Genomic DNA, 57,193 nt, shown 5'->3' on the forward strand with positions numbered 1-57,193 from the left:
TGGGAGCTGTGGGGCCCCCTGCTGCACGGCGGCCGGCTCGTCGTCGTGCCCGACGAGACCGCCCGCTCCCCGGAGGACTTCCTGCGGCTGCTGGCCGGCGAAGGGGTCACCGTCCTCAACCAGACGCCCTCCGCGTTCTACCCGCTCGTCCGCGCCGACGCCGAACTCCTCGGCACCGGTGCCCGACTCGCCCTGCGCACCGTGATCTTCGGCGGGGAGGCCCTCGACGTCGGGCGGCTCACCGACTGGTGGGCCCGCCACCCGGCCGACACCCCGCGCCTGGTCAACATGTACGGCATCACCGAGACCACCGTGCACGTCACCCACGCCCCGCTCGGCCCCGCCACCGCCGCGCTCGGCCCCGCCGGCCCCATCGGCGTCGCGATACCCGACCTCAGGGTGTACGTCCTCGACGCGGACCTGTCCCCCCTGCCGCCGGGCGCGACCGGCGAGCTGTACGTGGCGGGGGAGGGCCTGGCCCGCGGCTACCTGGGCCGCCCCGGCCTGACCGCCACCCGGTTCCTCGCCGACCCGTTCGGCCCGGCCGGCAGCCGCATGTACCGCACCGGCGACCGCGCGAAGTGGCGGGCCGACGGCACCCTGGAGTACCTGGGCCGCGCGGACGCCCAGGTGAAGATCCGCGGCTACCGCATCGAGCCAGGCGAGATCGAGGCCGCCCTGCACACCCACCCCGCCGTCGCCGACACCGCCGTCGGTGTGTTCGAGGACACCTCCGGGACGCGCCGCCTGGTGGCGCACGTCGTCGGCACCGGCGGCGCGACACCCCCGGCGGCCGAGCTGCGCGCCCACCTGGAGCGGCTGCTGCCCGCCCACATGGTGCCCGCCGCCTACGTCCCGATGGACGCCCTCCCGCTCACCGTCAACGGCAAGCTCGACCGGCGCGCCCTGCCCGCCCCGACGGCGGACGGCTACGCCGCCGACACCGACCGGACCCCGCCGCGCACCCCCGCCGAACGGGCCGTCGCCGCCGCCTGGTCGGACGTCCTCGGGGTCGACGAGGTGCACGCCGGGGACGACTTCTTCGCGCTCGGCGGCGACTCCATCCTCGCCGTCCGCGTCACCGCCCGGCTGCGTGCCGCGTTCGGCCCCGACGTGTCCCCGCGCGCGCTGTTCACCCACAGCACCGTGTCCGCGCTCGCCGCCGAACTCGGCGATCCGGTCGACGACACTTCCGCCGCTCCCGTCGACGCGATACCGGCGACCGATCCGCAGACCCCGGCGCCGCTGTCGTACGCCCAGCAACGCCTGTGGTTCCTCGACCGGTTCGAGCCCGGCAGCACCGAGTACACGACGCTGTCCGTGCTGCGCCTGCGCGGCCCGCTCGACGAGCCGGCCCTGCGCACCGCCCTGGACGGCCTCGTCGCCCGCCACGAAGCCCTGCGCACCACTTTCACCGAACACGACGGGCAGCCCCGGCAGGTGGTGCACCCGCCGCGCCCGGCCGCCCTGACCGTGGACGACCTCGCCGCCGCCCCCGACCCGTCGGCCGCGCTGGAGGACCTGCTGGAGCGAGAGGCCGCCACACCCTTCGACCTGGCGACCGGGCCGCTGCTGCGCGCCCGCCTCGCCCGCACCGCGGCCGACGAACACGTCCTGGCCCTCGCCGTCCACCACATCGTCACCGACGGCTGGTCGCTCGGCGTCCTCGGCCGGGACCTCGGCGAGCTGTACGCGGCCGCCCACGAGGGCCGCCGGTCCGAACTCCCGGACCTGCCCGTGCGCTACGCCGACCACGCCGCCTGGCAGCGCGCCCGCACCGACCAGCTCGAGCGGCAACTCGCCCACTGGCGCGAGCGGCTGGCCGGCGTACCGCCGCTGGAGCTGCCGACCGACCGGCCGCGTCCCGCCGTCCGCACCCGCGACGGCGCGCTCGTGACCTTCGCGCTGCCCGCCGAGCTGACCGACCGCCTGCGCGAGCGGGGCCGGGAGGCCGACGCCACCCTCTACATGACCCTGCTCGCCGGCTGCACGGTCCTGCTGTCCCGCTGGGCCGACCAGGACGACTTCGCCGTCGGCACCGTCACCGCGGGCCGGGAACGTCCCGAACTGCACGACGTCGTCGGCATGTTCGTCAATACCCTGGTGCTGCGCAACGAGGTCAGGCCCGGCACGTCGTTCCGCGCGCTGCTGGAGCAGGTGCGCGGCACCGTCCTGGACGCCTTCGCCCACCAGGACGTGCCCTTCGAACGGCTGGTGGACGCCCTTCAGCCCGAACGCGACACCAGCCGCACCCCCCTGTTCCAGGTCATGGTCGCCCTGCACAACCTGGGCGCCGAGGCACCCGAGCTGCCCGGCCTGGACGCCGAGCCGCTGCTGCCGCCGGTCCGGCACGCCACCTTCGACCTGGCCTTCGACTTCGTGGAGGGCGACGGCGGCGTCACCGGCCACCTGGAGTACGACACCCGCCTGTTCGACGAGGACACCGTCCGCGGCCTGGCCGCCCGCCTGCGCCTGCTGCTGGAGGCGGCGGTGCGGGAACCGGACCGCGACGTGCGGGCGCTGGAGCTGATGACCGCCGACGAGCGGAGGCGGGTGCTGCACGACGGGCAGGGCGCGCACCTCACCGTCCCGGACACCACCTTCCCCGCCCTGTTCGAGGCCCAGGCCGCCCGCACCCCGCACGCCACCGCGCTGGTCGCCCGCGACGCCACCCTCGGCTTCGCCGCCCTCAACGACCGCGCCAACCGGCTCGCCCACCACCTGCTGGCCCAGGGCGCTGGCCCCGAGCGGGTGGTCGCCGTCCGGCTGCCGCGCACCTCCGAGCTGGTGGTCGCGGTGCTCGCCGTCGCCAAGTCCGGCGCCACCCTGCTCCACCTCGACCCGGACCTGCCCGCCGCACGCGCCGCCGGGCTCCTCCAGGACGCCGCCCCGCACACCGTGCTCACCGCCGACACGCTGCGCACCGTCCCGTGGGACCGGCTGCCGGCCCACGACCCCACCGACCGCGACCGCCCGGCCCCGCTGCGCCCGCAGCACGCCGCCTACATGATCTACACCTCCGGCTCCACCGGCCGCCCCAAGGGCGTCGTCGTGGAACACCGCCACCTGGTCAACCTCTGCCACGACCACCGCGAAGGGCTCGTCGCCCCGAACACCGCGGACGGGCGGCGGCTGCGCGCCGCGCTCAGCGCCTCGTTCTCCTTCGACACCTCCTGGGAGGGCCCGCTGCTGCTCGCCCTCGGCCAGGAGGTCCACCTCATCGACGAGGACGTGCGCCTCGACCCCGAGGCGTTCTGCGCGCAGATCGCCGAACGGAACCTGGACCTGGTCAACGTCACCCCGTCCTTCCTCCGTGAACTCCTCGCCGCGGGCCTCCTCGCGCCCGGCCGCCACCACCCCCGCGTCCTGCTCGTCGGCGGCGAGGCGACCGGCCCCGACACCTGGCGCGACCTGTGCGCCGCCGCCGAACTCGGCGTCACCGCCTACAACATGTACGGCCCCACCGAGTGCACCGTCGACGCCGCCTACGGCCGCGTCACCGACCGCCCCGACCGGCCGGTCATCGGACGGCCCGGCGCCAACCTGCGCGCCTACGTCCTCGACCGCGCCCTGCGCCCCGTGCCGCCCGGCACGCCCGGCGAGCTGTACGTCGCCGGCGCCCAGGTCGCCCGCGGCTACCTCGGCCGCCCCGGCCTGACCGCCGCGCGGTTCCTCGCCGACCCGTTCGGCGCGCCGGGGGAGCGGATGTACCGCACCGGCGACCGCGTCCGCCGCGACGCACAAGGACTGCTGGAGTTCCTGGGCCGCGCCGACGAACAGATCAAGATCCGCGGCTTCCGCGTCGAACCCGGCGAGATCGAGGCCGCACTGCTCGCCCACCCGGACGTCGCCGACGCCGTCGTCACGGCATGCGACCACGCGGGCCGTCTGATGCTCGTGGCCTACCTGGTGCCCGCCGGGGACACCGCCCCGGCCGCCGACGCACTGCGTCTCGCGCTGCGCCGCACCCTGCCGGACCACATGGTGCCCGCGGCGTTCGTGCCGCTGACCCGGATCCCGCGCACCACCAGCGGCAAGACCGACCGGCGCGCCCTGCCCGCCCCGCCGGCGCAGCCCGACGCCACCGCCGACCACGTGGCACCCCGCCCCGGCGCCGAACAGACGCTGGCCGCCATCTGGGCCGACGTCCTGCGCGTCGAACGGGTGGGCGCACGCGACAACTTCTTCGCGCTCGGCGGCGACTCGATCCTCAGCATCCAGATCGTCTCCCGCGCCCGCCAGGCCGGTCTCGCGCTGACCACCAAGGACGTCTTCCGCCACCAGACCGTCGCTGAACTCGCCCTGCGCGTCACCGAGTCCACGCCGGTCACGCCCGATCCGACCGCCCCCGCCGAGGCACCGCTCACCCCCATCCAGCGCTGGTACCTCGACGACCGCAGCCCCGGCGACCCGCTGCGTTTCACCATGTCCCAGCGCGTCGAACTCGCCCCCGGCACCGACCTGCCGGCCCTGCACACCGCCGCGGACGCCCTCGTACGCCACCACCCGGCGCTGCGCACCCGCTTCCGCCGCACCGAGGACGGCTGGCGCCAGGAGGTCCTGCCCGGCGTCCCGGACGGCACCGTCACCCTGCACGACGTGACCGGCCTCGACGGCCCCGCCCTGGAGACCGAGGCGGCCCGCCTCGCGGACGAGGCCCGCGCCGCCCTCGACCCCACCGAGGGCCGGGTGGCACGCGTCCTCGTCCTCGATCGCGGCCCGCACGCGCCCGCCCAACTGCTTTTCACCGTGCACCACTTGGCCGTCGACGGCGTCTCCTGGCGGATCCTGCTGGGCGACCTGGAGACCGCCCACCGGCAGGCCGCCGCCGGGCACCCCGTCGAGCTGCCCCCGGCCACCACCGCATACGGCCACTGGGCGTCCCGGCTGGAGGCCCACACCCGCTCCGGCGCCCTGGACGGCGACCTCGCCCACTGGCGGCGCACCGCCGAGGCCCCCGCCGACCTGCCCGCGGGCCGGCCCGGTCCCAACACCCACGGCACCGCCGCCACGGTCACCGTGGAACTGGAGCCGGAGACCACCGAGGCCCTGCTGCGCCAGGTCCCCGAGGTCTACCGCACCCAGGTCAACGACGTGCTGCTCAGCGCCCTCGGCCGCACCCTGGCCCACTGGTGCGGACGCGAGAGCGTACTGGTCGGCGTGGAGGGCCACGGCCGCGAGGACCTCTTCGACGACCTGGACCTGTCCCGGACGGTCGGCTGGTTCACCGCGGAGTTCCCGCTCGCGCTGACCGTCGCCCCCGACGCCGGCTGGCACGACACCCTGCGCTCGGTCAAGGAGCAGCTGCGCGCGGTGCCCCTGCACGGCCTGAGCCACGGCGCCCTCCGTCACCTGCTGCCCGGCAGCCCGCTGGCCGGCGCCCCGGCACCGCGGGTCGGCTTCAACTACCACGGCCAGTGGGACGCCGGCGCGGGCGTCAGCGGCCTGTACGCCGCCGCCCTGCCCCCGGCCGGCTCCGACACCGACCCGGACGCCCCCCGGCCCTACCTGCTGGACATCACCGGCGTGGTGCAGGACGGCCGGCTCGAACTCGGCTGGACCTACCCCCCGGCCGTCTACGACGAGTCCACCGTCCGGGCCCTCGCCGAGGAGATGTGCGCGGCGCTGCGCGAGATCGCGGCCCACTGCGCCCGCCCCGACGCGGGCGGCCGCACCCCGTCCGACTTCCCGCTGGCCGGGCTCGGACAGCCGGAGCTGGACCGCCTGGTGGGCGACGGCCGGCACGTGGCCGACGTCCTGCCGCTGACCCCGCTGCAGGCCGGCATGCTCTTCCACGGCCTGGTGGACACGGCGGGCGCCTACTCCGACCGCGTGGCCGTCCGCCTGTCCGGGGTGAGCGACCCGCGGCGCTTCGCCGCCGCCTGGCAGCAGGTCGCCGACCGCACCGACGCCCTGCGCACCAGCGTCCACTGGCAGGGCCTGCCGCACCCCGTGCAGGTCGTGCACCGGCATGTGGAGCTGCCCGTCACCCACCTGGACTGGCGACAGCTCACGCCCGAGGAGCGCGCGACGGCCACCGAGGACCTGCTGGCCGCCGACCGCGCCACGGGCATGGACCTGACCACCGCACCCCTCACCCGGATCACCCTGGCCGCGCTGCCAGGCGACGAGGTCCTGCTCCTGTGGTCCTCCCACCACCTGATCCTGGACGGCTGGAGCACCGGACAGCTCCTCACCGAGGTGTGCGAGCGCTACGCCGCCCTCACCGGCGGCCGGGCGGCCCCCGCACCGGTCAGGCGCCCCTTCGCCGACTTCCTGCGCTGGCTGCACGACCAGGACGAGGCCGCCGCCGAGGCCCACTGGGCCGACACCCTCGCCGGGTTCCCCGCCCGCACCCCGCTGCCCTACGACCGCACGCCCACCGAGGAGCACCGCGCCCGCGCCGCCGCCCTCACCGGCCGCCGGCTGGACGAGGACCTCTCCGCGCGGCTGCGGCAGGGCGCCGCCCGCGCCGGGCTCACGGTGAACACCGTCATCGAGGGCGCCTGGGCGCTGCTCCTGGCCCGCCACAGCGGCCGCGACGACGTCGTGTTCGGCACCACCGTCTCCGGACGCCCGGCCGAACTGCCCGGCGTGGAGTCGATGATCGGCATGTTCATCAACACCGTGCCCACCCGCGTCCGGGTCGCGGGCGGGGGAGCGGCCTCCTGGCTGCGAGCGGTGCAGGAGCACCAGAGCGACACCCGGCGCTTCGACCACCTCGCCCTGCCCCGCATCCAGGCGCTGAGCGAGGTACCGGCCGGCGAGGCGCTGTTCGACAGCATGGTGGTGTTCGAGAACTACCCCGTCGACGAGTCCGCCACCGCCCGCACGGGCGTACAGGTCGAGGAGGTGCGCGCCGAGGACGCGCCCACCTTCCCGCTGTGCCTGCGCGCCCACCTCGGCGACCGCCTCGGCCTCGACCTCGCCTACGACGACGGCCTGTTCGACGCGGCCACCGCCGACCGCCTGGCGGACCGCCTCACGGTCGTCCTGCGCGCCCTCGCCGACGCGCTGGAGACCGACGCGGACGTGACCGGCCTGGAGGCGCTGACCGAGGACGACCGCGCCCTGCTGGAACGGTGGAACACCGCCGCCCGCCGGACGGAGCCGCGCAGTCCCGTCGCCCTGTTCGCCGAGCAGGCCCGCCGCACCCCCGGGGCGCCCGCCCTGCGCGACGGCGACACGCACCTGACGTACCGCCAACTGGACGATTGGTCCGACACGCTGGCCTCCCGGCTGCTCGCCGGCGGACTGCGCGCCGAGGACCGGGTGGCCCTGCTGATGGACCGCTGCGCCGCCCTCGTCGTCGCCCAGCTCGCCGTCCTCAAGGCGGGCGGCGCCTACGTACCCGTGGACGCCCGCGCCCCCGAGGACCGGCGCCGCACGCTGATCGAACGCGCGGGCGCCACCGTCCAGTTGTCGGCCGAGGACGTCACCGCCGCCCGCACCCCCGTGCCGGACGCGCCCGCCGCCGCGCCCGCGGACCCCGACCGGCTCGCCTACGTGATGTTCACCTCCGGGTCGACCGGCGAGCCGAAGGCGGTCGCCGTGCGCCACCGCGACGTGGCCGCCCTCGCCACCGACGGCCGCTTCACCGGCGGCGTGTGCGACCGGGTGCTGCTGCACTCCCCGGTGGCCTTCGACGCCGCCACCTTCGAGGTGTGGGCGCCGCTGCTCACCGGCGGCTGCGTCGTCGTCGCTCCCGCGCGGCCGCTGGACGCCGCGCTGCTGCGGCAGATGGTCCGCGACACCGGCCTGAGCGCGCTGTGGCTGACCGCCGGCCTGTTCCGGCTGCTCGCCCAGGACGCGCCGGACTGCTTCACCGGACTGCGCCAGGTGTGGACCGGCGGCGACGTCGTGCCCGCCGCGGCCGTACGCCGCGTCCTGGCCGCCTGCCCGGGCCTGGCCGTCGTCGACGGCTACGGCCCCACCGAGACGACGACGTTCGCCACCTCGTTCCCGCTCACCGACGCGGCCGGCGTCCCCGAGACCGTGCCCATCGGCCACCCGCTCGACGAGATGCGCGTCCACGTCCTCGACGGCCGGCTGCGGCCCGTGCCGCCGGGCTGCCCGGGCGAGCTGTACCTCGCCGGCGAGGGCGTCGCCCGCGGCTACCTGGGACGCCCCGGCGACACCGCGGCCCGCTTCCTGGCCGACCCGGCCGGCCCGCCCGGCAGCCGCATGTACCGCACCGGCGACCTGGCCCGCCGCCGCCCCGACGGCACCGTGGAGTTCCTGGGGCGCGCCGACGACCAGGTGAAGATCCGCGGCTTCCGCGTCGAACCCGGCGAGGTCGAGGCGGTCCTCGCGGGACACCCCGGCGTCACCGACGTGACCGTGCTCGCCCGCGAGGACCGGCCCGGCAGCCGCCGCCTGGTGGCCTACGTGGTCGGCACCGAAGACGACACCTCCCTGCGGGAGTTCGCCCGGCGCTCCCTGCCGGACTACCTCGTGCCGTCGGCGTTCGTCGTCCTGCCCGCGCTGCCGCTCAGCCGCAACGGCAAGGTCGACCGGGCGGCCCTGCCCGCTCCCGAACCCGCGAGCGGCGCACAGGACGCGCCCGCCGAGCCCCGCACCGACGCCGAGCGCCGCACGCTGGAGGTCTTCGCCGACGTCCTCTCCGTGCCGCGCCCCGGCGTGCGGGACGACTTCTTCCAGCTCGGAGGCGACTCCATCCTCAGCATCCGCCTCGCCGTCCGCCTGTCCGAGGCGTTCGGCACCGAACTGTCCCCGCGCGCGGTGTTCACCCACCCGACCCCCGAGGCCCTCGCCGCCCTGCTCACCGAGGAACGCCCCGCCGACACGGCGCCCACGACGATCGCCCCGGTCACCCGCGACACGCCCGCCCCGATGTCGTACGCCCAGCAACGCCTGTGGTTCCTGGAGGAGTTCGCGCCCGGCAGCGGCGAGTACGTCACCTCGCTGGCCCTGCGGCTGCGCGGCCGGCTCGACGTGCCCGCCCTCACCGCGGCCCTGCGCGCCCTGGTCGAGCGGCACGAGGCGCTGCGCACCACCTTCGACGCGGTCGACGGCCACGGCGTGCAGATCGTCCACCCGGCCGGGGACGTGCCGCTGACCCTGCACGACCTGTCGCAGCTCACCGGCGGCGAACGCGACGCCCGGCTCGCGGACCTGCTGGACGCCGAACGCGCCCGCACCTTCGACCTGCGGCGCGGCCCCCTCCTGCACACGGGCCTGATCAGGCTCGCGGACGACGAGCACGTCCTGACGCTGACCCTGCACCACATCGTCACCGACGGCTGGTCCACCGGCGTCCTCACCGGCGACCTCGCCCACTTCTACCGCACCGAACTCGGCGCGGAGACAGGCACGTTGCCGCCGCTGCCGGTGCAGTACGCCGACTACGCCCACTGGCAGCGCGGCCGCGGCACCGACGACCACCTGGCCTACTGGAAGGAGCACCTGGCCGGGCTGGAGACGCTGGACCTGCCCACCGACCGGCCCCGCCCCGCGGTGCGCACCCACCACGGCGCCTCGGTACGGCTCTCCCTGCCCCGCGAGACCACCCGCCGCCTGGCCCGGGTGGGCCGCGACCGGCAGGCCACCCTCTTCACCACCCTCGTCGCCGCCGCCCAGGCCTACCTGGCCCGGCTGACCGGAGGCGAGGACATCACCGTCGGCACGGTCACCTCCGGCCGCGACCGCGCCGAGGTCCAGCACCTCGTCGGGTTCTTCGTCAACACCCTCGTCCTGCGCTCCCGCGTCGCACCCGACCGCCCGTTCCCCGAGTTCCTCGGCGACGTCCGCGAGACCGTCCTGGACGCCTTCGCCCACCAGGAGGCGCCGTTCGAGCAGGTCGTGGACGAGGTCCAGCCGGTCCGCGACACCAGCCGCACCCCGCTGTTCCAGGTCATGGTGGTCCTGCAGAACGCCCCGGCCGCCGCCCTCGACCTGCCCGGCCTCGAGATCACCGACGTCGACACCGAGCTGCGGCACGCCGCGTTCGACCTCACCCTGGAGTTCGCCGAGACCGGGACCGGCGAACTGCACGGCGTCCTCACCTACAACACCGACCTGTTCGACGCGGCCACCGCCGAACGCATGGCCGGCCAGCTCGGCACCCTCCTGACCGCCGTCGCCGAGAACCCCGACCGGCCCCTGGGCGCCCTGCCCCTGGCCACCGACGAGACACTCAAGGCCGTCCTCGACCAGGGCCGTGCCACCGCCCGCCCGGTCCCGCCGGCCACCCTGCCGGAGCTGTTCGAACGGCAGGCCGCCCGCACCCCCGACGCCGTCGCCCTGGCCGACGCCGACGGCCGGGAACTGACGTACGCGCACGTCGAACGCGCCGCCAACCGGCTGGCCCACCGCCTCATCGCCCGGGGCGCCGGCCCCGAGCGGATCGTGGCGCTGGCCCTGCCCCGCAGCGCGGAGACGGTCGTGGCCCAGCTTGCCGTCACCAAGGCCGGCGGCGCCTTCCTGCCCGTCGACCCCGACTACCCGCGGCAGCGCCGGGAGTTCATGCTCCGCGACGCCGGCGCCTGGCTCGTCCTGGACGACCCGGCCGCCGTATGGGACGCCGACGGCCCGGACACCGCGCCCACGGACGCCGACCGCACCTCCCCGCTGACCGTCGACCACCCGGCGTACGTGATCTACACGTCCGGCTCCACCGGCACCCCCAAGGGCGTCACCGTGACGCACCTCGGCCTCGCCGCCTTTGCCGCCTCAGCCGCCGAGCGCTACGACGCGGGCCCCGGCGACCGGGTCCTGCAGTTCGCCTCACCCAGCTTCGACGCCTCGGTGCTGGAGCTGTGCGTGTCCCTGCTCAGCGGCGCCACCCTGCTCACCGGCGAGGAAGGCCCCCTCGTCGGCGAGCGCCTCGCCCAGGTCCTCGCCGAGCGGCGCGTCAGCCACACCCTCATCCCGCCCGCCGCCCTCGCGACGGTCGACCCGGCCACCGCCGACGCCCTGCCACACCTGCGCACCCTCATCGTCGGCGCCGAGGCCTGCCCCGCCCACCTCGTCGAACGGTGGGCCCCCGGCCGACGGATGATCAACTCGTACGGCCCGACCGAGGCCACCGTCGTCGCCACCTGGACCGGCCCGCTCACCCCGGGCGCGGGCGCCCCGCCCATCGGACAACCGGCCGGCGCCACCCGCGTCCACGTCCTCGACGTCACCCTGCGCCCCGTCCCGCCCGGCGTCACCGGCGACCTCTACGTCTCCGGACCCGGACTGGCCCGCGGCTACCTCCACCGGCCAGGACTGACCGCCTCCCGCTTCGTCGCCGACCCGTTCGGCGCCCCAGGGGAGCGCATGTACCGCACCGGCGACCGCGCCCGCTGGGACGCGAACGGCAACCTGCGCTTCGCCGGACGCGCCGACGCCCAGCTCAAGCTGCGCGGCTTCCGCATCGAACCCGGAGAGATCGAGAGCGCGCTGCGCGGCAGCCCGCTGGTGCGCGACGCGGTGGTCACCGTACGCGCCGGCGGCAGCGACCCGGACGGCCGCTCCGGCGCGCGCCTGGTCGCCCACGTCGTACCCGCCGAGGGCGCCTCCGAGGACCTGCCCGTACCCGAACTGCGCGACCACCTCGCCGGACTGCTCCCGGCACACATGATCCCCTCGGCGTTCGTGCCGCTGGCACAGCTGCCGCTCACCCCGAACGGCAAGACCGACCGCGACGCGCTGCCCGAACCCGGGCCCGCGCACACCGTCAACGGCCCGCACACGCCGCCGCGCACCGACACCGAACGCCGCATCGCCCGCATCTGGGGCGACGTCCTCGGCGTCGCCGACGTCGGGGCGCACGACAACTTCTTCCACCTCGGCGGCGACTCCGTCCTCAGCATGCAGGTCGTCTCCCGCCTGCGACGCGGCGGGCTGCACGTGAGCACCCGCGACCTGTTCACCCACCAGACCGTCGCCGAACTGGCCGGTGCCGTCACCACCGCCCCCCGGCACACCGGGGACGAACCGGTGACCGGGGACGTGCCACTCACCCCCATCCAGGAGTGGTTCCTGACCGGCCCGCGCGCCAGCCATGCCCACTTCAACCAGTCCCTGCTGGTGGAACTCGCCCCCGGCGTGGACGCCACCACCCTGGAGAGCGCCCTCAACGCCCTGCTCGACCACCACGACGCCCTGCGCATGCGCTTCACCGCCGGCCAGGACGGCTGGCACCAGTACAACCCGCCCGCGGACGACACCGACCGCGACGGGCTCCTGACCCGCCACGACCTCGGCGGCCTCACCGCCACCGACGCCGACACGGCGATGGAGAAGGCCGCCGACGACCTGCACTCCGGCTTCGACCTCGCACGCGGCCCGCTGCTGCGGGCGGCCCTGTTCACCGGCGCCGCCGACCGGCCCGACTTCCTCCTCCTGGTCGGCCACCACCTGGTCGTGGACGCCGTCTCCTGGCGCATCCTGCGCGACGACCTGGAGGCCGCCTACCGGCAGGCCGCCCAGGGCGGACCTGTCGCGCTGGGGGAGCGCACCACGTCCTTCCGCGACTGGGCCCGCGGTCTCGCCGCACACGTCGCCTCCGGCGCCTTCGACCATGAACTGCCCTACTGGGAACACGTCGTGGACACCGAGCCGCTCCCGTCCGAGACGCCGGACGGCGCCGGCACCGGCGCCGTCGACATGCTCACCGTCGAACTGGACGAGGCGGACACCGAGGCGCTGCTGCGCGCCGCACCGACCGCCTACCGCACCCGCGTCAACGACGTCCTGCTCGCCGCCCTCGCCCTCGCCCTGGCCCGCTGGACCGGCCACGAGGACGTCCGCCTGGACCTGGAGGGACACGGCCGCGAGGACGTCCTCGACGACGTCGACCTCACCCGCACGGTCGGCTGGTTCACCACCGTCCACCCCGTCGCCCTCCAGGTCCCCGAACCCGCCGACCTCGGCCCCGACCGCGACTGGCGCACCTTGGTGAAGTCCGTACGCCGCCAGCTGCGCGCCGTGCCCGGCAACGGCCTCGGCTTCGGCGCGCTGCGCACCTTCGGCCCGCCCGAGGTGCGCGAACGCCTGGGACGCGCCGCCCACGGACAGGTCGTCTTCAACTACCTCGGACAGTGGGACGCCCGCCCGGAGAACCCCGGACACGGCCTGATACGCGCCGAACACGGCTCGTTCGGCCGCCACCACGACCCGCGCGACAGCGGCTCCCACCCGCTGGAGATCGTCGGCGCCGTCCAGCGCGGGCGGCTGTCCTTCATCTGGCACCACCGGCCCGCCCTGCACGCCACCGCCACGGTGCGCGCTGTCGCCGAGGACTTCGCCCGGGCCCTGCGCCACATCGCCCACCACGCCCGCGACCGCCGGTGACGCCCCGCCTCGCGGCCCGCGCCCCACCGGCGCGGACGGAATCCCGTCCCCTCCCCCTTCACCAACCGATCACCGACCGAGAGAGTGAGACAGCCGGACATGGACGAGAACACCCGCTACCAGGTTCTGCGCAACGACGAGGAGCAGTACTCGCTGTGGCCCGTCGAGATCGAGGTGCCCGCCGGCTGGCAGCCCGTCGGCAAGGAGGGCACGGAGGCGGAGTGCTCCGCCTACGTCGACGAGGTCTGGACCGACATGCGTCCCCGCAGTCTGCGGGAGCGCATGGAGAACGCCGAAGCCTGACGCGCTCGCGCGGAGGCACGAAGGACCGGGCCGGGATGCGGGTCACTGCCGCGTGCCCCGGCCCGGTTCCGCCGTCCTTCCCGCATGTCCCGAGGAGCCCTGATGACCACACCGGTCCTGCACACCGAACGACTCATGTTCCGCCCCTACCGCCCCGAGGACGAGGACGCCTTCGTGGAGCTGCTGCGCGACGAGGAGGTCTGCCGCTGGATGGGCCAGGAACGCGTGCCCGAGGCGGACATCCGCACGCTGTTCCGCGCCATCCTCACCGACGTCTACCCGCAACGCCTGTTCGACGTGTGGGGGGTGTGGCAGGGGGAGACCTTCGTCGGACACGCGGAGGTGAAGAAGACCGGCAACGTCGACGGACACGAGCTGATCGCCGCCCTCGCGCCTGCGTACTGGGGCCGAGGGCTGGGCACCGAAGTGGTCCGCGGTCTGCTGCGCCACGCCGCGGACGACCTGGGCCTGAAAGAGGCCTACGGCATGGTCGGCGCCGACAACACCCCCAGCCTGGCCCTGTGCCGCCGCCTGGGTTTCCGGCACGTACGGGACGTGACCGGCGACGACGGCACCGTCACGAAGCTGCTGGTCATCTCGACGACGGACGCGTACGCCCAAGATCAGCACCCGGAATGACACCCTGCCGCCGCGCTGACGTCCGGGCCGCTTCGTCTCGGTGGAAACGGCCCGGGCGCTGCGAGTGATGCGACTTTTCCACGGACCCCCTTCCATCGATCGGAGGTGATACGCGGCGACTACCCCTACCCGTGAGACTCACACATCCCGGGCGGGATTCGAGTGGTGGACGGGCGGTGCGGGACCACCGGCGTCCCGCGTCCGGGGCGGTTCAGCCGCCCGACGGACCGGTCCAGCCCTCCCGCACCTGCCCGAGACGCACCCGCTGCGGGTGGTCGCCGACCGGGACGGACACGGTCTTCTCGCCGGTCGCGAAGTCGATCGCGGTGACCCGGTCGGCGCCGCTCTCGGAGACCACGCAGGACTTCCCGTCGCCGCTGACGGTCGCCCAGTACGGCTTGGAGACGGGGACCAGCGGGCCGTGCTCGAAGGTGTCGCGGTCGACGACGGTCGCGTAGTCGTCCATGGTGCCCGCCACGCACAGCTTGGCGCCGTCGGGCTTCATGGTGATGCCGTGGTGGCGCGAGTCGTTGACCCAGGTGGTGCGGTCCTCGCCGGTGGCCGGGTTCTTCGGCAGGGTCTTGACGCGGCTGATCCGGTCGGTGGCGACGTCGTACTCGAAGAAGCCGTTGAAGAACGACACCTGGAAGTACAGCTTCGACTCGTCGGGGGAGAAGGCGGCGGGGCGGACCGCGTCGGAGTACTCCGTGAAGCCGGCCGCGTCCAGCCGCTCCCGCATGTCGATGACCCTGACCTGCTGGAACGTCCGGGCGTCGACGACCGTGATCGTGCGGTCGCCCTTCGTCCAGTCCAGCCAGGGCGCGTCCAGGTCGGTGTTCACCTCGCCGATGGACATGTTCCAGATGTACCGGCCGTCCCGGCTGAACACGTTCTCGTGCGGCTTGTCGCCGGTCTTGAAGGCGCCGACCTCCTCGCCGGTCTCGATGTCCAGGACGTGCACGGTGTTGGACGTCGAGGCGGAGACCGCGACGCGTGTGCCGTCGGGGGAGACCGCCATGTGGTCGGAGCGGTAACCGGACACCGGGAAGCGCCAGTTGACGCGTCCGGTGGCGAGGTCGAGGGAGACGACGTCGGCGAAGCTGGGCCGGGAGACCACCACCGAGGTGCCGTCCGGGGTGGAGTACATGTCGTCGACGAACTGGTCGTGGCCCTCGCCGACGGTGTTGCGGATGGCCATGAAGTAGATCCAGCGGACCGGGTTGGCGTTGATCTCGGCCATCCGCCGGTCCTTGTCGGGGATCACGTTGATCCGGCCGATCCGTCCGAAGTCACCGCCGGACTCGATGACGTCGGCGGTGCCGTCCCAGTTGTTGCCCACGAACAGCACCTCCCGCAGGTCCGCGGAGGGAGCCTGTCCGGCGGCGCTTGCGACGGCGCCGGGGGCGGTGAGGGTCAGGGCGACGGCGGCGGCGAGGGTGCACAGATGCCTGCTGCGGATCGGCATGGCGGGGTCTCCTCTACGGGTGGGGGCATCATGATCGGGACATGCCAAAACGGGGAGATGAATCTGAACAGACGTGCTTTCAGATTGAACTTACTGAAAAGTAAGGACGGTCGGGGGTTCTCCACAAGACCGCGGACACGACAAAATCGCCGGACGCGGGGAAAGGAGAACCGGTGGCGGGCAGACTGAGCGCACCGAGCGGCCGGTACGCCGGGAAGTCCGCCGAGGAGCGGAAGGCCGAACGGCGCCGGCGCTTCCTCGACGCGGCCCTCGAACTCTTCGGCGCCGGACCCGGCTACCGGTCCACCACCGTCGCCGCCCTCAGCGAGGCCGCCGGGCTGTCCACCCGTCAGTTCTACGAGGAGTTCCGGAGCCTGGAGGACGTCCTCGCCGCGCTGCACCTCCAGGTCAACGACTGGGCCGAGGCGGCGGTGGTCGCCGCGGCGGCCGGGACGGCGGACGCGCCGCTCGCCGAGCGCGCCGCCGCGATCTTCCGCGCCTACGCCGCCGCCGTCACCCGCGACCCGCGCCGCATCCGCATCGCCTTCGTCGAGATCATCGGCGTGAGCCCGCGCCTGGAGGAACAGCGGCTGGCCCGCCGCGCCCGCTGGGTCGACCTGATCTGCGCCGAGGCGGACGCGGCCGTCGCCCGGGGTGAGGCCGCGCCCCGCGACCACCGCCTCGCCGCGACCGGCTTCATCGGCAGCGTCAACGGGCTGCTGCACGACTGGAACGCGGGGTGGGTCGAGGCCACCCTCGACGAGGTCGTGGACGAACTGGTCCGCCAGCTCCTGGCGATCCTCCGTCCGCCGGAGACGCCGACTGGTTGACGGAGCGTCAGCCGACCGGTCTGCTCGGCCCTTCCCGTCCGGTACCCCCGGCCGGCGAGGACACGGTCGGGCTGCGCGTCCTCGCCGGCGCACCTCCGCCGCGTCACACGGGCGCGTCCCCGGCGTGGTCCGCGCTGCGGAACGCCGGCCTCCGCCCGACGGCGCCCGAATGCGCCGACGCGACGAGGACGACGGCCCCTGGTGTCACTCGTCCCACGCCTGGATCAACACCTGCCCCGTGATCTTGCCGTCGCGCAACGTCAGCATGGACTCCGAGAGCACCCGCACGCCGTCCGGGTAGCGGCAGCTCTCGCAGTAGGCGGCGTGATCGCCCTGCATGACGCATGCCTCCAGCGCGTGCGTCATGTCGCGGCTGTAGACGTCGTCCAGCATCGCGGCGATCTCGTCCTTGCCGTGCAGCACCTTCGGGTGGCTCGGCCCGCTGACGTGGTCCACGACGCGCAGTTCCGCGTCGTCCGCGTAGAGCGACTTCAGCATCTCCGGCGTGTCCGCCTCGATGCCCCGGCGCAGGGTGTCGGTACCGAACACGGGCTGTGCCGCGGTCGTCATGATGACCCACCTCCTCGGGAGGCCCCGGGCCCGGAATCAGGCCTCGCGGGCCTCACCTACGAGCGTCCTCCCTGGAGCGGCCCCGGGCAAGCGTGGCGCCCGGCAGCCGGGGCCCGCCGGCCGGGGGCCCGCATCGGGGCCGACCGCGCTGCCCTCACCCTCTCGGGTCCGCCGTGGCCAAGAACTGCGTGGCCGCCAGCTCCGCGTACAGCGGATCCTCGGCGACCAGCTCCCGGTGCGTCCCCACCGCCCGCACGCGCCCCGCGTCCATCACCACGATGCGGTCCGCCGCCGTCACGGTCGACAGGCGGTGGGCGACCACCAGCACCGTCGTCGTGCGGGCGACGTCGGCGACCGTGTCCCGCAGCGCCGCCTCGTTCACCGCGTCCAGCTGGGACGTCGCCTCGTCCAGCAGGAGGAGGCGCGGGCGGCGGAGCAGCGCGCGGGCGATGGCGACCCGCTGGCGTTCGCCGCCGGACAGCTTGGTGCCGCGGTGGCCGACGAGGGTGTCGAGCCCTTGCGGCAGCCGGGCGACGAGCCCGTCCAGCCGGGTCGTCTTCAGCACCCGCGTCAGCGTGCTCCCGTCCGCGTCCGGGTTGCCCAGCAGCAGGTTGTCCCGGAGGGAACCCGACAGCACGGGCGCGTCCTGCTCGACGTACCCGATCGCCGCCCGCAGCTCCGGCAGGTCCCACTCGGCGAGGTTCCGGCCGTCGACGGTGATCACGCCGGACTCCGGGTCGTAGAACCGCTCGATGAGGGAGAACACCGTGGTCTTGCCCGCGCCGGACGGCCCGACGAACGCGGTCAGCCCCTGCGCGGGCACCGTGAACGTCACCCCGTGGTGGACGTAGGGCAGGTCGTCGGCGTAGCGGAACCGTACGTCCTCGAAGGCGACGGCCGCCGGCGCGGCGCCGGGCGACGGCAGCGCGGCGGGCGGCGCCGCCGGTTCGGCGGGCAGCAGCAGCGCCTCCTGGATCCGGGCGAGCGCCGCGCTGCCCGCCTGGTACTGCGTGATCGCGCCGACGACCTGCGAGATCGGCGCCATCAGGTAGAACACGAACAGCAGGAACGCCACCAGCGTCCCGATGTCGATGGCCCCGGTCGCCACCCGCGCCCCGCCCACCGCCAGCACCGTGATGAACGCGAGCTGCATCGCCAGCCCCGCCGTGTTGCCCGCCGCGGCCGACCACTTGGCGGCCCGCACGCTCATCCGCCACGACTCGCGCGCCGCGTCGTGCAGCCTCCGCTCCTCCCGCGGCTCGGCGCCGGACGCCTTCACCGTGCGCAGCGCCCCCAGCACCCGCTCCAGCGTCGCCCCCATCACGCCCACCGCGTCCTGCGCCTGCTTCGACGCCCGCCGGATCCGCGGCACGACCACCCCGAGCAGCGTCCCCGCCAGCGCGAGCACGCCCAGCGTGACCGTCAGCAGCACCGGCTCCACGTAGCCCATCAGCGCCACGGTGGCGATCAGCGTGAGCCCGCCCGTGCCCAGCCCGATCAGCGAGTCGGTGGTCACCTCCCGCAGCAGCGTGGTGTCGGAGGTGATGCGGGCCATCAGATCGCCCGGCTCGGTGCGGTCCACGGCGGCGATCCGCAGCCGCAGCAGATACGACGACAGCGTGCGCCGCGCCCCCAGCACCACCGACTCCGCCGCGCGCCGCAGCACGTACGAACCCACCGCGCCCAGCACCGTGTTGCCGATCACCAGCGCCGACATCAGCAGCAGCGCCCCGGTGACGGCCTGGTCGTGTGCGAGGTCGTCGATCAGCTCCCGCGCCACCAGCGGCAGCGCCAGCCCCGTCGCGCCGGTCACCAGCGACAGCAGGGCGCCGCCCAGCAGCGCCCCGCGGTGCGGCCGTACGTACGACAGCAGCAGCCGCCAGGCGGGCGGGCCGGACCGGTCCTCTGCGATGCTCACATGCCCCCCTCGGCGTCGGACGGACGTTCAGGCTACGTCGCCCGGGCGGACGCACCGCACGGTGGGCGGCGGAGCCGATCATTCCCGCGTAGGGTCGGGAGACGACGGGGGAGACGGACCCGGCCGACGAAGGAGTCAGCAGCATGGCGCAGGAAGTACGCGGCGTGATCGCACCCGGCAAGGACGAGCCGGTACGGATCGAGACGGTCGTCGTGCCCGACCCGGGACCCGGCGAGGCGGTCGTACGCGTCCAGGCCTGCGGGGTGTGCCACACGGACCTGCACTACAAACAGGGCGGCATCAACGACGACTTCCCCTTCCTCCTCGGCCACGAGGCCGCGGGCGTCGTCGAGTCGGTGGGCGACGACGTGACCGACGTGGCGCCCGGGGACTTCGTGATCCTCAACTGGCGTGCCGTGTGCGGCCATTGCCGCGCCTGTCTGCGCGGACGCCCCTGGTACTGCTTCGACACGCACAACGCTCAGCAGAAGATGACCTTGACCGACGGTACGGAGCTGTCCCCGGCGCTCGGCATCGGCGCCTTCGCGGAGAAGACCCTGGTCGCCGCCGGACAGTGCACCAAGGTCGACCCGGCCGTGGCGCCGCAGGTCGCCGGGCTGCTCGGCTGCGGTGTGATGGCCGGCATCGGCGCCGCGATCAACACCGGCAATGTGGGCCGCGGCGACTCGGTCGCCGTCATCGGTTGCGGCGGCGTCGGCGACGCGGCGATCGCCGGCTCCCGGCTGGCCGGCGCGGCGAAGATCATCGCCGTGGACATCGACGACCGCAAGCTGGAGACCGCCCGCTCCATGGGCGCCACCCACACCGTCAACTCCCGCACGAGCGACCCCGTCGAGGCGATCCGCGACCTCACCGGCGGCTTCGGCGCCGACGTCGTTCATCGAGGCCGTGGGCCGCCCCGAGACCTACCGGCAGGCGTTCTACGCCCGCGACCTGGCCGGCACCGTCGTCCTGGTCGGCGTGCCCACCCCGGACATGAAGCTCGAACTGCCGCTGCTGGACGTCTTCGGCCGCGGCGGCGCCCTCAAGTCCTCCTGGTACGGCGACTGTCTGCCGTCCCGCGACTTCCCGATGCTGATCGACCTGCACCTCCAGGGCCGCCTGGACCTCGGCGCGTTCGTCACCGAGACCATCGCCCTGGACGAGGTGGAGAAGGCGTTCGAGCGGATGCACCGCGGCGACGTGCTGCGCTCGGTGGTGGTGCTGTGATGACCGCCCGCATCGAACGGCTCGTCACCTCCGGCCGGTTCAGCCTCGACGGCGGCACCTGGGACGTCGACAACAACGTGTGGATCGTGGGCGACGACCACGAGGCCGTCGTCATCGACGCCGCCCACGACGCCGACGCCATCGCCGAGGCGGTGGGCGACCGGCGCCTGACCGCCATCGTGTGCACCCACGCCCACAACGACCACATCGACGCCGCCCCCGCCCTCGCCGAGCGCACCGGCGCCACGATCTGGCTGCACCCCGACGACCTCACGCTGTGGAAGCAGACCCACCCGGACCGCGACCCGGACGCCTGGCTGGCCGACGGGCAGGTCATCGAGGCCGGCGGCGCGGACCTCACCGTGCTGCACACCCCCGGACACGCGCCGGGCGCGGTCTGCCTGTACGACCCGGGGCTGGGCACCGTGTTCACCGGCGACACCCTCTTCCAGGGCGGGCCCGGCGCCACCGGCCGCTCCTTCTCGCACTTCCCGACGATCATCGACTCCATCCGGGACCGGCTGCTCACCCTGCCGCCCGGGACGAAGGTGCTCACCGGCCACGGCGACCCGACCACGATCGGCGCCGAGGCCCCGCACCTGGACGAGTGGATCGCCCGGGGCCACTGAGCGGGACGCCACGCGCCCGGACGCACCGGCGGGCGCGTGGCGGGTGAACCCGCCGGCGCGCCGGACGATCCTCGCCGAAAAGCCGAAAAGACGACAGAGGATGTCCGGCTTGCCCGTCAGGCTCGTCGTCGTCAACGGACGGGACGCGGGAACGGAAGGCCGGGAACACATGACACAGCCGTTGCGGAACAAGGTCGCGCTGGTGGCCGGGGCGACCCGGGGAGCGGGACGGGGCATCGCCGTGGAACTCGGCGCGGCGGGCGCCACCGTGTACGTCACGGGCCGCACCACCCGCGCCCGCCGCTCCGAATACGACCGGCCCGAGACGATCGAGGACACCGCGGACCTGGTCACCGGGGCGGGCGGCCGGGGCGTCGCCGTCCCCACCGACCACCTGGACCCGGCCCAGGTGAAGGCGCTCGTCGACCGGATCGCCGCCGAACAGGGCCGTCTCGACGTCCTCGTCAACGACATCTGGGGCGGCGAGACCCTCTTCGAGTGGGACGCGCCCGTCTGGGAGCACGACCTCGACAAGGGGCTGCGGCTGCTGCGCCTCGCGGTGGAGACCCACGCGATCACCAGCCACCACGCCCTGCCGCTGCTGCTGCGCCACCCGGGCGGGCTGGTCGTCGAGGTGACCGACGGCACGGCGGACTACAACCGTGACCACTACCGGGTCTCCTTCTTCTACGACCTCGCCAAGTCCTCGGTGCTGCGCATGGCGTTCGCCCTCGGCCACGAACTCGGCCCGCGCCGCGCGACCGCCGTCGCGCTCACCCCCGGCTGGCTGCGCTCGGAGATCATGCTCGACCACTTCGGGGTGCGGGAGGACAACTGGCGCGACGCGCTGGAGAAGGCGCCGCACTTCGCCATCTCCGAGACCCCGCGCTATGCGGGCCGCGCCGTCGCCGCGCTCGCCGCCGACCCCGGCGTGGCCCGCTTCAACGGCGCCTCCGTGTCCAGCGGGAGCCTCGCCCAGGAGTACGGCTTCACCGACCTCGACGGCAGCCGCCCCGACGCCTGGCGCTACCTGGTCGAGGTGCAGGACGCGGGCCGCCCCGCCGACGTCACCGGCTACCGCTGACCCGCCCGGCGTCCACGGGGCGGAAAACACCTGCCGCGGTGATCGCCCGGGCGGCTACCGTCCCTCCATGACGACTGGGACAGGACGATTCGCGGGGTACGGAGTCCTCATCACCGGGGCGGCGCGCGGTATCGGAGCCGCCACCGCGGCACGGTTCGCCGAGGAGGGCGCGCGCGTCCTGATCGCGGACGCCGACCCGGATGCGGGGAGTGCACGGCGCGACGGCTGCGCGACCGCGGACTCGTGGTGGAGGCGGTCGCCTGCGACGTGACCGGCCAGGCGTCGGTCGAGGCGGCGGTGGCCCACGCCGTACGACGCTTCGGCTCGCTGGACGTGCTGGTGAACAACGCCGCACACTGCACCCCCGACGCGCCCCGCTTCGAGGACGAGCCCGAGGAGGAGTGGGCGGCGGACCTGGACGTCACCCTCACCGGCGCCTACCGCTGCTGCCGCGCCGCCCTGGCGCACCTGGAGGCGTCCGGCAGGGGCGCCGTCGTCACCGTCGGTTCGGTCAACGGGCTCCAGGACTTCGGCAACCACGCCTACAGCGCCGCCAAGGCGGGTCTGATCTCCCTCACCCGCACCCTCGCCGGCCACGCGGGACCCCGGGGCGTCCGGGTCAACCTCGTCGCGCCGGGCACGGTCCGCACCCGCGCCTGGGACGGCCGCGACGACGACCTGGCGGCGGTCTCCCAGGTCTACCCCCTGCGCCGGATCGGCGAGCCGGAGGACATCGCGGCGGCCGTGACCTTCCTCGCGTCCCGTGACGCGGCCTGGATCACCGGCGCCACCCTGGTCGTCGACGGCGGCATCACGGCCGTCAACCACGGCTTCCACCGGGCCGTGGACCACACCGGGCGGTGACCGGCCCCGCATCCCGCGGGGCGCCGTGTGACGCGACTCACGCCGAAGCGCCCGCCGTGACGGACATAACGGTCCGGTCGCGGGTACAACCGATTTCCCCCGTTCGCCGTCTACCTGGCAGAGTGCGCGGTCCAGCGCACGTTTCCGCGGGAGAGGCATAACGGACCATGGGGGACATAAGAACACGGGGTGTCGTCGCCCTGGGGGTCACCGCACTGGTGGCCCCGCTCACGCTCGTGCTCGGCGCGTCGCCGGCTCAGGCCGCGAGCTGCACCACCTCGGCGGGGCCGTACCAGAAGAAGGTCGAGAAGTTCCTCGGCCGCCCGGTCGACGGCAAGCAGTCCGCCGCCGACTGCAAGGCCATCCAGGCCTTCCAGAACAAGCACGGCATCAGGCCCAACATCGGGTACGCCGGCCCCGTGACCTGGGGCGTGATGGACCTGATGAACAAGCAGAGGGCCGTCGGGAAGAACCCGAACAAGGCGGGCAAGTGCCCCACCAACAAGGGGCGCATCGCCTGCGTCAACCTCACGCTCCAGCTGAGCTGGATCCAGGACGGCAAGAAGCTCGTCTACGGGCCGGTCGCGGTCCGCACCGGACGCAACGGGTACGAGACCCGCACCGGCCTGAAGAAGGTCTACTGGCGGAACAAGAACCACGTCTCGACCATCTACGACGTGCCGATGCCGTACAGCCAGTTCTTCGACGGCGGTCAGGCGTTCCACTCGGTCGGCGTCAGCATGTGGAACCCGCCCGGCTCCCACGGCTGCGTGAACATGACCAAGACCGCCGCCAAGAAGTACTGGTCGCTGCTGAAGAAGGGTGACGACGTCTACGTGTACGGCCGCAAGCCGGGCACCTGAGACTCGCCGGCGCCCGGCCACGGGCCGGGCGCCCCCGCGCCGTCGAGGGTGTGAACTCGCCCACCTTGCAGGGCAGATGGACGTGATCAGCAACACGTCCGAATTGCCCGATGGGCGTGCGTTTACTCACAGCGTCTTCACCTCGGGGGCCGTATGCTTCACGGTATGTCCACCAGTGTTGAACCCTCCTCCGAGCGATCGGCTGCCGAGGTCAACGAGGAGATCCGGGCCCTGTGGCTCCGGTCGGGCGGGACACTCAGCGTCGAACAGCGCGAGGAGTACCAGCGCCTGGTCCAGGAGTGGGCCTCGGCCCTCCCGCAGGCGGCCAAAGCAGCCTGACGACCGGCCTCGGCATCACGATCGGGCACCCGTGACCGCACGGGTGCCCTTCACGTCTCACCCCCAGGTCGCCGAGTACTGCCTCCGGTACGCCTTGCGGTCCTGCTCGGCCCTGATCCAGCGCGACGCCACCAGCGCCACCAGGCTGCCGCCCATCACCAGCAGCCCCGGACCCACGTTCCGCGGGTCGGCCAGCCGCGACACCAGCGTCGACGGGTCGGGCAGGATGCCCCGCACCGGCGTCGACGACCCCGGCGTGGCCGCGTCCGGCGCCGCCGCGCCCTGCGCCTGCGACGGCGCCGGGGAGGGGCTCCCGCCGTCCGCCTCGGGCGCCACGATCAGTTTCAGGTCCAGGTCCGCCAGCGCCTTCGTCACCGGCTGGAAGTACGTGATGCCGCCCGAGCGGCAGTCGCCGCTGCCGCCGGAGGTGACGCCGAGCGCGATCCCCTCGGAGAACATCGGCCCGCCGCTGTCCCCGGGTTCCGCGCACACGTCCGACTCGATCAGCCCGCCGACGGTCCCCTCCGGGTAGTTGACCGTCACGTCGAGCGCGGTCACCTCCCCGTCGCGCAGTCCGCTGGTGCTGCCGCTGCGGAAGATCCGCTGCCCCACCGCCGGGTCGGCCACCCCGGTGATCCGCACGCCCTTGCCGCCGCCCACCGCGACCACCCCGGCGTTCTCGCCCGCCTTGCCGCCGTCGTACGCGATCAGCGAGTAGTCGTCGCCCGGGAAGCTGCCGCCGACGGTGGTGCCGACCTTCCGCCGGCCCCCGTCGTCGGAGAACCACACCGAACCCTGCGGCCCGCAGTGCCCGGCGGTGAGGATGAACTCCCGCTGCCCGTCGGTGACGTTGAACCCGGCCGAGCAGCGGCCCGCCGTCGACAGCACGGGCAGCCCGCCGGCCAGACGGGTGGTGAAGGTGCCCTCGACCCGCTCCATGCGGACGAAGTCGCCGATGCCGTCGGCCACTTCGGTGAGCGACGACCAGTCGTCCGCGGACACCGTGCTGTCCCCGCGCACCACCACCTGGTTCGACCGGTAGTCCTTCATCCAGGCCGTGCCGGGCACCCGCGGGGCCGAACTCAGCGTCCTCGTCGCGGAGTCGAAGTCGTCCATGCTGTGCCGCACCATCTTCGGCTCGGCGCCCGCCGCCCGCACCTCGGCCGCCGCCTCCTCGTCGGTGACCGCGACGACCGTCCGGCCGTCCTCGCCGACCCAGCTGCCCGCCGTACGCGACGTGCCGAGCCGCTGGACCAGGCCGGCGCCCGGACCGGACGCGTCGACGTCCGCGGGGGAGGCGGTGGAGAACGGGACGGCGTCGGGCGCGCCGGGCTCACTCGCCACGGCGTGCGTGACCATCGTGCCGCCCAGCAGGAGTCCGCCGACGGCCGCCAGCCGTGTCACTCGCCGGACCACCCGTCGTCGTGCGTGCCTCATGCATCGCTCCAGAACCTCGACAGCGCGGTGCGCGCACCGCGGGGGTCTCCCTCGAGCAGAGCGCCCCTGGTCCATACGGCCGCGGAGCCCGTCGTGTTCAGCGCGGGCGGAACCGTGTTCGCCTCAGCCGCGCGCCCGCACCGAGGAGTCGGGCACGGACAGGCCCAGCGCGACCGCCGTACGGTCGTCGCCCCACACCGACGCCGGATCGACGTAGGGACGCAGCAGCGCGGTGAGGCCCGGGTCGCCGTTCCCGCGCAGCGCGTCGCCGGCCGCCTTGCGGGCGATCCCGGCGAGGAAGTCCGCCAGCTGCACCCGCGGGTCGTCCCGAGCGACGACCAGCCGCAGCTCCGCCAGGGCGACGCCGGACCGCCGGGCGGTCTCCTCGATCCACGCGATGCGCTCGGGCGTCAGCAGGTTCTGCCGGTCGTGCACCAGCCGTACCGGCCGCCGTCCGGGACCGCTCCAGTACGCGGCCGTGGCGACGATCGCCGGGAGCAGCGGGTTGAGGACGGGGATGCGCGCCGCGGGGCCGTCCAGCAGCCCCGCCCGGTAGGCCTCGGCCCGCCCGCGCCCCGCCGCCAGCCGCTCCAGCGCCGGGCCGGCGTCCGTACCGGCGTGCGTCCGGCGCAGCTCGTCCAGGGTCTCGAAGAACAGCGGGACGGAGGACCCCGGCTCCGCCCCGTTGCGGGTGCGCAGCAGCCGGTTGGCCACGGACAGGAACCGCCGCCGGTCCTCCGCACCCAGTGCCTCCCGCACCGCGCGGTACAGCTCCGCCGCCGCGCCCGGGTCGTCGAGCAGCACGCCGGCCAGCCGGTCCACCACGAAGAAGGACTTCTCGGTGAGATGCACGCGCGCGGCGCCGTGCAGCGGCCCGCCCGGCGCGAGGAACCACTCCAGCACCGTCCGGTGCTTCTCCCGCAGCAGATGGGTCGCCTTGTACTCGGTGGCCGGGGAGCGGATCCGGTCGCGGATCTCCCGCAGTGCCCGGGCCGCCTCCGGCACGGGGACGTGGACACCGGCGTGCGCGAACACGTCGGTGTTCCCGCCGGTCAGGTTCTCGCCGTCCGACCCCGACTCGTCGCAGGCGATCTCCCGTGCCGCCCCGTCGCCGTCGCCGGGCGGCGCCCCGGAATCCTGATGTGGGTCCACACCACGCCCCCTATCGTGTGCTCCATGACCAGGATCCCGCACGATACGTCCGGTGAACCGAATCCGCTCAAGGCCTTCTCCCTGGATCAGCTGCGCCGCCGCACCAGCATGAAGTGGCGTACGTACCCCGACGACGTCCTCCCGGTGTGGGTGGCCGAGATGGACGTGGAGCTGCCCGGACCGGTCGTCCGCGCGGTCACCGACGCGCTGCGGTCCGGCGACACCGGCTATCCCGCCGGGACCGCCTACGCCGAGGCGCTGGCCTCCTTCGCCGGCAAGCGGTGGGGCTGGTACGGGCTCGCCGTGGAGCGCACCGCGATCGTGCCGGACGTGATGCTGGGCGTGGTCGAGATGCTCCGGCTGGTCACCGGGCCCGGCGACCCGGTCGTGGTGAACCCCCCGGTCTACCCGCCCTTCTACGACTTCGTACGGCACGCGGACCGCCGGATCGTCGAAGCCCCGCTCGGCGCGGACGCGCGGCTCGGCCTGGACGTCCTGGAGCGCGCCTTCCGCGGGGCGACCGAGGGCGGCGGCCGGGCCGCGTACCTGCTGTGCAGCCCGCACAACCCCACCGGCACGGTGCACACCGCCGAGGAGCTGACCGCCGTGGCGGCGCTCGCCGAGCGGTACGGCGTCCGGGTCGTCGCCGACGAGATCCACGCGCCCCTGGTGTTCGGCGGCGCGCGCTTCGTGCCGTACCTGAGCGTGCCCGGCGGTGAGCGCGGACTGTCGCTGATGTCGGCGTCGAAGGCGTGGAACCTGGCCGGGCTCAAGGCGGCTCTCGCGGTCGCCGGGCCCGGCGCGGGCGACGACCTGGCCCGGATGCCGGAGGTGGTCGGCCACGGCCCGAGCCATGTCGGCATCCTCGCCCACACCGCCGCCCTGCGCGACGCCACCGGCTGGCTGGACGCCCTGCTCGACGCCCTCGACGCCAACCGACGGCTGCTCGGCGAACTCCTCGCCGAGCACCTGCCGGCGGTCCGGTACCGCCCGGGCGACGCCACCTACCTCGCCTGGCTGGACTGCCGGGACCTCGGCCTGGGCGACGACCCCGCCGAGGCGTTCCTCCGGCACGGGCGGGTGGCGCTCACCGACGGGCCGTCCTTCGGCACGGGCGGCGCGGGCCACGCCCGGCTGAACCTCGCCGCCTCGCCCGAGGTGCTCACCGAGGCGGTGCGGCGGATGGCGGCCACTGTGAGCGCGGCGGGCGGCGCCCGTGGCTGACGCCGCCTTCGCCCACCCCCGGCTCGCCGCCCTCTACGACCCGCTCGACCCCGACCGCGGCGACCTCGACGCCTATCTGCGCATGGCGCGCGAGTTCGGCGCCCGCCGGGTGCTGGACATCGGCTGCGGCACGGGCGTGTTCGCGCTGCTCCTCGCGGACGAGGGGATCGACGTCGTGGGCGTCGACCCGGCCGGCGCCTCCCTCGACGTCGCCCGCGCCAAGCCGGGCGCCGGGCGCGTCCGCTGGATCGAGGGAGACGCGACGGACCTGCCGCCGCTCACCGCCGATCTGGCCACCATGACCGCGAACGTCGCCCAGGCGATCGCGGAGCCCGGCGCCTGGCAGGCCACCCTGCGCGGCGCCCACGCGGCCCTGCGCCCCGGCGGCCGCCTGGTCTTCGAGACCCGCGACCCGGCCCGGCGCGCCTGGGAGACCTGGACCCGTGAGCAGTCGTATGTCCGCGCCGGCGTGCCCGGCGCCGGCACGGTGGAGAGCTGGCACGAAGTGACCGCCGTGGACGGTCCGTTGGTCTCGTTCCGCACGACGTACGTGTTCGCGTCGGACGGCGAGGTGCTGACCTCGGACTCGACCCTGCGGTTCCGGGAGCGTGAGGAGGTCGAGGCGGACCTCGCGGACCACGGCTACGTGCTGGAGGACGTACGGGACGCACCCGACCGCCCCGGACGGGAGTTCGTGTTCGTGGCCCGCCGCCCGTGGCGCCAGGACAACCCCCGGCGGAATACGCGGGAGCAGGCCTAGACTTGACCCATGGACAACGCGTTGCGGGACCGGCTCGGGGCGGGGAAGTACCTGCTGCTCACCAGCTACCGGAAGAACGGCACGCCGGTGGCCACCCCGGTGTGGGTGGTGCGCGACGGCGACGCGCTGGGCGTGTGGACCGCCGCCGACTCGTGGAAGGTCAAGCGGATCCGCGCCCGCGGGGACGTCCTCGTGGGACCCTGCGACCTGCGCGGCAACCCGACGGGCGACCAGGTCCCGGCCACCGCGGAGATCTGCGACGCGGCCACGACCGCGCGCTACCGGCAGCTGATCGCCCGCAAGTACGGGCTGATGGGCCGCCTCACCCTGCTGGGCAGCCGGCTGCGCCGGGGCGTGGACGGCACGGTGGGCATCCGCGTCACCCTCTGACCCCAGCCCCCGCCGGCGGACGTCGAGGCTGTCAGGTCCAGGCCCGCAGCGGCTCGTCCACCAGCTGGAACACCGGTTCGCCGCGCACCGGGTCCTCGGCGGTCGACAGCCGCACCCGGTCGCCGCTGTGGACGCCGATCGGCGGGCCCATGACCCGGCCCCGCACCACGAACCCCTCGGCCATCTCTATCAGCGACACATTGCGCGCCGCCGGGGTGTTGCGGTGCAGCACCGTCGAGTGGCGCACCGTGCCGAAACCCGCGCTGCGTTCGGTGCGCAGGTCGCTGCCCTGACACACCGGGCACAGCAGCCGGTGGTACATCGCCGTGCCGCACCAGGTGCAGCGTTGGAAGAGCATGGCGTCCTGGTCGGTGCTCCGCCCTTCGCGGCCCTGCGGTTCGAGCAGGCGCGTGGAGCCGGCTGCCTGCTGAGCGACGCTCCCTGAGAAGTGGTACACGCTGGTCAACTCCCTGCACTCGGCCGGACTTCCACGTGCACGGTCCCGCCCGGGCACGCGACTGCCCGGTGGCCGCGCCACCGCGCACGGCCACAGAGTATGGCACTGAGTGCCACGAGTAAAGGCACTCAGTACCCTCTTCTGTGGAGTGAGAGCCGGTTCCAAAAATCTCCGGAACTTGACGGGTACGGGACGGGTCTGGGTTCGCGAAGGCCGGGCATACGGGCAACACCCCTACGGAAGGAGCTCGTTCATGCTCGGCATAGTGGCGGCGGTGCTGTTCTTCATCGCCTTCCTGATCAACGCGGCGGACATCGCGACCAACGACGTGTTCTCCTCGGTGAACGTGATGCTGCTGGGGCTGACCGCCCTGGCCCTGCACGTCGCCGGCATCGGGGCGGGCCGGCCCCGCAGACGCTGACCCTCTGACGTGCGGCGACGGACGACCTGCGGAACGGTGGCGGGCAGAGCGATGAACGCCGACCGCCACCGGGCCGGCCCCGCCGTACCCCCGAGGAGTCGGACGTCCGCACCCGGCTGCCTTCGGGCGTTCCGCACACCCGTGTCATTCTCACGGGCGTACGCCGTCGCCCCGAGGAGCCCCGATGCCCGCCACCCGCCCCCGCCTCCTGTACGTCACCGATCTGGCCTACCCGGCCCGCGGGCGGCGGTACTGCGACGAGGACATCCTTCTCACCTCCCGGCTGCGCGAGGAGTTCGACCTCGCCCTCTGCCATCCGCGGGACGCCGCCGCGCTGATGGGCGGATTCGACGCGGTCGTCGTGCGGAACAGCGGGCCCGTGCTGGGGTACCTCGACGCCTACGAGGACTTCCGCGCGCGGGCGCTCGCCGCCGGTACGCCCGTCTACAACCCGCTCACCGGGCAGGGGGACATGGCAGGCAAGCAGTACCTGCTGGACCTCACCGACGCCGGGATGCCGGTCATCCCCACCGTCGGCCGGCCCGAGGACCTCCACCGGCTGCCCCGCGCGGAGCGGTACGTCGTCAAGCCGCGGCTCGGCGCGGACTCGCACGGGCTGCGGATCGTCCCCGCCGCCGAGGTGTCCGTGCCCGCCGACGGCGACGTCCTCGTGCAGCCGTACGTCGACTTCGCCTACGAGGTCTCGTTCTACTTCGTCGACCACGACTTCCAGTACGCCCTCCACGCCCCGGACCCCGCCGCGCGCTGGCGCCTGGAGCCCTACCGGCCCACCCCCGGTGACCTGGACTTCGCCCGGCGGTTCGTCGAGTGGAACTCCCTCGGCCACGGCATCCAGCGGGTCGACGCCTGCCGGGCGCCGGGCGGGGAGCTGCTGCTGGTCGAGCTGGAGGACCTCAACCCCTATCTGTCGCTCGACGCCCTCGACGACGCGACCCGGGACGCGTTCGTCGCCGCGATGACGGCGTCCCTGCACCGCTTCCTGCGGGAGAGCGGGGGCGCCCGCGGCTGAACCGGCCGGGCCCCGGTCACGTATCTCTCGCCGTAGGCGGCTCAACTCCCGCGTCAGGCACGGAAGGAGAGCGATGTGACCACCGCACCGGGGTCCGGCCCCGAGGGGCCGCCCCTCGAACCCGTCCGCGTGCTGCGCGCGCGCCGCACCGACGCGCTCGCGGAGCTGTTCCGGGACGTCGAGCGGGGCGAAGGGGACCACGAGGAGGTGCCGCGGGACCGGTCTCCGGCCGGGGCGGAGGACGTCACGCAGGAGCTCCCGCCGGTACCAGGTGGTCCGCCGCCGGAGTTCGCCCGGCCGTCACGGTTGCGCCGGGCCGCGCCGGGCCTGGTGGTGGCCGTCGCCGCGCTGGCCGGGTTCGGCGGGGCGCTGCTCTTCACCGAGCGGCCCGCCGACGACCGCGCCGCCGCACCGGCGTCTCCGCCGCCCGCGACCGCCGCCCCCGCGCCGCCGCGCACGGCCGCCCCCGCCGAGGACGGCTTCCTGCGCGAGGGCGACTCGGGCCCCGAGGTGGCCGCCCTCCAGGAACGCCTGCTGCGCGTCCCCGACGTCTACCGCGACGGCACAACCGACGGCCGCTACGACGCGACGCTCCGCGAGGCGGTCGCCCGCTTCCAGCTCTGGTACGGCATCCGCGGCGACGAGACGGGCGTCTACGGCGACGACACCCGCCAGGCACTGGAGTCCCGCACGGGCGGGCCGGGGGGTGAGGACGCGGCGTAGACCCGGGACCCCGGGGCGCGCCCGGACCGGGTCAGCGGTCACGTCCGCCTCCCTGAGGCCGGGGCCCTGCGGGCGCTCAGGGGCTCCGCAGGACAGGGCCGGGCACGTCCCTCGGGCTCAGCGGGGAGTCGGACCCCCGTGGATCGGGCCGTTGCGGGCGAGACCCCCAGTCCGGGACCGCGAGCACGCCCCGGTTCCCGCGTCCGGACCCCCGGACGGCCACGTCCCCGCGCGGACCGGGGCCCGGCAGCCCCCCGCCTCCCCGCCCCTCACATTTCCCGCGGCACGCGAATGTCCAGCACGCACACATCGTCCCGCCGTTCGTCCTCCAGCATCACGTCCAGCAGCGCGCCCAGGGAGCCGGAGGTGTCCTCGGGATGGGCCGCCGCCGCGTCGGCGAGGCGGGTGAGGCCGGTGTCGATGCTCTCCAGGGGGCGCTCGACCAGGCCGTCGGTGTAGAGGAGGAGCCGGTCGCCCGGTTCGAGGCGGTGCTCGGTCTCCTCGAAGTACGGGGCCGGGGTCGCGCCCAGCAGCATGCCCCGGGGCCGACGCAGATACGTCGCCTCGCCGCCGCGCAGCAGCAGTGGTGGCGGGTGGCCGGCCTGCGCCCATATCAGCCGGCGGTCGGCCGCGCGGTAGCGGGCGAGGACCATCGTCGCGGTGCGGCGCGCGTCCCGGGCGTGCAGCAGCAGCGAGTTGAGCCGGGACAGCGCGCCCGTGAGCGACGAGCCGGTGCTGACCATGCCCTTCGCGGTGAAGCGCAGCTGCGCCATCGTGGCGACCGCGTCCACGCCGTGACCGGCCACGTCCCCGATGACGAACAGGGCGTCCCCGTCGGGCAGCTCCACCGCGCTGAACCAGTCCCCGCCGACATGGATGCCGGCCTGCGCGGGCAGATACCCGACCTCGACGCGCAGCCCGGACAGGTCGATCACCTTGTCGGGCAGCGGCAGCAGCGCGTTCTGCAGCCGGGCCACCAGGATCCGCTCCGACTGGAGCACGTCGTGCTGGGTGAGGATCGCCCGCTCGCTCTCCACCAGCGCCAGTTCCGCCCGGCGCCGCGCGGTCAGGTCCTGCACGACCCCGTGCACCTCGAACGGGGCGCCGTGGGCGTCCGTCACCACCTCGGCGACCAGCCGCAGATGCCGTACGCCGCCCCCGCCGTGGATCCGGAACGGCGCGTCGAACGGCCGGCCCTCGCGCAGCAGCGTCTCGACGGCGGCCCGCAGCGCCGGCCGGTCCTCGGGCAGCGCGAGCCCGGGAAGGCCGTCGAGCCGCACCGGACCGTCCGCCGGGTCCCGGTCGAGGATCGCGAAGACCTGCGCCGACCAGGAGGCCTCGTCCCGCGCCAGGTTCCAGTTGGCCCAGCCGATGCTGCCCAGCCGCTGCAGCTCCGCCAGCCGCTGCTCCTGCCGGTCGGAGAAGGTGTGCCGCAGCCAGGCGACGACCAGCGCGTCCTCCAGGCGGGTCACCCGCACCGAGTAGGTGGCCGGCCCGAGGACGCCGTCCGCGGTCCCCTGGTGGGCGAACGGCTCGCTCTCGTACGGCCCGCCGCCCGCCAGGGTGTCCAGCAGGCCCTGCCACACCGGCAGGTCCGTGAGGCCGGGCCGCACCTCCCGCAGCCGCCGTCCGGCCGGGTCGCCGGTGGAGCCGCCGAGGAGGTCGGCAGCCTGGGCGGTGGCCGCGTCGACGTGGAAGTCCTCCACCTCGCCCGAGGAGGAGGTGACGGGGGTCAGCAGCATCGCCGGGACCGGCAGCGCCGCGAACAGCGACCGGACCGTGTCCGCCTCGGCCGCGCGGACCGGGACCGACGACGAGGTGAAGCCGCGCAGGCGTCCCGCGCACAGCCGGACGACGCCCCGCAGATGCGCGCGGTCGCGAGGGGTGAAGGCGCCCGGGCGTCCGCGCAGCACGCCGATGCACACGTCGGAGCCGTCGCCGGCGCGCAGCGGCAGCCAGACCCGGGACTGCCACCGCTCGGGCGGCTCGCCGATCAGCAGGTGGCGCGTGCTGTCCTCGGGGAAGTTCTCCAGCCAGCGGGGCTCACCGGAGCGCAGGGCCTCCACCACGGCCATCCCGCCGATGGGGGGCACCTGACGCCAGCGGGCGGCCAGCCCGTCGTCGATGCCGGCGTGCCCGGCGAGTTCCAGGCCGCCGCCGGACCGTCGGACGTAGATCATCACCGACTCCGCGTCCAGGTCCGGGGCGAGGTGCTCCAGCAGGTACTGGGCGAGCGCCTGGTGCGTGTCCGCGTGGACCAGGACGCGGCCGAGGCGGCTGAGGGCGTCGGCGACGTCGTCGGGTGCGGCGAAGGGCGCCGGGGCGTCATCGGGGGACGGGGCGGCCGCCGCGGTCCCGGCGTCGCCCTGCGGGCGGGGTGCGGCCGCGTCGTCGCACGGGCGGGCCGGCGTCAGCTCGCCCAGGGTGACCCAGCACTCCTCCAGGAGAGTGCGGCGGGCGGCCGTGGCCCTCTGGTGCAGGAGCTCCTCGGCGGCGTCCGCGGTACAGCCGGCCAGAGCCATCACGACGCCCCTGGCGCGCTCCACGACGACCGTCGTGGCGGCCTGCTCGCGCAGCCGGTCCATCTCGGCGCGCAGTCGGGCGACGGCCCTGGCCGGTGCCGCCAGGTCCGGGACCGCGCCGGACTCGACCGGGGCAAAGCGATCGCTCTTCACGCACCGAGCATGGCACACCTGCATGTATGCGTTGGCCGCCTTCTTCGCTCCGCTTCCGGCCCCGGGCCCTGTGACGGCGGCCCGTACGGGCCTGGACGGGACCGGCCCGCGCGGTACGGGGACGGCACGGGGCCGGGCGGGCCCGTACGCGGGCTGGACGGAGTGCGCGCGCTCCGCGCGCGGGTCAGCGGGCGCTCTCGCCCAGGGCCCGGGTGACCGCCCGCACGCTCCGCGCGATGTGCTGGAGCTGCATCAGCTCGGCCGCGTACAGCTTGATCGCATGCTCGATGGCGCCCTCGTGCAGACCGAGCCGGGGCAGGTCCGCGCGGGCGGTCTGCAGCGCGGTGCGCGCCACCCGTATCTCGTGCTCGACCTGGATCTGGGCGTGCCGGGCCAGCAGCACGGGGTGCCGGACGAACGCCGGGTAGCTCGCGTAGCGCGCCGGGACCAGCTCGCGCAGCCACTTGGCGGCCGAGCGTTCCCAGTCGTAGCTCCCGGGGGTCTTGACCTGGCAGGGCCAGTCGGGTCCGAGGCGCGTGGACGTCAGAGGCATGATCTTCGCTTCCGGATGTACGGCGTCGCCGGCGCGGGCGACGGGGTGGGGCGGCCCCGGTCTAGGGGATGACCGGGACCGCCACGGATGGCCGGGCAGGGGAAGCCCGGCCGAACACCCTGGCCGCCGGCGCGGGTGGAGGCCTGCGGCCCGAGTGGAGCGCGGTCCGGAGCGGCCGGGCCGCGATCCGTGAGCAGTATTTATATATGCCGTCCGCTTGGCAAGACGCATGAAAACATTCATGCCTTATTCAAAGTGCGCGACGCGCGCCGTGAGGGCCGCGAACCGAGGCGGTGACCGAAGCGGGGGACTCAGTCCCGGAGGAAGAACTGGTGCTCGTCGGCGACCTGCTCGTAGTCCTCGAGCCGGGCCTGCGTGCGCTCCGGGTCGGCGTCCGTCATGGCCTGCAGCAGCGCCGCGCACATCACGCCGGGCGCCGCGTACGAGTCGAAGACCAGGCGGGAGCCGGTGCCGGTGGCGAAGGTGACGTCCGCCTCGTCCGCGAGCGGCCCCAGCGCCAGATCGGTGATCAGCGCGACCTTCAGCCCGGCGCTGCGCGCCACCCGGACCGCCGTCAGTGTCTCCTGGGCGTGCCGCGGCATGGAGAACGCCAGCACCCACGTCCCGCCCGCTTCCCGCGACTGCAGCAGCGCGTCGTAGGCCACGCTGCCGCCGAGCGTCACCAGCCGCACGTCCGGATGGATACGGCGGGCGGCGTACGCGAAGTACTCGGCCAGCGACACGGAGATGCGCAGGCCCAGCACGGTCAGCGGGGCGGATGCCGACAGGGCGCGGCCCACCTCGATGACGCGGTCGGTGTCGGCGAGGTCCCGGCGCAGGTTCTCCAGGTTCTCGATCTCGGCGTCGACCGCCGCCTGCAGTTCGTTGCCCCGGTGCTCCTCGGCCGGACCGGCGCCGCCGGACCGGGTGCCGAGGGTGATCGACTGGAGCCTCTCCCGCAGCGCCGGATAGCCGCTGAAACCGACCGCCGACGCGAACCGGGTCACCGAGGGCTGGCTCACCCCGACCCGGTCCGCGAGATCGGTGATCGACAGGAACGCCGCCTCGCTGATGTGCTCGATCAGGTACTGCGCGATGCGCCGCTGGCCGGGGGAGAGCCGGGGCCGGTCGAAGAGGGTGCGGAGCTGGGCCGTGGGGGACGGCTCCGTGTCCGGACCCGCCTTGGCCGAGGTGATCGCGGATGCCTGTGCGCGTGCCTGCTGCGGCGATGGCACCGGTGCGCCTCCCTTGTCTCCCACGAGGGTTCAACATAGCCCAACCCCGCGTACGACCAGCGCGGTCACCGAAGGGGACCGGCCACGAGGGCGCGGGCCGGCGGCGGTCTGCACGCCACCCGCTCCGGGGCGCGGGAAGGACAGCCCCCGACTCACGGGGGATATCCCCGCCCGCTCAGGGAACCCGGCGACTCAGCGCTGCACAGCGACACCGTGACACCACGCCACGACACCACGGCTGCACAGCGACATCGCAACCCCGGCAAGACGAGGAGCACCGCGGACATGACCGTCCCCGAGGAGAACCGGCCGAAGACGCACGACACCGACGAGACCCTCGAGTCGCGGCGCGAGGGTGACGCGCAGGCGCAGGGCGGCACCGGCCGGACCATGCGCGAGGCGCTGGAGGAGGCCGAGATCAAGCCCGACGACTACGAGGAGCGGTAGGGCCTGGCGTGCGGATCACGCCGCGGGCACGGGGACCGGCCGGTCCCCGGCCGCGCGGCCTGGTCCGAACGCCATGCCCGCCGCACCACCGCCCCCGTCCCGACGCGACCGAGTTTCGGCAGGTGACAGCATGAGCGCACTCAGCGCGCTGGAAACGGCACTGGAGAACCGATGGGAGGCCCTGTGGGCGCGGATGTCCGGGCGTGACCCGCTCGAACTCGTCGACGCCCTGCGGCGCGAGTGCGACAGCAACGCGGTGGTGTGCCGCGCGGGCCGCGTGATGGTCCCCAACGCCTACGACGTCGAACTGTCCGCCCCCGTGCACGAGGAGCTGACCCGGCGCGGCGACAGCGTGGGCCAGGTGCTCACCGACCGGCTGGCCCGGCACGCCGCCCGCAACGGCTACGAGTGGGCGGGTCCGCTCACCGTGCACGTCCGCCGCTCCGCCGAGGTGCCCAACGGCCGCTACCGCGTGGCCAGCACGGTGATGCGGCACGTGAGCGCGGTCGGTTTCCGGCGCGCCGCCCAGCCGGCGGACGGCTGAGTCACCCCCTCAGCGCCGGTAGAGCGTGATCGAGTGCCCCACCTGGTCGATCCGCCTGCTGCCGGCGATGAGTTCGGCCAGCCGTCCGGTCGCCTTGGCCGCCGCGGAGTCCGACACCACCAGCACCCCGTGCACCGCGTCGGCCGGTGCCAGGCGCGGATCGCGGGCGTCGATCCCGTAGTACGCGGGCACACCCGCCCCCTTGTAGACCAGCCAGATCCGCTCACCCCGGTACCGCTCGTCCAGCCGGTCGGCGAGCCGGCCGAGGTCCTGGCCCCAGTCCACGTTGGAGTCGTGGAGCCGGTACCGGGTCCGCTCCGGTCCGCCGAACGCCTCGTTGGAGTACGGCAGATAGAAGGGGTACGTCCGCAGCGAGCTGACGGCGACGAACGCCACCAGCGTGCCCGTCACCACCGGCGTCCACCTCCACCGCACCAGGACCACGCACCCGGCGGCCACCGCGAGGAACATCGGCAGGAACACGGCGTACCGCGTGCCGAAGTCCCGCGACCCGTACATGGCCGCGGCCAGCAGCACCGCGGGCGCCGCCAGTAGATACGGCGCCGCGGGCCGCAGCGGGCGCAGGACCGTCACCGTCACCGCGCCCGCCGCCCACAGCGCGAGCGCGCCCAGCGGTGTCTTCACCAGCAGCGCGGCCGGCAGGTAGTACCAGAGCGACCCCGTGTACAGCCTGCCGAAGAGGAAACCCTGCCAGGGCCGGTTCTCCAGGCCGAACTGCAGCCGCATGCCGTCCCGGAACGGCTCGGGCAGCGGCAGCAGCCGGACGGCGAGCCCGCGGAGTCCGCCGACCGTGGGGATGTGCTGCGGCGGCCCCCACCGCAGCCGGGGATCGACGGCCAGGTACGCCATCCACACGGCGGCGCACGCGGTCAGCGCGAACACCGCGGCCCCGGCGACCGCCCGTGTCGTCCGCCGCGATCCGGCGCACCACACCGACACGGCGGCGACCAGCACCAGCACCGGCAGCGCGGGCAGCACGCTCATCTTCGTGGCCAGCGCCGCCCCGAACGCCCCGCCGGCCAGCGGCACATACAGGCGCGGCCGCGACCGCGCCCGCCACAGCAGCCACGCCGAGGTCAGCACGAACCCGGCGGCCGGGACGTCCAGGGTGGCCAGTGAGCCGTGCGCGATCACGTCGGGGGAGAGGCAGTAGAGCGCGAGCGCGACCGACGCGCCCGCCCGGCCCGCCAGTTCCCGCGTGAACGCGAACACCACCAGACCGAACGCCAGCGTCAGCACGATCACCGGCAGGCGGGCCCAGAACATCACCCGCCACGGGTCGTTGCCCGACTCGTACAGCAGCCGCCGCCCCAACTCGGTCTGGTCGCCGTCGAATCCCGGTTCCAGACGCGGATCGGCGACCGCCACCCCGGCGGCGATCACCAGCTTGCCGAGCGGCGGATGCTCGGGGTTGAAGCGGAGGCTGTGCTCGTCCAGGTAGACCGCCGCCGTCCCCACGTACACGGGTTCGTCGATCGTCGGCGTCTGCCGCAGGGCGGCCGTCACCATCGCCACGGTCATCTGCCCGAGGAGCAGGACGACGAGAACGGGCACCCCCCACCGCCGCGCCCACACCGTCACCCGAGGCCTCATGCGCCCCACTTTGACACCGACGCACCCCCGGCGCGGGTCACCGTGCGGTTTCCGCCGAGCGCGGTGCCCGCGCGGCCAGTTGCTCCAGCGCCCCGCCGGTCAGCCGGCACACCGTCCACTCCTCCAGCAGCTCCGCGCCCAGCGACTCGTAGAAGGCGATCGCCGGTTCGTTCCAGTCCAGCACGACCCACTCGAACCGCTCGAAGCCGTTGTCCCGGCAGACCGCCGCCAGCGCGGCGAGCAGCGCCTTGCCGTGCCCGGCGCCCCGGGTGTGCGGGCGGACGTACAGGTCCTCCAGGTGCATGCCGCGCGTGCCGGTCCAGGTCGAGAAGCGCGGGAACCACAGCGCGAAGCCCGCGACGTCACCGGTGGCGTCGTCCTCGGCGACGAGAACGGAAGCGGCGGGGTGCTCGCCGAACAGCGCGGCGCGCAGCTGGTCCTGGGTGGCGCGGGCCTGCTCGGCGGCCTTCTCGTAGGCGGCGAGTTCGCGGATCATCGCGTGGATCTCGGGGACGTCGTGCACGGTGGCTGCTCTGATCATGAAGCTGAGCCTGCTGTGCGGGCCCCCTCCGCGTCCAGCCGGTTCCGCCGGGCGGACATGCGCGCGGTCGTCACGTCAGCTCCTCCACCGGCACCACCAGGTCCGCGCGGTCCCGGGTCGCCGCCACCAGCGCGGCGTTCCGCTCGTCGGAGCGCTCCACCCAGGCGACCGCCTCCTCGTGCGACTTGCCGAACCGCTCGTGACGGGCGACCAGCCGCCGCACCCGCCGCTCCTCGTCCGCCGCGCAGAACCACACCTCGTCCAGCAGCGGACGTACCCGTGCCCACGCCCCGGTGCCGAGCAGCAGGTAGTTGCCCTCCGTGACCACCAGGCGCGCGGCCGGGGGCACGGGCACCGCCCCGGCCAGCGGCTGCTCCAGCTCCCGCTCGAAGCCGGGGGCGTACACCACCTCGCCCGCCTCGGCCTCGTCACGCAGCCGCCGCAGCAGCGCCGCGTACCCGGCCGCGTCGAAGGTGTCGGGGGCGCCCTTGCGGTCCCGGCGGCCCAGCCGCTCCAGCTCCGCGTCGGCCAGGTGGAAGCCGTCCATGGGGACGTGCGCCACCCAGGGCTCCCCGGGGCCGTTCAGCTCGCGCACCAGGCGTTCGGCGAGCGTGGACTTGCCCGCGCCGGGGCTTCCGGCGATGCCGAGGATCGCGCGCCGCCCGTCCCGGGGGAGGGCGCGGGCGCGGCGGAAGAGGTCGTCGAAGGTCAGCGCCACACCGCAGAGTGTGTCACCCGGGAAGCCGCGCCCCGCCACCCGTGTGGCCCGCGCCACTCACTGTCCCGGCCCGCACGGGGAACGGTGACGGTATGACAGATCTGGGTCTGCCCGAAGACATCGAGGCGTGCCTCTTCGACCTCGACGGCGTCGTGACCAACACGGCCGTGGTGCATTCCGCCGCGTGGAAGGAGATGTTCGACGCCTTCCTGCGCGAGCGGGACGGCGAGGGCTTCGCGCCCTTCACCGCCGCCGACTACGACACCTACGTGGACGGCAGGCCGCGTGCCGACGGGGTGCGCACCTTCCTCCGGTCCCGGGGCATCGAGCTGCCCGAGGGCGGCCCTGACGACCCGCCGGCCGCGGCCACCGTGCACGGGCTGGGCAACCGCAAGAACGAGCTGCTGCTCACGAAGATCCGCACCGACGGCGTCGAGCCCTACGACAGCACCCTGCGCTATCTGCGCGCCGTCCGCGCGCACGGCCTGCGCACCGCGATCGTCTCCTCCAGCGCCAACTGCCGTGACGTGCTGCGTTCCATCGACGCCGAGGACCTCTTCGACGCGCGGATCGACGGAGTGGTCGCCGCCGAGCGGGGCCTGCCGGGGAAGCCCGCGCCCGACACCTTCCTCGCCGCCGCCCGCGAGCTGGGTGTTCGGCCCGCGCGGGCCGCGGTGTTCGAGGACGCGCTGGCCGGCATGGACGCCGGGCGCGCCGGACGGTTCGGCTACGTCGTCGGCGTGGACCGCGTCGGACAGGCCGACGCCCTGTACGCGCACGGCGCCGACCGGGTCGTCGGCGACCTGTCCGAGCTCGGGGGTGACGCGTGACCGCCCCGCGCCGCTGGTACGACATCGACCCCTGGACGGTGCGCGAACGCGGCCTGGACCTGGAGCGGCTGCCGCAGAGCGAGTCGGTGTTCGCGCTGTCCAACGGCCACGTCGGCTGGCGCGGCAACCTCGACGAGGGCGAACCGCACGGCCTGCCCGGCTCCTACCTCAACGGCGTCCACGAACGGCACCCGCTGCCTTACGCCGAGGCCGGCTACGGCTACCCCGAGTCCGGGCAGACCGTCATCGACGTCACCAACGGCAAGGTGATCCGGCTCCTCGTCGACGACGAGCCGTTCGATCTGCGCCACGGGCGGCTCGTCCACCACGAACGCACCCTCGACCTGCGCCGCGGCGTCCTGGAACGGGTCTGCGAGTGGACCTCGCCGGCCGGTTCCACCGTCCGGGTGCGCTCCACCCGGCTGGTGTCCCTCACCCAGCGGGCCGTCGCCGCCGTCGCGTACGAGGTGGAGCCCGTCGAGAGCCGCACCCGGGTGGTGGTGCAGTCCGAACTCGTCGCCAACGAGTCCCTGCCCGGATCCGACGGCGACCCGCGCGCCGCGAGCGCGCTGCGCTCCCCGCTGGAGCACGAGGAGGACTTCGCCCAGGGCGGCCGGCTGCGGCTGGTGCACCGCACCCGGCGCAGCGGCCTGCGGGTCGCCGTCGCCGCCGACCACGTCGTCGACGGGCCCGGACGGACCGTCACCGCCTGCGAGAGCGACGTCGACACGGCCCGGCTGACGGTCACCTCCGTCCTGGAGCCGGGCGAGCGGCTGCGGGTGGAGAAGTTCGTCGCCCACGGCTGGTCCGGCGCCCGCTCCCGGCCCGCGATGAGCGACCAGGTGGAGGCGGCGCTGGCGGCCGCCGCGCACAGCGGCTGGCAGGGCCTCCTCGACGAACAGCGCGACTACCTGGACGCGTTCTGGAGCCGCGCCGACGTGGAGGTCGACGGCGACGAGGAGATCCAGCAGGCCGTGCGCTTCGCCCTCTTCCACGTCCTTCAGGCGGGCGCCCGCGCCGAGCGGCGCGCGATACCCGCCAAGGGCCTCACCGGCTCCGGCTACGACGGGCACGCCTTCTGGGACACCGAGGTGTTCGTGCTGCCCCTGCTGATCTGCACGGTGCCGCAGGCCGCCGCCGAGGCGCTGCGCTGGCGGCAGAGCATCCTGCCCGCCGCCCGGGAGCGGGCCGCCCAGCTCGGCCTGCGCGGCGCCGCGTTCCCCTGGCGCACCATCGAGGGCCCGGAGGGCTCCGCGTACTGGCCGGCCGGCACCGCCGCCTTCCATGTGAACGCGGGCATCGCCGACGCCGTGGTGCGGTACGTCCAGGCCACCGGCGACGAGCGCTTCGAGCGCGACACGGGCGTGGAACTGCTGGTGGAGACCGCCCGGCTGTGGCGTTCCCTTGGCCACCACGACGACCGGGGGGTCTTCCACATCGACGGGGTCACAGGTCCGGACGAGTACAGCGCCGTCGCCGACGACAACACGTACACCAACCTCATGGCCCGGGCGAACCTGCTGGCCGCCGCCGACGTGTGCAAGCGTCACCCCGACCGGGCGGCCGCCCTGGACGTCGACGAGGAGGAGAGCGCGGGCTGGCGGGACGCCGCCGAGGCGGTGCACCTGCCGTACGACGACGCACTCGGCGTGCACGAGCAGCACGCGGGGTTCACCCGCCACCAGCGGTGGGACTTCGCCTCCACCCGCGCCGACCAGTACCCGCTGATGCTGAACTTCCCGTACTTCGACCTGTACCGCAAACAGGTGATCAAACAGGCCGATCTGGTGCTCGCGATGCACACCCGCGCCGACTGGTTCGAGGAGTGCCACGACGAGGAGCAGATCGCCCGCAACTTCGCCTACTACGAGCCGCTGACCGTCCGCGACTCCTCCCTCTCCGCCTGCGTCCAGGCCGTGATGGCCGCCCGCACCGGACACCTCGAGCTGGCGTACGCGTACACCGCCGAGGCCGCGCTGATGGACCTCGCGGACCTGGAGCACAACACCCGCGACGGACTCCACATCGCCTCCCTGGCCGGGGCGTGGACCGCGCTGGTCGCCGGATTCGGCGGCATGCGCTGGGACGACGACGGCCTCCGTTTCGCCCCCCGGCTGCCGCCCGGACTGCGCCGGATCGCCTTCACCCTGGGCCACCGCGACCGGTGCCTGCACGTGGAGATCACCGCCGGCCGCACCACGTACCGGCTGCGCTCAGGACCCCCGCTGACCCTCCGTCACCACGGCAAGGAGCTGACCGTCGGCGTGGGAGCCCCGGCGGAGGGGCCGGTGCCGGTGCCCGCCCCCCGGCGGTCGCCCGAACAGCCCCCGCACCGCCGCCCCCGCCCGCGGTGACGGGGGGCTCGGGCGAGTTTCGGCCGTGTACCGCCTGCGCCGCCGACCGGTCCGGGTTAGCTTTGGCCATGATTCCCCCGGATCCGTCTTGCTCAAGACGCGGGTCCCCTGTGGCCCTTGGGGGACGGCACTCCAGACCGGCGGCAGCGAAGGACGGACGATGACCCACGGCGCCGGCGCCCCGCCGACCGTCACCCGGCGGGACGAGGAACGCTCACGGCCGGCCGGCCCCAGGACCGCCCACGACGCGTGGCCGCTCGCGGTGCTCGCCGGCGTCTTCACCCTGGCCCAGCTGGCCCTCGTCCGGCCTACCCTGGGCCTGGGCTGGGACGAGATCGTCTACACCAGCCAGGTCACCACCCACCACCCGGCCGCCTTCTTCAGCGCCCCCCGCTCCCGGGGCGTCTCCCTGCTGGTCGCGCCCGTCGCGTCCTGGTCCGACTCCACCGTGCTGCTGCGGATCTACCTCGCGCTGCTCTCCGGACTGGGCCTGTACCTCGGCCTGCGCGCCTGGCGCGGCCTGTTCCCCACCCGCGTCCTGGTCACCGCCGGCGCCTTCTTCGCCTCCCTCTGGGTGACCCTCTTCTACGGTCCCCAGGCGATGCCCAACTACTGGGTGGCCGTCGGCGCGCTGATCGCCGTGGGGGCGTTCGTGCGTCACCGCCAGGACCCCTCCTCCACGGGCACGCTGTGGGCCGTCGCCGCGGGGGCCGCGCTGATGGCGTGGATGCGGCCCACCGACGCCGCGTGGGTCTCGATCCCGCTGCTCGTCCTCGCGGCGGTGTGGCGGCGCCCCCGCCTGCCGGCGGCCGTCGTGGGCGGGCTGCTGGCCGGCGGGGTGCCGTGGGTGATCGAGGCGTACGCGTCGTTCGGCGGCCTCTCCGAGCGGCTGGCCGAGGCGTCCCGCATCCAGGGCGGACTCGGCCTGCACATGGCCGTCGACGACCAGCTCCGCAGCCTGGGCGGACGCGCCCTGTGCCGCCCCTGCACCGGCGAGATGCCCCACCCGGTGATCACCCTGTGGTGGTTCGTGCTGCCGCTGCTCGCCGTGCTCGGCCTCGTCGTCGCCGTACGCGCCGGCCGCGCCCTGCGCACCGCCGTGCCGCTGGCCTGCGCCGCCACCGCCGCGCTGCCGTACCTGTTCACCATCGCCTACGCGGCGCCGCGCTTCCTCCAGCCCGCCTACGCGCTGCTCGCCCTCCCCGTCGCCGACGCCCTGTGGCACCTGGTCACGGCGGGGCGCGGGCGGTGGCGGCCGGCCCTGCGAGGCGTGGTCGCCGTGGGGCTCGCGGGCCACCTGGCGGTGCAGCTGACCGTGCTGGTGCACACCGTGGACCGCTCCGCCGCCGGCCGCCAGGACTGGGCCCGCACCGCCGAAGGGCTGCACCGGCTCGGCGTCAGCCCGCCCTGCCTGATCACCGGCCACGAGTCGATCCCCATCGGCTACTACACGGGCTGCTCCTCCGGAGCGACCGCGGGGAACAACGAGAACATGACGGCCGAGGACATCCGGCGCACCGCCGAACGCCTCCCGGTCGCCGAGATCACCCGCGTCGGCGGCAGGCCCAACGCCTACGCGCGGACCTGGCCCGTCCACCGGGTCGAGGACTACGAGATCCGCGTCGCGCCCGCCCCGGACACGCCACGGGAGTGAGATCCGGGGCTTTTCCCGCAGGTGGGGCGGCTCACGGGGTTAGAGACCGTCTGACGGGAAACGCGGATCGGACATCCGAGACGGCACGAGCCGACGCAGCGCGACAGGGAGGACGCCATGGGCTCCGAACCGATGGGGGACGACGTCTACCAGCCCACCGGGACCAACGAGCAGCAGGAGGATGGCGCCCCGCTCGACATGCAGGACGCCCTCGACGAGCGGGACTACGACGACATGCTCGACGAGGGCTACTCACCGCCGGAGAAGGCGGTGGGCGTCACCAAGCACGGCGTCACGGCCGCCGAGCAGCACGACGGGGAGACCCTGGACCAACGGCTGGCCCAGGAGGTGCCGGACGCCTCCGCGGCGGCCGGCGACGGGGTCGGCGACCTGCCGGGCGGCGAGGGCGAGCCGGTCGACCCGGAGGCGGGCGCCGCCCGCGCGGGACGCCTGGTCGCGCCGGACGAGGGCGCGCACGAGGACACCACCAAGGAGTCCGTCGCCGACGATGTCGGCATCGACGGCGGCGCGGCGGGCGCGGAGGAGGCCGCCATGCACGTCGTGGAGGACGAGACGGAACTGCCCGACGACCGCTCCTAGGCGGCCGCGAGGACCCGCACGACGCCGTCGGGCCCGGTGCACGCGCTGTGCACCGGGCCCGACGGCGTCCCGCTGCCGAGGGAGCGGGGACCGGGCCGTGCGGTGACCTACGGAAGGATCTTCTCCATCGCGGAGGGACCCTCCTCGGCCAGCTTCCGCCTGGCCCACTCGAGGTTCTGCGGGGTGAGGTCCTTGCCGCTGGCGAGAACCAGGTCTTCCGGCGACACCTCGTTGCCGGTGCGGGTGTGGAGCAGGCTGTCCGGGGTGGCGCGGTCCTCGCTCTGCCGGGACGCGTCGGGCTGGGACGTCGACATCTTCGGGCTCCTCGGGTCCGGATCGCTGGTACGGCCCGGCGCCGGGCGCCGGGTCCCGTACTCAGCCTTCACCGCGAAGGCCCGCCGTGCATCCGGAGCGCCCTGGCGCCCGTGGTGGAGCGCCCGGGGCCCTCCGGGTGCGGGGGCCTCCCCGTGCATGCCGGGGTACCGTGCCCCGCCCCGGGGAAACCTGCTCCCCGCGCTCACTCGAAGGGCGTGAGCGTCAGCCGCAGGGCGGTGGGCGCCGTGTCCTGGATGTACGAGGCGAAGTCCGCCACGTCGTCGAAGGCGAACCCGTACGCCTTGCCGTCCTCGGTGGCCGCGTGCATGGCCTTGGAGTAGTGGTTGGTCAGCTCGGTCAGGTAGAACCGCGCGGGGTCGGCGGTCGGCTGCTCGGGGTGGCTGAGCAGCGTCGAGCGGTTGAAGCCGGCGCCCAGGACCGCGGCGACCGGGCCCGTGGTGCCGTCGTTGGGCGCCGCCAGGGCGCCGTCGCAGAACAGCACGTCCCGGGTGGACGGCTTGTCGAACGCGACCTGTGCGGGCCCGTCGAAGGTGAACCGGTCCCCGCGCACCCGCCCCGTGAAGGTGCCGGCGTTGGTGGTGACCTTCAGGTCCCGGCCGGTGTAGGTGCTCCACACCTCGTCGATGTACGGGGCGAGGTAGTCCTCGGCGAACAGCCCGGCGTCCAGGCCGTGGCCGGGCGCGATGATCCGGGTGTCGTCCACCACCAGCCGGGAGAAGCCCTCGGTCTCCTTGACGGCGGCGAACGCGGCCGCGCGGCCCCCCGGGCGGACCGTGCCCGTGGTCCGGTCGTCGGCGCCGGTGAGGCGGATGCTCAGCGGCACGCTGAACATGTCGACCATGGTGGTGTTGCAGAACAGACCGGCGGAGTTGTAGGTGAACTCCGCACAGTCGTGCAGCACGCCGAAGTTGGGGTCCGAGGAGACCCACCCGGCCGGGTACTGCAGCGCGGCCGCGCCGTTGCCGTCCGTGACGGCCTTGAACTTCAGCTTCTCGCCGAGCGCGACGTAGATCCGGCCGGACATGTGCGGCAGTGACAGCGTTGTCTCGTTGCCGGAGAGGCTGATCGCGTAGTCGGTGAAGCCGTCCGCGCCGTTGTCGGCCAGGTCGATCGGGGCGAGCGTGCCGTCGGGGGTGAGCCGGACCTGGCGGCCGTCGGCGTTGCCCACGACGTACACGTGCACGGAGGCGTTGTCGAAGGAACCGTTGTTGTTGACGATCGTCAGCGGCAGGGAGGCGGCCGCCTTGGTGCCGGAGCCTCCCGCACCGGACTGGCCGGCGAGGGCGTGGGGGGCGAGCGCCGCGGCCGCGGGCAGCGCCACGGCGGCTCCGCCGAGGGTGAGGAGCAGCTTGCGGCGGCCGAGGGTGCGCTGGTGCCGAGGAGTCATGTGGGGGGTCTCCAGAGTGCTCGTGCGGGTTGCGTCGGGGCGCACCGGCCGACCGGCACGGCAGGCGAGTGAGAGCGCTCTCAGGCCGTGCGTCGGGACCGGTGCGCGGCACCGATGGTAGGGACCGGGGGACGCGCCCGCCAACGGGTCCGACTTGTCCCCAACCCCCTTTGACCTGCGCTTACTTGACTGAACGGCACAGCGCGCACGATCGCTTAACCGGTCCTTAAGGATCGTTTAAGCCGCCCACGCGGAGCGGACACGCAGCGCACCGGCCGTACTCCGCAGGGTGTCGGGCGCGGGCCGCTCATGCTCCGGGGAAGGGGACCTCAGCGCGTTCCGCTGTGCAGCAGCGTCTCCGCCGTGGCGAGGATCCGGGTGACCGTGAAGGCGAACCTCGCGTCGCACGGGTGCGGTTCCCCGGAGGCGGCCGCGGTGATCAGCGCGTCCGCGGCCCGGCCGAGCGCCGGGACGACGTCGCCCCGGGCCTCCGGCAGCGCGGTCACCCCGGACGCGCCCCGCAGCTCCACCATGGCGCCCGCCGCGGCCGGAGGAGCGGTCAGACTCAGGGTCGTACTGCTCGACGCCCCACCCGCGTGGTCCAGGACGAGATGCACGGTGTCGCCGGGCCCGTACGCCGCCGCCGTCACGCGGCGCGGCTCGCCCAGCACCGGCAGCAGCACGGACAGGGCGTGCGGGCCGACGTCCCACAGGGCGCCCTTCTCCCGCCGCCAGGGCGAGGCGGCGAAGGGGTTGGCCTCGGAGGTGAACACCGCGCCGAGCCACTGCGCCCGCCCGGTGAACCAGCCGCCCAGGCGCGCCTGTTCCTCGATCCACGTCTGCGGCTCAGGCTGGAAGCGGGTGGTGAAGAAGACCACGGAGGCCACGCCCGCCGCGTCGACGGCCTCCACGAGCGCGCGCCCCTGCGCGACCGTCGTCGCGAGCGGCTTGTCGAGCAGCAGATGGCGGCCCGCCCGCGCGGCTCGCACCGCCAGCTCCGCCTGCACGGCCGGCGGCAGCGCCACGGCGACCGCGTCCACGTCGGCGAGCAGCGCGTCGACGTCCTCGTACGCGCGGACGCCGTGCACCGCGGCCAGCGCCCCGGCCGCCTCGGGCCTGCGGCCCCACACGCCGACGAAGTCCAGGCCGGGGTGTTCACCCAGCGCGGGGGCGTGCGCCGCCCGCGCCCAGGGTCCGGTGCCCAGCAGTCCGATCCGCATGCCGCCGCCTCTCCCCGGGCCGCCGTCCGCCGCCGGGCCCTTGTCCGCGCCGCGCCCCGCCGGCGCGCGCCAGGCCTGCACGATGATCCCCGCGGGAACGCCGTGTCAACCGCCGGCCGGCCGCGCTGCCTCAGCCCTCCCGCGGGCTGATGTTGACCATCCACGGAACGCCGAAACGGTCCGTGCACATCCCGAAGACGTCGCCCCACATCTGCCGTTCCAGCGGCACGGACACCTGACCTCCGTCGGACAGCTTGTCCCAAAAGCCGCGCAGCGTGTCCTCCTCCTCGCCGCTGAGGCTCACGGCGAAGTTGTTGCCAGAGGTGTGCTCCATGCCGGGAGGCCCGTCCGAGCCCATGAGCGTGAAGCCGTCGGGGGTGGTGAGCATGCCGTGCATGATCTTGTCGGCGTACTCCTTCCCGGCGCCGCCGATCTCCCCGAAGGTGTGCAGGCTCAGCTCCCCGCCGAAGACCTCCTTGTAGTACTCCATCGCCTGCCGGGCGTTCCCGTCGAAGTTGAGGTACGGGTTGAGGAGCGGAGCCATCGAAACCTCCTGCTAGGGGGCAAAGGGGCGGTTTCGCGCAGCGTAACGCCGGGGGCGGAGGGGCGCGCGGCGAACAGGGCCGGGGCGGGCGGGGGTGATTCAGCGACCGGGCCGATGAATCCGTTCGGATTTCTCTGTTGGATTTCCGGGCACCCGGCGACGAGGCTGGTATGCGCTTTCCACGATCGCCAGCACGACAGCCGGAAGGGGCTCCGCGCACATGCACACGCGTCGTATCGGTGAGGTCGAGGTGTCCGCGATCGGACTGGGCGGGATGCCCATGTCGATCGAGGGGCGGCCCGACGAGTCCCGTTCGCTGGCCACCCTGCACGCCGCCCTGGACGCGGGCGTCACCCTGATCGACACCGCGGACGCCTACCACCGGGACGCCGGGGAGGTGGGGCACAACGAGAGCCTGATCGCCAAGGCGCTCTCCACCCACGAGCGGGGCGGCGACGTCCTGGTCGCCACCAAGGGCGGGCATCTGCGCCCCGGCGACGGCAGCTGGACCCTCGACGGGCGCCCGGAGTACCTGAAGCGGGCCTGCGAGGCGTCCCTGCGCCGGCTGGGCGTGGAGGCGATCGGCCTCTACCAGTTCCACCGGCCCGACCCCCGCGTCCCGTACGCGGAGTCCGTCGGCGCCCTCCGTGACCTGCTCGACGAGGGGAAGATCCGCATGGCGGGCGTCTCCAACGCCGACCCCGAGCAGATCCGTCAGGCCCAGGAGATCCTCGGCGGGCGTCTCGTCTCCGTGCAGAACCAGTTCTCGCCCGCCTTCCGCTCCAGCGAGCCGGAGCTGGAGCTGTGCGACGAACTGGGTGTCGCCTTCCTGCCCTGGAGCCCGTTCGGCGGCATCTCCAGGGCCGGTGAACTCGGCTCCGCCTACGCGCCGTTCGCGCGCGTGGCGCAGGCGCACGGGGTGAGCGCGCACCAGGTGTGCCTCGCCTGGATGCTCGCCAAGTCGCCGGTCGTCGTGCCGATCCCGGGCGCGAGCCGTCCCGAGTCGGTCCAGGACTCCGTGCGCGCCGCCGACCTCGAACTGAGCGCCGAGGAGATCGCGGAGCTCGACGCGGCCTGAGCGGCCGTTCCCGCGCCCGGCGACCCACGAGGGGCGCCGGGCGCCGTTCGCGCGCCGCGATCCGCCCGGGCGGCGCTTCACAGGGGGAGGACCACCGCCCATGGCATCGCCGCAGACGAGACCGCTCGACCACCGCTACCGGGGCGAGCATCCGGTGCGCACGCTCGGCTACCTGTTCCGCGCGGACCGCGGCCGCCTGGCCGCGGCCGTCGTCGTCTTCACCGTCAAGCACAGCCCCGTCTGGCTGCTGCCGCTGATCACCGCGTCGATCATCGACACCGTCGTCCAGCACCAGCCGGTCTCCCGGCTGTGGACCAGCACCGGCGTCATCATGTTCATCCTGCTGGTCAACTACCCGCTGCACGTGCTGTACGTCCGTCTCCTCTACGGCAGCGTCCGCCGCATGGGCACCGCCCTGCGCTCCGCGCTGTGCACGCGCATGCAGCAGCTCTCCATCGGCTACCACTCCCGGGTCAGCGCGGGCGTGCTCCAGGCCAAGGTGGTCCGCGACGTCGAGACCGTCGAGCAGATGGTGCAGCAGACCGCGGAGACCGGGCTCGGCGCGCTCACCGTGCTGGCCGGCGGACTGGTCATCATCGGTGTGCGCACCCCCGAGTTCCTGCCCGTCTTCCTCGTCGTGGTACCCGCCGCGGCCCTGCTCGTCGCCCGGCTGAGGGCGCGGCTGCGCACCCACAACGAGCACTTCCGGCACGAGGTGGAGACCCTGTCGTCCCGCGTCACCGAGATGACCCGGCTGATCCCCGTGACCCGCGCCCACGGCCTGGAGGGCAAGGCGCTGCGCCGTATGCACGGCACCCTCGACCGGCTGCTCACCTCCGGGATGCGCCTCGACCTGGTCAACGGGCGGTTCGGCTCGCTGGCCTGGGTGGTCCTCAACGTGGTCGGCGTGACGGTGCTGGCCGGGGCCGCCCTCGTCTCGTACTACGACGTCTGGGGCGTCACCGCAGGCGACGTCGTGATGCTCAGCGCCTTCCTGACCACCCTCACCAACTCCACCACCACGCTGGCCGGTCTGGCCCCGGTCATCACCAAGGGGCTGGAGTCCGTGCGCTCGGTCGGCGAGGTGCTGCAGGCGCCGGAGCTGGAGGACAACGAGGGCAAGGCCGAACTCACCGCGCTGCGCGGCGCGGTGACCTTCGAGGGCGTCGGGCACGCCTACGACGGCGACGACCGCCCCGCCGTACGGGACTTCACCCTCGACGTCGCGCCGGGCGAGACCGTCGCCCTGGTCGGCGCGTCCGGGGCGGGCAAGTCCACGGTGCTCAACCTCGTCATCGGGTTCATCCGTCCCACCTCCGGCCGGCTGCTGGTCGACGGCGCCGACATGAACACCCTGGACCTGCGCACCTACCGGCGCTTCCTGTCCGTGGTGCCCCAGGAGTCGATCCTGTTCGACGGCACCGTGCGGGAGAACGTCGCCTACGGCATGGACGACGCGGACGAGAAGACGGTGCGGGCCGCGCTGCGCGACGCCAACGCGCTGGAGTTCGTCGAGCGGCTGCCGCAGGGCCTGGACACCCTCGTCGGGGAGCGCGGGGCGCGGCTGTCGGGCGGTCAGCGCCAGCGGCTGGCCATCGCCCGCGCCCTGATACGGGACCCCAAGGTGCTGGTGCTGGACGAGGCGACGTCGGCGCTGGACACCCGCTCGGAGGCGCTGGTGCAGGAGGCGCTCGCCCGGCTGCTGCGCGGGCGCACCACGTTCGTCGTGGCGCACCGGCTGTCCACGGTGCGCGGGGCCGACCGGATCGTGGTGATGGCCGACGGGGCGGTCCAGGAGGTCGGCACGCACGAGGAACTGCTGCGGCGGGGCGGTGCGTACACGGCGCTGCACAGCGGCCAGGTGGCCTGAACGGGCGCCGCGTGAACGGCCGTCCGCCCCGGCGGTCCGGTCGCAGAGCGAATGTTTTCGGTCATTTTCGATCAGCGGAGCGTGGGAAGTGCGTGGTTTCGTCTTTTTCGGGCAGGCGCACCGAAAACACGAGAGGGGCGCTACGTGCTCGTACCGGATCCGAAGACCGTCAGGCAGCTGCTGACGCGGTATGCGACGCTGCGGATCGCGCAGGCGGAACGGCAGACACCGGCGGTGGCCGGGGAACTGGAGGAGGTCACCCGCAGGCTCTGCGTGACGATGGGCACGGCCGGCATCCACGACGCCGTCGCGCGCGCCGACGACCTGCTCGCCCGGGCCCGGACGGACCGTGGCCGGTCATCCGAGGCGGACGGGGAGAGCGGCCTGCCGCTGGCCGTCTGAGCGCCCGCCCGTGAACGACCTGCGATAGGCGTACGGAGTCGTGCCCACCACCTTGCGGAACCGCTCGCGGAACGCCGTGGGGGAGCCGAACCCCGCCTGCTGCGCGATCCGTTCGACCGTGTGGTCGCTGTTCTCCAGCAGGTACTGGGCGCGCCGCACCCGGGCCCGCAGCAGCCACTGCAGCGGCGTGGTGCCGGTCTGCTCGCGGAAGCGTCGGCTGAAGGTGCGCTCGCTCATCCCGGCCCGCGCCGCCATCGCGGCGAGCGTCACCTCGTGCGCCAGGTTGTCCTCGATCCACTCCAGCAGCGGTTCCAGGTCCGAGCCGCGCGGCACCGGCGGATGCTCGTGCACGATGAACTGGGCCTGCCCGCCCTCGCGTTCCAGCGGCATCACCGACATCCGCGCGGCGTTCGCCGCCACCGCCGACCCGAAGTCACGGCGGATCATGTGCAGGCACAGGTCCAGCGCGGCGGCGGCGCCGGCCGAGGTGAGGATGTGCCCGTTGTCCACGTAGAGGACGTCCGGCTCCACCTCCACCAGCGGGTACGCGTGCGCGAACTCCTCGGCGGCCACCCAGTGCGTGGTGGCGCGCAGCCCGTCCAGCAGGCCCGCCTCCGCCAGCACGAAGGCGCCCACGCACACCGACGCGATCCGGGTGCCCGCCGCGGCCGCCTCCCGCAGCGCCGCGAGCACCGCGGGGGAGGGCGGCGGGGAGTTCGGGGCACGCCCCGGCACGATCACCGTATCGGCGTCCGCCAGTGCCTCGAGACCACGGTCCACGCGCAGCGCGAAGCCGCCGTCCGCGGCCACCTCCGGCCGCTCGGCGCAGAGCCGGACGCGGTACGGATGCCGCCCGTCGGGCAGCCGGGTGAAGTCGAACACCTGCATGGGGGCCGCCATGTCGAACGGCACCACACCGTCCAGGACGAGGATCGCCACGGAGTGCATGAACGCCACCCTAGACGGCTTCCCGCCACCCGATCCCACCAGGTCCGGAGTGCGGCATGCCTGCTCACGACGGTTGGCGGGAATCCGTGGGGAACTGTCGATCCAGCCGCTGTCCGGCCGCCGCGACGGCTCCTAGCGTGAACCCGGCATCCCGCCGATCACGCCGATCACACCGATCACGCCGTTCACGCCGTTCACGTCAAGGAAAGAGCCCCGGTGACCAAGCTGCTCCTGTCCCTCCACGTCCTGGCCGCCATCGTCGCCGTCGGTCCGGTGACCGTCGCCGCCAGCATGTTCCCGCCGGCCGCCCGCCGCGCCGCCCCGGCGGACGGGACGGACCCCGGCCCGCACGCGGCCGGCACCGTGGAGCTGCTCCACCGGATCTGCCGCGTCTACGCGGGACTCGGCGTGCTCGTGCCGGTGCTGGGCCTGGCCACCGGCCTCGCGATGGGCGTTCTCGGCGACGCCTGGCTCATCACCTCGGTCTTCCTGACCGCGGTGGCCGCCGGTACGCTCATCGCTTTCGTGCTCCCCCGTCAGGACGAACTCGTCGCGCAGGTGAACGGGCGGCGGCCCGTCGATCACCGCAGCACCGTCCAACTCGCCATGTTCACCGGCGTGTTCAACCTGCTCTGGGCGACCGTCACCGTGCTGATGATCGTCCGGCCCGGCTCCACGACGGGCGCCTGACGCCCGGAACGCCCACTTCACCCCCGTTGGCCGCATACACTCGGCAGTCGCGGCCCCGCACCGGGGACGCCGAGCAGAAAGGCACGTTGTCGGGTGTTCCAGGATTCCCCCATCTACGACCGACTCATCGCGGAGTGCGGCGACGTGCCCGCACAGGTCCGCCGCGAGGCCGAACGCGTGAACAGGGAACTGGAGTCGGTCATGCGGCCCCTGCAGTCGCCCGGCTACGGCTCCGGCCTCGACCGGCCGCAGCAGGCCCCCGGCAACGGCTGGCAGCGCGCCGCCCTGCTGCCAGGTCCCCGGCCGCACTGACCCGCGCGCCCCTCCTGGCCGGCACGCCGGCGCGGTGGCCGGGGCTCACCGCGCCGTGGTGATCGTGGAGGCCGGCTCGGCGGGCTCCTCGGGGACGGGCCGGGACAGCCACTCCGCGATGGTCCGCGCGATCGGCTGTTCCGTCTCCACCTCGACGAACCCGAACTGCCCCGACTGGTTGCACTCCAGGAACCACCAGGTCCCGTCCGCGTCCTCGGCGAAGTCGAAGGCCCCGTACGCCAGTTGCGCCCGGCGCATGTAGTCGAGCACGGCGTCCGCGGTGCGCGGCGCAACCTCCGCGGGCTCCCACGGCGGGCCGGGCGCGGCGAACCGCACGTCCACCACCTGCGGGTCGGCGTCCGGCGCCGTCGCCTTGCGCGCCGCCAGCAGCACGTCGCCCACCACGGTGAGCCGGATGTCCGCCCGCTTGGCGATCCGCCGCTGCAGCAGCGTCGGCCCGTAGGCCACCGCCGAGAAGTCCGTGTCCGGCGCCACCCTGCTGGTCGGCACGGCCCGCGGCGGATCCTGCGGATGCGCCCCCGACACCGGCTTGACCACCAGATCCGGGAACCGCTCCGCGAACTCCCGCGCCGCGCGCGGGAACGTCGTGATCACCGTCGCCGGCACGGGCAGCCCGCAGCGCTGGGCCAGGCGCAGCTGCCACGGCTTGTGGCGGGCCTGCCGTGCGGCGTCCGGGTGGTTCATCCACCGCGCGTCGCAGCCGCGCAGCATGCCGTAGAGGGCCTGCGACGCCTCCTCCGTCAGCCAGGCGGACGGCTGCGGCGCGCGCCCGGCCGGCAGGCCGGGGCGGCGCACCCACACCGACCGCAGCCCGCCGATGCTCACCAGCCGTCCGCCGGCGGACAGATGGCCGCGGAACCGGCCGTGGACGTACTCGCCGGACAGCGAGACGCCTTCGGTGAGGTCGGCGGGGTCGAGTCGGACCACCGGCACCCCTGCGCCGTTGAGATGGACCACCACCATGTCGGCGGTCACATCCTCCTCGCAGGTGAGGATCAGCACGGTCATGGTCTACGGTCCGCGTTCAGTCGTCGAAGTGGGTCTTGGAGCCCGCGGTGGACGTGGTCGTCCCCACCTCGCGCAACAGGGCGTGGTCGCAGGCCGCGATCCGCCCGTCACCGAGGACGTTCAACTGCAGTCCGGAGTCATACGCATACGGAGTGGCAACGGCCAACTCCACCGCCGGACGGGCGTAGTTGAGCGCGAACGGTTGCATCGTCTCTCCCTCGTCGGTGCTGCGCCGATCAGGCAACGGCCTTCTGTGCGCCGCCGCTTGGTCCGCCGACTTGCGTTGGCTTCCAGAGACTTATACGAATCGAACGGGTGGTTGGTTTCCTCACGGAGCGTAATCATCGGCGGGTTGTCGGCCCGGCCGCCTTCCGGGCACTCCGGACGCCCCCGCGCCGAGGGAGCCACGCATGGTGCGCAGAGCGAGCAGCAGGACGCCGATGTCGTCCAGGTACACCGGATCGGGCAACAGATCGGCCGGAAACACCAGATAGAGCACCGCGCCCCAGAACACCCAGCGGGGACCGGTGGGCAGCCCCGCCCGCCGCAACTCCCGCCGTGTGCGGACCAGACGCACCAGCACGGCCACGGCGCCGGCCAGCACCAGGGCGGCGAGAACCGCGACACCCCACACCACGGTCGTTGTGTCCAAGGTCACTGCCCTCCTTTCCGGTGACCGCGAGCCGCGGACCCGTCCCGCGACACAGTCCTCGAGGAGACGGATTCCCCCTCCGGGCCCCGGTATGGCGGCGGGGACCGGCCACGCGCGCACGCGACCGCTGCCCCGCGAACACCACCCGAAACACGGAATCGTCGCAGGTCATCCCTGCGGCTCAGTCAAGTGGCAGCACGCGGTGGGGGAGCCTAGTAATGGTCATCAGTCGTCCCCTGGAGTCGATCATGACCACTTTCTCCTCGTCCTCCTCCAACGAACCCGGCATACCTGTCGACACGGCCACGGCCCCGCCCGCCGGCACGACGGGCGCCGCGACCGGCGCGCACCGGCCCGAACCGGCCTGGGCGCACCACCGGACGGCGGACGCCGGCTACTCCCGCGATCCCGTGCGCGGCAACCATCCACGCGACCCGGTCGACCGGCCGCGCGGACCCGTCGGCACGGAAGGACCGCGGGACCCGGTGGCGACCGTCGACCTGGTGGATCCCGTGGACGCCCCGAGGGAGCCGGGAGAGCCGCACCGCCCCGGTGACGCGCGAGACCCCGCCGGGCCGCCGGGTGCGGCGGCCGGGGCGGCCGGGCGGGTGTACGCCGATCCGGTCACCGACCTGGTGCACGCCGCCGTGTCCGACCGTCCCCTCGACGAGGTGGTCGACCTCATCACCGCGCTCGAACGGTCGCCCGAGCACACCGGCGCCGTCGTCGACGCGCTGCGCGCCGCAGGCGTCGACCGGTCCGTGGAGGACGTCACCCGGCTGGTCGCCCTGCTGACCCGCCCGCCCCGCGACGCCGCCAGCGCGGACGAGACGATCCGGGCGGCCGCCGCCCACCGCTCGGTGGAGGACGTCACCCTCCTCGTCGCCCTCCTGCACAACGAGCCCCTCGCGCCGCACTGCCGCGAGGAGGCCCTGCGCGCCGCGGCCACCGGCCGGTCCGTCGACGAACTGGTCGAACTGATCGACCGTCTGGCCGCCCGCCGGCCCTCCGAGGACCTTCTGCGGGCGGCCGCCGAGGAGGCGGCCCGGCCCGCGCGGGAGACGGGCCTTCAGGGGGAGGCGCGGCCGAGCCCCCGGCCCGAACCGCAGCGCGCCGCGGCGCCCCGCGGCGGCGCGCTGCGGATCGGGCGCCGCCCCGCCGCCCGCCGCACGCAGCGGCCGGTCCGCCGTCCCCGCCCCGCCGCCCGCACCCGCGCCTCACGGCCCGTGCCCCGGTCGGCGATCTGGACGAGCCGGCCGGCCGCCGTGGCCCTCGCGGTCTGCGCGGTGACCCACTTCCCGCTGCGACATGACGGGGTGTCGCTCGACGC

46 protein-coding genes and 2 pseudogenes (2 of these 48 only partly in view) are annotated in these 57,193 nt (G+C 74.2%); 28 read left to right on the top strand and 20 right to left on the bottom strand.

The features are described 5' to 3' along the window. The 3 genes from ACP7TJ_RS30560 to ACP7TJ_RS30570 all read left to right on the top strand — a co-directional run. Positions 1-13,302: the 3' portion of a non-ribosomal peptide synthase/polyketide synthase gene (locus ACP7TJ_RS30560; RefSeq protein WP_427766843.1), read on the top strand. It extends 6,621 nt beyond the left edge of the window; the window shows 13,302 of its 19,923 coding nt (coding positions 6,622-19,923); the start codon falls outside the window, past its left edge; its stop codon occupies positions 13,300-13,302. Positions 13,303-13,401: 99 nt separating this feature from the next. Next, complete coding sequence (locus ACP7TJ_RS30565) at positions 13,402-13,605, top strand: MbtH family protein (protein ID WP_093769103.1); 204 nt, start codon at positions 13,402-13,404, stop codon at positions 13,603-13,605. 102 nt (positions 13,606-13,707) lie between these two features. Next, positions 13,708-14,244: a GNAT family N-acetyltransferase gene (locus tag ACP7TJ_RS30570; protein ID WP_093769102.1), complete on the top strand. Its 537-nt coding sequence runs from the start codon at positions 13,708-13,710 to the stop codon at positions 14,242-14,244. Between the two features lie 211 nt (positions 14,245-14,455). On the opposite strand, the gene ACP7TJ_RS30575 is transcribed toward ACP7TJ_RS30570, so the two are convergent. Further along, positions 14,456-15,709 carry a YncE family protein gene (locus ACP7TJ_RS30575; RefSeq protein ID WP_266403468.1) on the bottom strand — a complete coding sequence of 418 codons (1,254 nt, stop codon included), beginning with the start codon at positions 15,707-15,709 and terminating at the stop codon, positions 14,456-14,458. A 173-nt stretch (positions 15,710-15,882) separates the two neighbouring features. Between ACP7TJ_RS30575 and ACP7TJ_RS30580 the strand changes: the two genes are divergently transcribed. Beyond that, positions 15,883-16,539, top strand: a complete 657-nt coding sequence (locus ACP7TJ_RS30580) for a TetR/AcrR family transcriptional regulator (protein ID WP_427766848.1) — start codon at positions 15,883-15,885, stop codon at positions 16,537-16,539. Between the two features lie 204 nt (positions 16,540-16,743). Here ACP7TJ_RS30580 and ACP7TJ_RS30585 read toward each other — a convergent pair whose 3' ends face one another. Both ACP7TJ_RS30585 and ACP7TJ_RS30590 read right to left on the bottom strand, forming a co-directional pair. Beyond that, complete coding sequence (locus tag ACP7TJ_RS30585) at positions 16,744-17,109, bottom strand: nuclear transport factor 2 family protein (protein WP_093769099.1); 366 nt, start codon at positions 17,107-17,109, stop codon at positions 16,744-16,746. Between the two features lie 154 nt (positions 17,110-17,263). Then, positions 17,264-19,027: an ABC transporter ATP-binding protein gene (locus ACP7TJ_RS30590; protein WP_427766852.1), complete on the bottom strand. Its 1,764-nt coding sequence runs from the start codon at positions 19,025-19,027 to the stop codon at positions 17,264-17,266. 143 nt (positions 19,028-19,170) lie between these two features. Between ACP7TJ_RS30590 and ACP7TJ_RS30595 the strand changes: the two are divergent. From ACP7TJ_RS30595 to ACP7TJ_RS30620, 6 genes and pseudogenes are all read left to right on the top strand, one after another. Then, positions 19,171-20,257, top strand: a pseudogene (locus ACP7TJ_RS30595) (S-(hydroxymethyl)mycothiol dehydrogenase). Beyond that, positions 20,257-20,886, top strand: coding sequence for an MBL fold metallo-hydrolase (locus ACP7TJ_RS30600; protein WP_266551062.1), 630 nt, complete (start codon positions 20,257-20,259; stop codon positions 20,884-20,886). Before ACP7TJ_RS30595 ends, ACP7TJ_RS30600 begins: the two are co-directional and overlap by 1 nt. 169 nt (positions 20,887-21,055) lie before the next feature. Further along, positions 21,056-21,970 carry an SDR family oxidoreductase gene (locus ACP7TJ_RS30605; RefSeq protein ID WP_367547852.1) on the top strand — a complete coding sequence of 305 codons (915 nt, stop codon included), beginning with the start codon at positions 21,056-21,058 and terminating at the stop codon, positions 21,968-21,970. A gap of 67 nt (positions 21,971-22,037) precedes the next feature. Next, positions 22,038-22,834: pseudogene (locus ACP7TJ_RS30610) on the top strand (SDR family NAD(P)-dependent oxidoreductase). A 167-nt stretch (positions 22,835-23,001) separates the two neighbouring features. After that, positions 23,002-23,697 (top strand): L,D-transpeptidase family protein, encoded by a 696-nt coding sequence (locus ACP7TJ_RS30615; RefSeq protein ID WP_093769094.1) that lies wholly within the window; start codon positions 23,002-23,004, stop codon positions 23,695-23,697. A 153-nt stretch (positions 23,698-23,850) separates the two neighbouring features. Beyond that, the gene (locus ACP7TJ_RS30620) at positions 23,851-24,036 is read left to right on the top strand and encodes a hypothetical protein (RefSeq protein ID WP_093769093.1); all 186 of its coding nucleotides are present in this window, start codon (positions 23,851-23,853) and stop codon (positions 24,034-24,036) included. Positions 24,037-24,093: 57 nt separating this feature from the next. Here ACP7TJ_RS30620 and ACP7TJ_RS30625 read toward each other — a convergent pair whose 3' ends face one another. Both ACP7TJ_RS30625 and ACP7TJ_RS30630 read right to left on the bottom strand, forming a co-directional pair. Beyond that, the gene (locus tag ACP7TJ_RS30625) at positions 24,094-25,473 is read right to left on the bottom strand and encodes a S1 family peptidase (RefSeq protein ID WP_367547854.1); all 1,380 of its coding nucleotides are present in this window, start codon (positions 25,471-25,473) and stop codon (positions 24,094-24,096) included. Positions 25,474-25,596: 123 nt separating this feature from the next. Continuing rightward, on the bottom strand, positions 25,597-26,625 hold the full coding sequence (locus ACP7TJ_RS30630; RefSeq protein ID WP_189911291.1) for a hypothetical protein: 1,029 nt from the start codon (positions 26,623-26,625) through the stop codon (positions 25,597-25,599). 24 nt (positions 26,626-26,649) lie between these two features. On the opposite strand from ACP7TJ_RS30630, the gene ACP7TJ_RS30635 reads away from it, so the two are divergent. The 3 genes from ACP7TJ_RS30635 to ACP7TJ_RS30645 are packed head-to-tail and all read left to right on the top strand — an operon-like array spanning position 26,650 to position 28,999. Next, positions 26,650-27,849 carry a MalY/PatB family protein gene (locus tag ACP7TJ_RS30635; protein WP_427766859.1) on the top strand — a complete coding sequence of 400 codons (1,200 nt, stop codon included), beginning with the start codon at positions 26,650-26,652 and terminating at the stop codon, positions 27,847-27,849. Then, positions 27,842-28,609, top strand: a complete 768-nt coding sequence (locus tag ACP7TJ_RS30640) for a class I SAM-dependent methyltransferase (protein ID WP_093769090.1) — start codon at positions 27,842-27,844, stop codon at positions 28,607-28,609. Before ACP7TJ_RS30635 ends, ACP7TJ_RS30640 begins: the two co-directional genes overlap by 8 nt. Before the next feature lie 9 nt (positions 28,610-28,618). After that, positions 28,619-28,999, top strand: coding sequence for a PPOX class F420-dependent oxidoreductase (locus ACP7TJ_RS30645; RefSeq protein ID WP_228914687.1), 381 nt, complete (start codon positions 28,619-28,621; stop codon positions 28,997-28,999). A 31-nt stretch (positions 29,000-29,030) separates the two neighbouring features. Here the strand turns inward: ACP7TJ_RS30645 and ACP7TJ_RS30650 are convergent, their stop codons facing one another. Beyond that, positions 29,031-29,456, bottom strand: coding sequence for a Zn-ribbon domain-containing OB-fold protein (locus tag ACP7TJ_RS30650; RefSeq protein ID WP_093769088.1), 426 nt, complete (start codon positions 29,454-29,456; stop codon positions 29,031-29,033). Positions 29,457-29,709: 253 nt separating this feature from the next. Between ACP7TJ_RS30650 and ACP7TJ_RS30655 the strand changes: the two genes are divergently transcribed. From ACP7TJ_RS30655 to ACP7TJ_RS30665, 3 genes are all read left to right on the top strand, one after another. Beyond that, entirely contained in the window at positions 29,710-29,877 is a 168-nt protein-coding gene (locus ACP7TJ_RS30655) for a hypothetical protein (protein WP_167741544.1), read from the top strand. A gap of 184 nt (positions 29,878-30,061) precedes the next feature. Next, on the top strand, positions 30,062-30,907 hold the full coding sequence (locus ACP7TJ_RS30660; protein WP_167741545.1) for a hypothetical protein: 846 nt from the start codon (positions 30,062-30,064) through the stop codon (positions 30,905-30,907). 75 nt (positions 30,908-30,982) lie between these two features. Beyond that, positions 30,983-31,630, top strand: coding sequence for a peptidoglycan-binding protein (locus ACP7TJ_RS30665; RefSeq protein WP_167741546.1), 648 nt, complete (start codon positions 30,983-30,985; stop codon positions 31,628-31,630). 269 nt (positions 31,631-31,899) lie between these two features. On the opposite strand, the gene ACP7TJ_RS30670 is transcribed toward ACP7TJ_RS30665, so the two are convergent. The 3 genes from ACP7TJ_RS30670 to ACP7TJ_RS30680 all read right to left on the bottom strand — a co-directional run bounded on the left by ACP7TJ_RS30670 (position 31,900) and on the right by ACP7TJ_RS30680 (position 36,093). Further along, positions 31,900-34,305, bottom strand: coding sequence for a SpoIIE family protein phosphatase (locus tag ACP7TJ_RS30670; protein ID WP_427766866.1), 2,406 nt, complete (start codon positions 34,303-34,305; stop codon positions 31,900-31,902). Positions 34,306-34,489: 184 nt separating this feature from the next. Beyond that, the gene (locus tag ACP7TJ_RS30675) at positions 34,490-34,858 is read right to left on the bottom strand and encodes a hypothetical protein (RefSeq protein ID WP_093769084.1); all 369 of its coding nucleotides are present in this window, start codon (positions 34,856-34,858) and stop codon (positions 34,490-34,492) included. A 311-nt stretch (positions 34,859-35,169) separates the two neighbouring features. Next, positions 35,170-36,093 carry a MurR/RpiR family transcriptional regulator gene (locus ACP7TJ_RS30680; RefSeq protein WP_167741548.1) on the bottom strand — a complete coding sequence of 308 codons (924 nt, stop codon included), beginning with the start codon at positions 36,091-36,093 and terminating at the stop codon, positions 35,170-35,172. 285 nt (positions 36,094-36,378) lie between these two features. Between ACP7TJ_RS30680 and ACP7TJ_RS30685 the strand changes: the two genes are divergently transcribed. Continuing rightward, a complete protein-coding gene (locus ACP7TJ_RS30685) occupies positions 36,379-36,540 on the top strand; it encodes a hypothetical protein (protein WP_167338208.1) in 162 nt (53 codons plus the stop codon). Positions 36,541-36,670: 130 nt separating this feature from the next. Next, positions 36,671-37,084, top strand: a complete 414-nt coding sequence (locus ACP7TJ_RS30690; RefSeq protein WP_093769082.1) for a DUF3662 domain-containing protein — start codon at positions 36,671-36,673, stop codon at positions 37,082-37,084. 9 nt (positions 37,085-37,093) lie between these two features. Here the strand turns inward: ACP7TJ_RS30690 and ACP7TJ_RS30695 are convergent, their stop codons facing one another. The 3 genes from ACP7TJ_RS30695 to ACP7TJ_RS30705 all read right to left on the bottom strand — a co-directional run bounded on the left by ACP7TJ_RS30695 (position 37,094) and on the right by ACP7TJ_RS30705 (position 39,957). Then, positions 37,094-38,698 (bottom strand): ArnT family glycosyltransferase, encoded by a 1,605-nt coding sequence (locus ACP7TJ_RS30695; RefSeq protein WP_427766871.1) that lies wholly within the window; start codon positions 38,696-38,698, stop codon positions 37,094-37,096. 37 nt (positions 38,699-38,735) lie between these two features. Then, positions 38,736-39,239 (bottom strand): GNAT family N-acetyltransferase, encoded by a 504-nt coding sequence (locus tag ACP7TJ_RS30700; protein ID WP_093769080.1) that lies wholly within the window; start codon positions 39,237-39,239, stop codon positions 38,736-38,738. A gap of 70 nt (positions 39,240-39,309) precedes the next feature. Further along, on the bottom strand, positions 39,310-39,957 hold the full coding sequence (locus ACP7TJ_RS30705) for a nucleoside/nucleotide kinase family protein (protein WP_367448591.1): 648 nt from the start codon (positions 39,955-39,957) through the stop codon (positions 39,310-39,312). Positions 39,958-40,049: 92 nt separating this feature from the next. Here ACP7TJ_RS30705 and ACP7TJ_RS30710 point away from each other — a divergent pair, with 92 nt between their 5' ends. The 4 genes from ACP7TJ_RS30710 to ACP7TJ_RS30725 all read left to right on the top strand — a co-directional run bounded on the left by ACP7TJ_RS30710 (position 40,050) and on the right by ACP7TJ_RS30725 (position 45,395). Further along, on the top strand, positions 40,050-40,787 hold the full coding sequence (locus ACP7TJ_RS30710; RefSeq protein WP_189911305.1) for an HAD family hydrolase: 738 nt from the start codon (positions 40,050-40,052) through the stop codon (positions 40,785-40,787). After that, the gene (locus ACP7TJ_RS30715; protein WP_427766876.1) at positions 40,784-43,141 is read left to right on the top strand and encodes a glycoside hydrolase family 65 protein; all 2,358 of its coding nucleotides are present in this window, start codon (positions 40,784-40,786) and stop codon (positions 43,139-43,141) included. The genes ACP7TJ_RS30710 and ACP7TJ_RS30715 overlap by 4 nt, the downstream gene beginning before the upstream one ends. Positions 43,142-43,301: 160 nt before the next feature. Beyond that, positions 43,302-44,795, top strand: coding sequence for a hypothetical protein (locus ACP7TJ_RS30720; protein ID WP_093769076.1), 1,494 nt, complete (start codon positions 43,302-43,304; stop codon positions 44,793-44,795). A 117-nt stretch (positions 44,796-44,912) separates the two neighbouring features. After that, the gene (locus ACP7TJ_RS30725; RefSeq protein ID WP_167741554.1) at positions 44,913-45,395 is read left to right on the top strand and encodes a DUF5709 domain-containing protein; all 483 of its coding nucleotides are present in this window, start codon (positions 44,913-44,915) and stop codon (positions 45,393-45,395) included. Positions 45,396-45,502: 107 nt separating this feature from the next. On the opposite strand, the gene ACP7TJ_RS30730 is transcribed toward ACP7TJ_RS30725, so the two are convergent. From ACP7TJ_RS30730 to ACP7TJ_RS30745, 4 genes are all read right to left on the bottom strand, one after another. Then, the gene (locus ACP7TJ_RS30730; RefSeq protein WP_093769074.1) at positions 45,503-45,709 is read right to left on the bottom strand and encodes a hypothetical protein; all 207 of its coding nucleotides are present in this window, start codon (positions 45,707-45,709) and stop codon (positions 45,503-45,505) included. Positions 45,710-45,912: 203 nt separating this feature from the next. Continuing rightward, a complete protein-coding gene (locus tag ACP7TJ_RS30735) occupies positions 45,913-47,118 on the bottom strand; it encodes a glycoside hydrolase family 64 protein (RefSeq protein ID WP_093769073.1) in 1,206 nt (401 codons plus the stop codon). Positions 47,119-47,447: 329 nt separating this feature from the next. Then, complete coding sequence (locus tag ACP7TJ_RS30740; RefSeq protein WP_387622162.1) at positions 47,448-48,338, bottom strand: Gfo/Idh/MocA family protein; 891 nt, start codon at positions 48,336-48,338, stop codon at positions 47,448-47,450. Between the two features lie 130 nt (positions 48,339-48,468). Continuing rightward, the gene (locus tag ACP7TJ_RS30745; RefSeq protein WP_093769071.1) at positions 48,469-48,882 is read right to left on the bottom strand and encodes a VOC family protein; all 414 of its coding nucleotides are present in this window, start codon (positions 48,880-48,882) and stop codon (positions 48,469-48,471) included. A 220-nt stretch (positions 48,883-49,102) separates the two neighbouring features. On the opposite strand from ACP7TJ_RS30745, the gene ACP7TJ_RS30750 reads away from it, so the two are divergent. From ACP7TJ_RS30750 to ACP7TJ_RS30760, 3 genes are all read left to right on the top strand, one after another. Further along, a complete protein-coding gene (locus ACP7TJ_RS30750; protein ID WP_427766883.1) occupies positions 49,103-49,960 on the top strand; it encodes an aldo/keto reductase in 858 nt (285 codons plus the stop codon). 100 nt (positions 49,961-50,060) lie between these two features. Then, on the top strand, positions 50,061-51,830 hold the full coding sequence (locus ACP7TJ_RS30755) for an ABC transporter ATP-binding protein (RefSeq protein WP_427766886.1): 1,770 nt from the start codon (positions 50,061-50,063) through the stop codon (positions 51,828-51,830). Positions 51,831-51,974: 144 nt separating this feature from the next. After that, positions 51,975-52,232 (top strand): DUF5133 domain-containing protein, encoded by a 258-nt coding sequence (locus ACP7TJ_RS30760; RefSeq protein WP_189911310.1) that lies wholly within the window; start codon positions 51,975-51,977, stop codon positions 52,230-52,232. Here the strand turns inward: ACP7TJ_RS30760 and ACP7TJ_RS30765 are convergent. Further along, on the bottom strand, positions 52,188-53,180 hold the full coding sequence (locus tag ACP7TJ_RS30765; RefSeq protein ID WP_266551086.1) for a GlxA family transcriptional regulator: 993 nt from the start codon (positions 53,178-53,180) through the stop codon (positions 52,188-52,190). The two genes, ACP7TJ_RS30760 and ACP7TJ_RS30765, sit on opposite strands and share 45 nt — an antisense overlap. A gap of 216 nt (positions 53,181-53,396) precedes the next feature. Here ACP7TJ_RS30765 and ACP7TJ_RS30770 point away from each other — a divergent pair, with 216 nt between their 5' ends. Continuing rightward, positions 53,397-53,870 (top strand): hypothetical protein, encoded by a 474-nt coding sequence (locus ACP7TJ_RS30770; RefSeq protein WP_367494520.1) that lies wholly within the window; start codon positions 53,397-53,399, stop codon positions 53,868-53,870. Between the two features lie 93 nt (positions 53,871-53,963). Then, positions 53,964-54,182 carry a hypothetical protein gene (locus ACP7TJ_RS30775; RefSeq protein ID WP_093544496.1) on the top strand — a complete coding sequence of 73 codons (219 nt, stop codon included), beginning with the start codon at positions 53,964-53,966 and terminating at the stop codon, positions 54,180-54,182. Positions 54,183-54,227: 45 nt separating this feature from the next. Here the strand turns inward: ACP7TJ_RS30775 and tgmB are convergent, their stop codons facing one another. From tgmB to ACP7TJ_RS30790, 3 genes are all read right to left on the bottom strand, one after another. After that, positions 54,228-55,211 (bottom strand): ATP-grasp ribosomal peptide maturase, encoded by a 984-nt coding sequence (gene tgmB / locus ACP7TJ_RS30780; RefSeq protein WP_093769066.1) that lies wholly within the window; start codon positions 55,209-55,211, stop codon positions 54,228-54,230. A 16-nt stretch (positions 55,212-55,227) separates the two neighbouring features. Next, positions 55,228-55,419: a putative ATP-grasp-modified RiPP gene (gene tgmA, locus ACP7TJ_RS30785; RefSeq protein ID WP_004935783.1), complete on the bottom strand. Its 192-nt coding sequence runs from the start codon at positions 55,417-55,419 to the stop codon at positions 55,228-55,230. Between the two features lie 120 nt (positions 55,420-55,539). Beyond that, complete coding sequence (locus ACP7TJ_RS30790; RefSeq protein WP_093769216.1) at positions 55,540-55,863, bottom strand: YkvA family protein; 324 nt, start codon at positions 55,861-55,863, stop codon at positions 55,540-55,542. Positions 55,864-56,111: 248 nt separating this feature from the next. Here ACP7TJ_RS30790 and ACP7TJ_RS30795 point away from each other — a divergent pair, with 248 nt between their 5' ends. Then, positions 56,112-57,193 carry the 5' portion of a hypothetical protein gene (locus ACP7TJ_RS30795; RefSeq protein WP_390920111.1) on the top strand. 325 nt of this gene lie beyond the right edge of the window, so the window shows 1,082 of its 1,407 coding nt (coding positions 1-1,082); its start codon is at positions 56,112-56,114; its stop codon lies beyond the right edge, outside the window.

It is taken from the genome of Streptomyces sp. DSM 41931, assembly GCF_050271085.1.
Taxonomy (GTDB): Bacteria; Actinomycetota; Actinomycetes; order Streptomycetales; family Streptomycetaceae; genus Streptomyces; species Streptomyces albogriseolus.

Excerpts from the sequence above, each read along its gene's own strand:
- ACP7TJ_RS30570 (WP_093769102.1), top strand. The coding sequence starts at position 13,708 with ATGACCACACCGGTCCTGCACACCGAACGACTCATGTTCCGCCCCTAC.
- ACP7TJ_RS30690 (WP_093769082.1), top strand. The coding sequence starts at position 36,671 with ATGAGCGCACTCAGCGCGCTGGAAACGGCACTGGAGAACCGATGGGAG.
- ACP7TJ_RS30750 (WP_427766883.1), top strand. The coding sequence starts at position 49,103 with ATGCACACGCGTCGTATCGGTGAGGTCGAGGTGTCCGCGATCGGACTG.
- ACP7TJ_RS30685 (WP_167338208.1), top strand. The coding sequence starts at position 36,379 with ATGACCGTCCCCGAGGAGAACCGGCCGAAGACGCACGACACCGACGAG.
- ACP7TJ_RS30725 (WP_167741554.1), top strand. The coding sequence starts at position 44,913 with ATGGGCTCCGAACCGATGGGGGACGACGTCTACCAGCCCACCGGGACC.
- ACP7TJ_RS30645 (WP_228914687.1), top strand. The coding sequence starts at position 28,619 with ATGGACAACGCGTTGCGGGACCGGCTCGGGGCGGGGAAGTACCTGCTG.
- ACP7TJ_RS30730 (WP_093769074.1), bottom strand. The coding sequence starts at position 45,709 with ATGTCGACGTCCCAGCCCGACGCGTCCCGGCAGAGCGAGGACCGCGCC.
- ACP7TJ_RS30565 (WP_093769103.1), top strand. The coding sequence starts at position 13,402 with ATGGACGAGAACACCCGCTACCAGGTTCTGCGCAACGACGAGGAGCAG.
- ACP7TJ_RS30585 (WP_093769099.1), bottom strand. The coding sequence starts at position 17,109 with ATGACGACCGCGGCACAGCCCGTGTTCGGTACCGACACCCTGCGCCGG.
- ACP7TJ_RS30740 (WP_387622162.1), bottom strand. The coding sequence starts at position 48,338 with ATGCGGATCGGACTGCTGGGCACCGGACCCTGGGCGCGGGCGGCGCAC.
- ACP7TJ_RS30605 (WP_367547852.1), top strand. The coding sequence starts at position 21,056 with ATGACACAGCCGTTGCGGAACAAGGTCGCGCTGGTGGCCGGGGCGACC.
- ACP7TJ_RS30700 (WP_093769080.1), bottom strand. The coding sequence starts at position 39,239 with ATGATCAGAGCAGCCACCGTGCACGACGTCCCCGAGATCCACGCGATG.
- ACP7TJ_RS30675 (WP_093769084.1), bottom strand. The coding sequence starts at position 34,858 with ATGCCTCTGACGTCCACGCGCCTCGGACCCGACTGGCCCTGCCAGGTC.
- ACP7TJ_RS30745 (WP_093769071.1), bottom strand. The coding sequence starts at position 48,882 with ATGGCTCCGCTCCTCAACCCGTACCTCAACTTCGACGGGAACGCCCGG.
- ACP7TJ_RS30765 (WP_266551086.1), bottom strand. The coding sequence starts at position 53,180 with ATGCACTCCGTGGCGATCCTCGTCCTGGACGGTGTGGTGCCGTTCGAC.
- ACP7TJ_RS30615 (WP_093769094.1), top strand. The coding sequence starts at position 23,002 with ATGGGGGACATAAGAACACGGGGTGTCGTCGCCCTGGGGGTCACCGCA.
- ACP7TJ_RS30600 (WP_266551062.1), top strand. The coding sequence starts at position 20,257 with ATGACCGCCCGCATCGAACGGCTCGTCACCTCCGGCCGGTTCAGCCTC.
- tgmA (WP_004935783.1), bottom strand. The coding sequence starts at position 55,419 with ATGCAACCGTTCGCGCTCAACTACGCCCGTCCGGCGGTGGAGTTGGCC.
- ACP7TJ_RS30695 (WP_427766871.1), bottom strand. The coding sequence starts at position 38,698 with ATGAGGCCTCGGGTGACGGTGTGGGCGCGGCGGTGGGGGGTGCCCGTT.
- tgmB (WP_093769066.1), bottom strand. The coding sequence starts at position 55,211 with ATGACCGTGCTGATCCTCACCTGCGAGGAGGATGTGACCGCCGACATG.
- ACP7TJ_RS30655 (WP_167741544.1), top strand. The coding sequence starts at position 29,710 with ATGCTCGGCATAGTGGCGGCGGTGCTGTTCTTCATCGCCTTCCTGATC.
- ACP7TJ_RS30635 (WP_427766859.1), top strand. The coding sequence starts at position 26,650 with ATGACCAGGATCCCGCACGATACGTCCGGTGAACCGAATCCGCTCAAG.
- ACP7TJ_RS30660 (WP_167741545.1), top strand. The coding sequence starts at position 30,062 with ATGCCCGCCACCCGCCCCCGCCTCCTGTACGTCACCGATCTGGCCTAC.
- ACP7TJ_RS30625 (WP_367547854.1), bottom strand. The coding sequence starts at position 25,473 with ATGAGGCACGCACGACGACGGGTGGTCCGGCGAGTGACACGGCTGGCG.
- ACP7TJ_RS30735 (WP_093769073.1), bottom strand. The coding sequence starts at position 47,118 with ATGACTCCTCGGCACCAGCGCACCCTCGGCCGCCGCAAGCTGCTCCTC.
- ACP7TJ_RS30575 (WP_266403468.1), bottom strand. The coding sequence starts at position 15,709 with ATGCCGATCCGCAGCAGGCATCTGTGCACCCTCGCCGCCGCCGTCGCC.
- ACP7TJ_RS30720 (WP_093769076.1), top strand. The coding sequence starts at position 43,302 with ATGACCCACGGCGCCGGCGCCCCGCCGACCGTCACCCGGCGGGACGAG.
- ACP7TJ_RS30620 (WP_093769093.1), top strand. The coding sequence starts at position 23,851 with ATGCTTCACGGTATGTCCACCAGTGTTGAACCCTCCTCCGAGCGATCG.
- ACP7TJ_RS30710 (WP_189911305.1), top strand. The coding sequence starts at position 40,050 with ATGACAGATCTGGGTCTGCCCGAAGACATCGAGGCGTGCCTCTTCGAC.
- ACP7TJ_RS30755 (WP_427766886.1), top strand. The coding sequence starts at position 50,061 with ATGGCATCGCCGCAGACGAGACCGCTCGACCACCGCTACCGGGGCGAG.